40 protein-coding genes are annotated in these 56,286 nt (G+C 69.7%); 21 read left to right on the top strand and 19 right to left on the bottom strand.

Annotated elements, in window-relative coordinates; all coding sequences use genetic code 11:
- Positions 1 to 150 precede the first annotated feature (150 nt).
- Positions 151 to 1,170, bottom strand: coding sequence for a hypothetical protein (locus F4X11_16505; GenBank protein MYN66607.1), 1,020 nt, complete (start codon positions 1,168 to 1,170; stop codon positions 151 to 153).
- 198 nt (positions 1,171 to 1,368) lie between these two features.
- Between F4X11_16505 and F4X11_16500 the strand changes: the two genes are divergently transcribed.
- From F4X11_16500 to F4X11_16490, 3 genes are all read left to right on the top strand, one after another.
- Entirely contained in the window at positions 1,369 to 2,865 is a 1,497-nt protein-coding gene (locus tag F4X11_16500) for an MBL fold metallo-hydrolase (GenBank protein MYN66606.1), read from the top strand.
- Positions 2,866 to 3,044: 179 nt separating this feature from the next.
- Positions 3,045 to 4,484 (top strand): hypothetical protein, encoded by a 1,440-nt coding sequence (locus tag F4X11_16495; protein MYN66605.1) that lies wholly within the window; start codon positions 3,045 to 3,047, stop codon positions 4,482 to 4,484.
- A complete protein-coding gene (locus F4X11_16490) occupies positions 4,481 to 5,494 on the top strand; it encodes a hypothetical protein (GenBank protein MYN66604.1) in 1,014 nt (337 codons plus the stop codon). The genes F4X11_16495 and F4X11_16490 overlap by 4 nt, the downstream gene beginning before the upstream one ends.
- On the opposite strand, the gene F4X11_16485 is transcribed toward F4X11_16490, so the two are convergent.
- The 4 genes from F4X11_16485 to F4X11_16470 all read right to left on the bottom strand — a co-directional run bounded on the left by F4X11_16485 (position 5,484) and on the right by F4X11_16470 (position 12,704).
- A complete protein-coding gene (locus F4X11_16485; protein ID MYN66603.1) occupies positions 5,484 to 8,174 on the bottom strand; it encodes a TonB-dependent receptor in 2,691 nt (896 codons plus the stop codon). The two genes, F4X11_16490 and F4X11_16485, sit on opposite strands and share 11 nt — an antisense overlap.
- Positions 8,175 to 8,232: 58 nt before the next feature.
- The gene (locus F4X11_16480) at positions 8,233 to 9,330 is read right to left on the bottom strand and encodes a lipocalin-like domain-containing protein (GenBank protein ID MYN66602.1); all 1,098 of its coding nucleotides are present in this window, start codon (positions 9,328 to 9,330) and stop codon (positions 8,233 to 8,235) included.
- Positions 9,299 to 11,476: a PQQ-binding-like beta-propeller repeat protein gene (locus F4X11_16475; protein ID MYN66601.1), complete on the bottom strand. Its 2,178-nt coding sequence runs from the start codon at positions 11,474 to 11,476 to the stop codon at positions 9,299 to 9,301. The genes F4X11_16480 and F4X11_16475 overlap by 32 nt, the downstream gene beginning before the upstream one ends.
- 166 nt (positions 11,477 to 11,642) lie before the next feature.
- A complete protein-coding gene (locus F4X11_16470) occupies positions 11,643 to 12,704 on the bottom strand; it encodes a glycosyltransferase family 4 protein (GenBank protein MYN66600.1) in 1,062 nt (353 codons plus the stop codon).
- A 182-nt stretch (positions 12,705 to 12,886) separates the two neighbouring features.
- Here F4X11_16470 and F4X11_16465 point away from each other — a divergent pair, with 182 nt between their 5' ends.
- Positions 12,887 to 13,339: a cupin domain-containing protein gene (locus F4X11_16465; protein MYN66599.1), complete on the top strand. Its 453-nt coding sequence runs from the start codon at positions 12,887 to 12,889 to the stop codon at positions 13,337 to 13,339.
- A gap of 134 nt (positions 13,340 to 13,473) precedes the next feature.
- Here the strand turns inward: F4X11_16465 and F4X11_16460 are convergent, their stop codons facing one another.
- Both F4X11_16460 and F4X11_16455 read right to left on the bottom strand, forming a co-directional pair.
- Entirely contained in the window at positions 13,474 to 15,207 is a 1,734-nt protein-coding gene (locus tag F4X11_16460; protein MYN66598.1) for an AAA family ATPase, read from the bottom strand.
- Between the two features lie 47 nt (positions 15,208 to 15,254).
- Complete coding sequence (locus F4X11_16455; protein ID MYN66597.1) at positions 15,255 to 19,808, bottom strand: hypothetical protein; 4,554 nt, start codon at positions 19,806 to 19,808, stop codon at positions 15,255 to 15,257.
- Here F4X11_16455 and F4X11_16450 point away from each other — a divergent pair.
- The 6 genes from F4X11_16450 to F4X11_16425 all read left to right on the top strand — a co-directional run bounded on the left by F4X11_16450 (position 19,800) and on the right by F4X11_16425 (position 30,152).
- Positions 19,800 to 23,006: a TonB-dependent receptor gene (locus F4X11_16450; GenBank protein ID MYN66596.1), complete on the top strand. Its 3,207-nt coding sequence runs from the start codon at positions 19,800 to 19,802 to the stop codon at positions 23,004 to 23,006. The two genes, F4X11_16455 and F4X11_16450, sit on opposite strands and share 9 nt — an antisense overlap.
- A 137-nt stretch (positions 23,007 to 23,143) precedes the next feature.
- Entirely contained in the window at positions 23,144 to 25,642 is a 2,499-nt protein-coding gene (cofH, locus tag F4X11_16445) for a 7,8-didemethyl-8-hydroxy-5-deazariboflavin synthase subunit CofH (GenBank protein MYN66595.1), read from the top strand.
- Positions 25,639 to 26,181: a hypothetical protein gene (locus F4X11_16440; protein ID MYN66594.1), complete on the top strand. Its 543-nt coding sequence runs from the start codon at positions 25,639 to 25,641 to the stop codon at positions 26,179 to 26,181. Before cofH ends, F4X11_16440 begins: the two co-directional genes overlap by 4 nt.
- Before the next feature lie 164 nt (positions 26,182 to 26,345).
- Positions 26,346 to 26,834, top strand: coding sequence for a hypothetical protein (locus F4X11_16435; GenBank protein ID MYN66593.1), 489 nt, complete (start codon positions 26,346 to 26,348; stop codon positions 26,832 to 26,834).
- A gap of 184 nt (positions 26,835 to 27,018) precedes the next feature.
- A complete protein-coding gene (locus tag F4X11_16430; protein ID MYN66592.1) occupies positions 27,019 to 28,863 on the top strand; it encodes a DUF1800 domain-containing protein in 1,845 nt (614 codons plus the stop codon).
- Positions 28,864 to 28,895: 32 nt separating this feature from the next.
- A complete protein-coding gene (locus F4X11_16425; GenBank protein MYN66591.1) occupies positions 28,896 to 30,152 on the top strand; it encodes a DUF1501 domain-containing protein in 1,257 nt (418 codons plus the stop codon).
- 96 nt (positions 30,153 to 30,248) lie between these two features.
- Here the strand turns inward: F4X11_16425 and F4X11_16420 are convergent, their stop codons facing one another.
- Complete coding sequence (locus F4X11_16420) at positions 30,249 to 30,749, bottom strand: hypothetical protein (GenBank protein MYN66590.1); 501 nt, start codon at positions 30,747 to 30,749, stop codon at positions 30,249 to 30,251.
- 270 nt (positions 30,750 to 31,019) lie between these two features.
- On the opposite strand from F4X11_16420, the gene F4X11_16415 reads away from it, so the two are divergent.
- A complete protein-coding gene (locus F4X11_16415; GenBank protein MYN66589.1) occupies positions 31,020 to 31,952 on the top strand; it encodes a 2-dehydropantoate 2-reductase in 933 nt (310 codons plus the stop codon).
- 92 nt (positions 31,953 to 32,044) lie between these two features.
- Positions 32,045 to 33,604 carry an ATP-dependent DNA ligase gene (locus F4X11_16410; GenBank protein MYN66588.1) on the top strand — a complete coding sequence of 520 codons (1,560 nt, stop codon included), beginning with the start codon at positions 32,045 to 32,047 and terminating at the stop codon, positions 33,602 to 33,604.
- Positions 33,605 to 33,632: 28 nt separating this feature from the next.
- On the opposite strand, the gene F4X11_16405 is transcribed toward F4X11_16410, so the two are convergent.
- The 3 genes from F4X11_16405 to F4X11_16395 all read right to left on the bottom strand — a co-directional run bounded on the left by F4X11_16405 (position 33,633) and on the right by F4X11_16395 (position 35,834).
- Entirely contained in the window at positions 33,633 to 34,832 is a 1,200-nt protein-coding gene (locus F4X11_16405) for a hypothetical protein (protein ID MYN66587.1), read from the bottom strand.
- Positions 34,833 to 34,844: 12 nt separating this feature from the next.
- Entirely contained in the window at positions 34,845 to 35,093 is a 249-nt protein-coding gene (locus F4X11_16400; GenBank protein ID MYN66586.1) for a type II toxin-antitoxin system RelE/ParE family toxin, read from the bottom strand.
- A gap of 198 nt (positions 35,094 to 35,291) precedes the next feature.
- The gene (locus F4X11_16395) at positions 35,292 to 35,834 is read right to left on the bottom strand and encodes a CDP-alcohol phosphatidyltransferase family protein (protein ID MYN66585.1); all 543 of its coding nucleotides are present in this window, start codon (positions 35,832 to 35,834) and stop codon (positions 35,292 to 35,294) included.
- A 71-nt stretch (positions 35,835 to 35,905) separates the two neighbouring features.
- Between F4X11_16395 and F4X11_16390 the strand changes: the two genes are divergently transcribed.
- Positions 35,906 to 37,582, top strand: coding sequence for a DUF4143 domain-containing protein (locus F4X11_16390; GenBank protein MYN66584.1), 1,677 nt, complete (start codon positions 35,906 to 35,908; stop codon positions 37,580 to 37,582).
- A gap of 16 nt (positions 37,583 to 37,598) precedes the next feature.
- On the opposite strand, the gene F4X11_16385 is transcribed toward F4X11_16390, so the two are convergent.
- Both F4X11_16385 and F4X11_16380 read right to left on the bottom strand, forming a co-directional pair.
- Complete coding sequence (locus F4X11_16385; protein MYN66583.1) at positions 37,599 to 38,627, bottom strand: hypothetical protein; 1,029 nt, start codon at positions 38,625 to 38,627, stop codon at positions 37,599 to 37,601.
- On the bottom strand, positions 38,624 to 39,889 hold the full coding sequence (locus F4X11_16380) for an NAD(P)H-binding protein (GenBank protein MYN66582.1): 1,266 nt from the start codon (positions 39,887 to 39,889) through the stop codon (positions 38,624 to 38,626). Before F4X11_16380 ends, F4X11_16385 begins: the two co-directional genes overlap by 4 nt.
- Before the next feature lie 260 nt (positions 39,890 to 40,149).
- Between F4X11_16380 and F4X11_16375 the strand changes: the two genes are divergently transcribed.
- Together F4X11_16375 and F4X11_16370 are read left to right on the top strand one after the other, a co-directional pair.
- Complete coding sequence (locus tag F4X11_16375) at positions 40,150 to 41,130, top strand: hypothetical protein (protein MYN66581.1); 981 nt, start codon at positions 40,150 to 40,152, stop codon at positions 41,128 to 41,130.
- Between the two features lie 129 nt (positions 41,131 to 41,259).
- Positions 41,260 to 41,658: a cytidine deaminase gene (locus F4X11_16370; GenBank protein MYN66580.1), complete on the top strand. Its 399-nt coding sequence runs from the start codon at positions 41,260 to 41,262 to the stop codon at positions 41,656 to 41,658.
- A gap of 48 nt (positions 41,659 to 41,706) precedes the next feature.
- On the opposite strand, the gene F4X11_16365 is transcribed toward F4X11_16370, so the two are convergent.
- Both F4X11_16365 and F4X11_16360 read right to left on the bottom strand, forming a co-directional pair.
- On the bottom strand, positions 41,707 to 43,101 hold the full coding sequence (locus F4X11_16365; protein ID MYN66579.1) for a serine/threonine-protein phosphatase: 1,395 nt from the start codon (positions 43,099 to 43,101) through the stop codon (positions 41,707 to 41,709).
- A 105-nt stretch (positions 43,102 to 43,206) separates the two neighbouring features.
- Positions 43,207 to 43,647: an STAS domain-containing protein gene (locus F4X11_16360; GenBank protein ID MYN66578.1), complete on the bottom strand. Its 441-nt coding sequence runs from the start codon at positions 43,645 to 43,647 to the stop codon at positions 43,207 to 43,209.
- Here F4X11_16360 and F4X11_16355 point away from each other — a divergent pair.
- Positions 43,646 to 44,509: a dienelactone hydrolase family protein gene (locus F4X11_16355; protein ID MYN66577.1), complete on the top strand. Its 864-nt coding sequence runs from the start codon at positions 43,646 to 43,648 to the stop codon at positions 44,507 to 44,509. The genes F4X11_16360 and F4X11_16355 overlap by 2 nt on opposite strands.
- Before the next feature lie 103 nt (positions 44,510 to 44,612).
- Complete coding sequence (locus F4X11_16350) at positions 44,613 to 46,739, top strand: molybdopterin-dependent oxidoreductase (GenBank protein ID MYN66576.1); 2,127 nt, start codon at positions 44,613 to 44,615, stop codon at positions 46,737 to 46,739.
- A 36-nt stretch (positions 46,740 to 46,775) separates the two neighbouring features.
- Here F4X11_16350 and F4X11_16345 read toward each other — a convergent pair whose 3' ends face one another.
- The gene (locus F4X11_16345; GenBank protein ID MYN66575.1) at positions 46,776 to 47,819 is read right to left on the bottom strand and encodes an amidohydrolase family protein; all 1,044 of its coding nucleotides are present in this window, start codon (positions 47,817 to 47,819) and stop codon (positions 46,776 to 46,778) included.
- Between the two features lie 541 nt (positions 47,820 to 48,360).
- On the opposite strand from F4X11_16345, the gene F4X11_16340 reads away from it, so the two are divergent.
- The gene (locus F4X11_16340) at positions 48,361 to 49,788 is read left to right on the top strand and encodes a DUF3526 domain-containing protein (protein MYN66574.1); all 1,428 of its coding nucleotides are present in this window, start codon (positions 48,361 to 48,363) and stop codon (positions 49,786 to 49,788) included.
- On the top strand, positions 49,781 to 51,397 hold the full coding sequence (locus F4X11_16335; protein ID MYN66573.1) for a DUF3526 domain-containing protein: 1,617 nt from the start codon (positions 49,781 to 49,783) through the stop codon (positions 51,395 to 51,397). The genes F4X11_16340 and F4X11_16335 overlap by 8 nt, the downstream gene beginning before the upstream one ends.
- Before the next feature lie 8 nt (positions 51,398 to 51,405).
- Here F4X11_16335 and F4X11_16330 read toward each other — a convergent pair whose 3' ends face one another.
- The 3 genes from F4X11_16330 to F4X11_16320 form a co-directional block, all read right to left on the bottom strand.
- Positions 51,406 to 53,889: an ABC transporter permease gene (locus tag F4X11_16330; protein MYN66572.1), complete on the bottom strand. Its 2,484-nt coding sequence runs from the start codon at positions 53,887 to 53,889 to the stop codon at positions 51,406 to 51,408.
- 87 nt (positions 53,890 to 53,976) lie between these two features.
- Entirely contained in the window at positions 53,977 to 54,255 is a 279-nt protein-coding gene (locus F4X11_16325; protein ID MYN66571.1) for a hypothetical protein, read from the bottom strand.
- 419 nt (positions 54,256 to 54,674) lie between these two features.
- A complete protein-coding gene (locus F4X11_16320) occupies positions 54,675 to 55,211 on the bottom strand; it encodes a hypothetical protein (GenBank protein MYN66570.1) in 537 nt (178 codons plus the stop codon).
- A gap of 155 nt (positions 55,212 to 55,366) precedes the next feature.
- On the opposite strand from F4X11_16320, the gene F4X11_16315 reads away from it, so the two are divergent.
- Both F4X11_16315 and F4X11_16310 read left to right on the top strand, forming a co-directional pair.
- The gene (locus F4X11_16315) at positions 55,367 to 55,609 is read left to right on the top strand and encodes a hypothetical protein (GenBank protein MYN66569.1); all 243 of its coding nucleotides are present in this window, start codon (positions 55,367 to 55,369) and stop codon (positions 55,607 to 55,609) included.
- Positions 55,606 to 55,953 carry a hypothetical protein gene (locus tag F4X11_16310; GenBank protein MYN66568.1) on the top strand — a complete coding sequence of 116 codons (348 nt, stop codon included), beginning with the start codon at positions 55,606 to 55,608 and terminating at the stop codon, positions 55,951 to 55,953. The genes F4X11_16315 and F4X11_16310 overlap by 4 nt, the downstream gene beginning before the upstream one ends.
- Positions 55,954 to 56,286 lie beyond the last annotated feature (333 nt).

The raw sequence follows: 56,286 nt of genomic DNA, 5'->3' as shown, positions 1-56,286 counted from the left end.
CATACACTCTCCCCTATTTCTTGCGTGTGCGTGCTTTGTGTCCTCGCCCGGCGGCGGCGCCCCCCCGCCCTCCCCCGCGGCCGCGGGGGGGGGGTGCCCCCCCCCCCGCCGGTGAGCGTGGGATGCTGCTCTCGCCGAGAGCCGGGATGCCTACGGCTGGTCGGTCGCCCGCTCCTGGGCGCGCTCGCCGCCGAGGATGTTCGTCATGCTGTAGTTCCCCTCGTGGCACGCGTACTCGAAGAGGAACGGCAGCTCGTCGGCCGGGAACGCCGTGAAGGGGAACTCCCCGGAGAAGGCCTGCGAGAAGTGGGTCGGATCGTCGACGGTGAACTCGTAGTGCAGGCTGTCGGGGCCGCTCCGGGTGAACCGCTCGGTCACGGTGAGCGTGTCTTCCGTCCCGCCGCTCGCCATGCGGAGCAGGACCGGGTCGCCGCCGACCGCGCCGGCGTTGGCCGTCGTCTTCCGCACGTTGGTGGTCTCGACGACCAGCGTCTCGCCCTCCCAGTGGCCGCGCGCGTCCCCGTGCCACTGGCGGATGCTCGCCGGCACATGGCCGCGCCCGTCGATCGGGATGATGCGGGTGTCGTGGATCATCTCGGCGTAGATCACCACGTGGTCGGGCGTCTGCAGGACGATGAAGTTGTTGTTGTAGGCACTGGGCAGCATCGGCGGGCCGGCCGACCAGACCAGGCAGCGGTCGTTCAGCTCCAGGTCCTCCCAGGAGTCGAACGGGCCCTCGACCGGATACGCCTCGTCGTGTGCGGCCTTGCGCGCCGCGGCGTCGGCGGTCCGCGCCGGCAGCCGGCCGTTCGGCGGATCGACGATCAGCGAGGTGCGGTTGGTCGGGCGCGTGCCGCCGTCCAGCCAGAAGTTGTTGTAGCCGCCGACGTTCCCGCCTGCGACGGTGCGCCGCGGCGGCGCCTCCAGCAGATCCTGGTTGCGCTGGACGCGCGCCTGCTCCTGCTCCGCGACCTCCTCGTCGGTGAGGAAGGCCTTGTCGCCGAGCGCCTCGGGGCGCTCCAGCGGCGTGATGGTCTTGTTCGTATAGGTCCCCTGGAGATCCGGATCGCCCCAGGGAGTCCGCTGGCCGTCCTGCCCGGCGGCGCCTGCCGGGGCCAGCGCGAGCAGCACGAGCACGCCGAGCGCGGCGGCGAAACAGGGCCGAGTCATCTGACACCTCCCAACTGGGCCTTGCGGCCGTTTTCCTGGCTTCGTTCGTGACGGTCGGTTCTCCAAATTATACGCCCGCGCAGGGGCGTGCGGGGGCGGTTTCGCAGCCCTGCCCTCGACGAGCGCGCCCTTGTCGGTGTCTCGGACCGCGGACTATCATCCGGCTCCACAGACACTTGCAGATTGCGGGGGGAACCAATGCGCAGAACGCTTGCTCTGCTGACCGCAGGGTGCGTCCTGGCGGCGCCGGCCGCGGCACAGGACGTCGACGAGGTGCTGCAGGCCGCTGCCGAGACGATGGGCGACGTGAGCACGATCCGGTACTCCGGGAGCGGGTGGGTGGCCAACATGGGGCAGAGCCACACGCCGGCCGACGACTGGCCGCGTTTCGAGGTGACCGCCTACGACCGCACCATCAGCTACGACCATCGCGCGTCGTACGAGATCTACACGCGCCGTCAGGGCGACTATCCCGCGCTCGGCGGCGGCACGCCGCTGCAGGGGGAGCAGCAGCGCGTCTTCTTCACCCTCGGCGAGCATACCTGGACGCTCGCCGGGGACGACCCGGTGCCGCAGCCGGCCAACGCCGAGATCCGCCAGCTCGACATCTGGATGTCGCCGCACGGCTTCCTGAAGGCGGCGGCGGAAGCCGACGACGCTTCCGCGACCGGTCTGGTGCTCGAGGGGCGCCCGCTGACCATCGTGTCGTTCACCGCGCTGGGCAGGTTCCGCGTCAACGGCACCATCAACGAGGACAACCTCGTCGAGCGGGTCCTGACCTGGGTGCCGAACCCGTACTTCGGCGACATGATCTACGACCACCGCTACACGGCGTACCAGGAGTTCGACGGCGTGATGTTCCCGACCGTGCTGCATTCGCACCAGGGCGATCCACGGCTCAATCCCGGCCACAACTGGATGGAGATCACGGTGACCGGCGTGCACCCCAACCTCGACATCGACCGGGAGCCGGTGGTGCCGGACGCCGTGCTGGAGGCAACGGTGCCCCCCGTCGTCGCCCGGTCGACGCAGATGGCGCCGGGCGTGTGGCGGGTGTCGGGCGGCAGCCACCACAGCATCGGCGTGGAGTTCGACGACTTCCTGGCCGTGGTGGAGGCGCCGCAGAGCGAGGCGCGCTCGCTCGCGGTGATCGCCGAGCTGCGGCGGCGCGTGCCGGACAAGCCGATCCGCTACGTCGTCAACACGCACCACCACGTGGACCACGCCGGCGGCCTGCGGACCTACGTCGCGCAGAGCGCCGCGGTCGTCACGCACGAGGCGAACCGCGACTTCTACCTGGACGTGTTCCTCCATCCGGGCACGCGCTCGCTGGAGCCGGACATCCTGTCGAGCCTGATGCCGTGGTTTGCGCCCAACCGCATCCCGGCGCTGGAGCTGGTGAGCGACGGCTACACGCTGACCGACGGCGAGCGGGTGATGAACGTCCACGCCGTGCCGGACGTCGGCCACGTGGGGACGATGCTGGTCGTACACCTGCCGGCGGAGCGGATCCTGGTCAACGCGGACCTCTACTCGCCGCGGTTGCCGAGCGCCGAGCCGCCTCCCGTGAACGACAACATGCGGGCGCTGGCCGCGACCATCGAGCGGCTCGGGCTGGACGTGGCCCGGCACGTCGGCGTGCACGGCCTGGTGGGGTCGCACGTCGACTTCCTGCGGATCCTGAACGGCCAGTAGTGTTCCGAAGTGCTCAGCGGGGACCGGCGGAACTCGTCCCGCACGAGCCGCCGGTCCTGCCGGGTGCGGCCTGGGTCCGAGACGCGTGCGGGCGCGGCGAGATTTCGTTGATAAAGGACCTGCCGCCCGACTACGATGGTGACTTGTCATCGTCCGGCGATTCGTTGAGGAGGGATTCCATGCTGCGTCTGCCGATCGCCCGCAAAACGTCCGTACTGCTCCGGACCCTGACGGCCGTCGTGGCCGCAGGCTTGCTCGCTGCCCCCGCCTTCGCCTCGGAGGGGGCCGAGAACGGCGTGACCTACGCGAAGGACATCGCGCCGATCCTCGAGCGGAGCTGCCAGCAGTGCCACCGCCCGGAGTCCGTGGCCCCGATGTCGCTGCTCACCTACGAGCAGGCGCGCCCGTGGGCGCGGGCCATGAAGTACCGCACCGGCCGCGTCGGCAAGCCGGACGTGATGCCGCCCTGGTACATCGAGAAGGACATCGGCATCCAGCACTACAAGGGCGACGTCTCCCTGAGCGCCGCGGAGATTGCGGCCATCGCCGAGTGGGCCGACAACGGGGCGCCGCGCGGCGAGCCCGTCGAGCAGACCGCGGAAGCCGTGGCGGCCGATGCGTCCGGGTGGGAGATCGGCGAGCCGGATCTCGTGCTCACGTCCCCCGAGATCGAGGTGGCGCCGACCGCCCCCGATTGGTGGGGCCCGATGGGCGAGACGGAGACGGGTCTGACGGAGGACCGCTACGTCTCGGCCATCGAGATGCGCGAGGTCAACACCTTCGAGGGACCCCCGGAGCGCGACACCATCGGCGGGCTCTACGTCATCCACCACCTGGTCATCTCGCCGGTCGGTCCCGACGGCAGGCCGGTCGCGGAGGCCGGGTTCTGGCCGGTGCACGAGGTAGGCCGCAACGCCGATGTCTTCCACCCCGATTCCGGCAAGCTGCTCAAGGCGGGTTCGAAGATCACGTTCCCCTCCGCCCACCTGCACTCGAACGGCCGCCACACGCGCGCGCACCTGGAGATCGGCCTGAAGTTCCATCCGGAAGGCTACGAGCCGGCGCGGACGGTGCAGATCATCGGGCCGGCGACGCTCGACCTCGACATCAGGCCGCTGCAGGCCGATCAGAAGTTCGAGGCGTTCAGCACGCTGATGGAGCACACCAAGATGACGGTGTACGAGCCGCACATGCACGCCGCCGGCGTGCGGATGTGCCTCGACGCCATCTGGAACAACACCATCGAGACGCTGAGCTGCGCCGGCTACAACCACAACTGGGTGCGCGTCTACACCTTCGAGGACGACCACGCGCCGCTGCTGCCGCGGGGCACCATCCTGCGCATCACCGGCTACTTCGACAACACCCCGACCAACCCCAACGTCTCCGACCCGCGCAACTGGTCCGGCCTCGGCCATCGCTCGATCGACAACATGATGATCAACATCGGGCAGGCGGTGTTCCTCGACGACGAGGAGTTCGCCGCGGAGATGGCGACGCGCCGCGAGCGGCTCGGCCTGCAGCCGGGCGAGACGACGATCGGGTGCCCGTTGTGCGGCTACGCCGAGTTGCCGGGACTCTCGTCGGCGACGGACGACGACAACGACGGGGGGCAGTGACGATGTGCGTGGGGCTGACTCCGGGGCGCATGCGGCCGGCGGCGCCGGCCCGGACGTCGCCGGTTCTGGCGGCTGCCCGCGGGGTGCCGGCGGCGCCGTCCCGTTGGTTGCCGGCCGCGGCGGTGTACGTGATGACGGCCATGGTCCTGGGACTGGCCCTCGCCGTCGCGCCCGCCGCAGGGCAGGTGTACCCGCAGACCGACCAGAGTATCGCGCCGGCCTACGAGGGTTGGGAGCAGAACGAGGACGGGACGTTCAACCTCGTCTTCGGCTACATGAACCGGAACTGGGACCAGGAGCTCGACGTCCCGATCGGGCCGGGCAACCGGCTCGATCCGGGCGGCCCGGATCGCGGCCAGCCGACGCACTTCCAGCCGCGGCGCAACCGGCACGTCTTCCGGGTGCGGGTGCCGGCGGATTTCGGGGACGGCGAGGTCGTCTGGACGCTGACCAGCAACGGGCAGACCGAGCGCGCCTACGCGACGCTGCACCCCGACTACTTCCTCAACGACATCGCGATCATGAACAACAACGGCGCCGGCGGTCCGGCCGGCGGCGCCTACAACATCTTCGGCAACGAGCGGCCCGTGCTCGACGTCGAGGGCGATTCAGTCCGTGAGGTCAGGGTGGGCGAGCCGGTCGTCCTGACCGCCGTGGCCAGCGACGACGGCGTGCCCAAGCGGCGGGCGATGCCGCCCCCGAGCTGGCGGCTCGGCCGCGGCGGGGCGGGAACGCCGAACAGCGCCAGCGGCCTCCGCGTCGCCTGGATCGTCTATCGCGGCGAGGACCGCGTCACGTTCGATCCCCCGCAGTTCGAGGTCTGGGAGGATTACCGCGAGGGCGCGGACTCGCCGTGGGCACCCGGGTGGGCGCCGCCCGAGGTCCCGGAGGACGGCAACTGGGTGGTCCACGCGACGTTCAGCGAGCCGGGGACCTACGTGCTCCGCTGCCTCGCCCACGATGGCGGCCTGGCGGTGCACGAGGACGTGACCGTCACCGTCAGTCCGTAATCAGTTGCCCCAGTCGTAGGCCGATGCGTGCGTAGTAGTACGCGCCGCTGTATCCCCACGGCATGTACTCGCTGTACTGCTCGCCGACGGCGTTTGCGATGACCGACACCTGCGAGTAGGTGTCGAAGACGTTCTGTCCCCCGACGGCCAGTGTCGTTCCCTGCCCGAGCGGGACGCTCAGCTCCAGGTCGACGATCGGCCGGCCGTCGAAGAAGCCCTGTTCCAGCCCGCCCGCGGGATCGAAGATCGTTCCGTAGCCGCTGTCGTAGTCGTACCAACCGCTGTAGTAGCTGAGGCGGCCCAGCAGGCTCGCCCGTCCGACGCGTTGCGTGACGCCGACGTTCCAGCGCGTGCGCGGCAGGGCGTAGGCGTACTCGGCGAGCCGCCGGCCGTCGAGCAGACCCCTGGCGTTGTTCGTCACCTCGGTGTCGGTGTGGTTGAAGACGCCGCTGATGACCGTGTTCCCGCGCAGCGCCAGCGGCGTCCAGGTCGACACGACGTCGACGCCTTGCGATGTCGTGGAGAAGGCGTTGGTGAAGAACCGGTAGTTCCGCACGCTCTGCGCCGCCTCGAATCCCCCGGCCACGACCTCGGCGATCTCCGCCGGCGTCAGGACGAAGTTGCTGGTGATGCCGAGCCGGTCGGACACGTCGATGCGGAAGTAGTCGGCCGTGAGCGTGAAGGGACCGGTGCCGAACACGACGCCGGCGGTGTAGCTGACGGATCTCTCGGGCCCGAGCGGCGCACCGCCGCGCAGCAGCGCTACCGGCGAGATCGACGGTATGACCGCGTTGTTGACCAGATCGCCAACCGTCGGGTCGAACCAGCTCTGGATGTGGAGGCCGTGCTGCTGGCCGGGGGTCGGCGCCCGGAAGCCGGTGCTGACGCTGCCGCGCACGAAGCCGACGCGGCCGGACACCTTGCCGTTGGTCGTCGTTCCGAAGTCCTCGAAGTCCTCGATGCGGATCGCCGCGCCCAGCGTCCACGCGTCGCCGGGGTCGGTCACCTCCAGGTCGCCGTAGGCCGCGACGTTGTGGCGGCTCCACGTGCCCGCCTGCGCCGGGCTGTAGGCGAAGACGGCGTTGGAGCCGCCCATGAAGCCCTGCGCTGCGTACGGGCCGATCGTCCACCCCGCACGGTCGCCCGCACGCAGGCCGTACTGCTCTTCCCGCCATTCCGCGCCGGCTGCGATGTTCACCCTGTCGGTGACCGCGTACAACCCGTCGAAATTCACGTTGACGTCCCGTTGTCGGTTCCTGCCGATGTCGAACGCGGTGGGCGACATCAGACCGAGCGAGGCGTTGATCGTGTTGTGGACGAAGTGGTCGGTTCGATGCATCCCGAGCGAGGCGCTCAGGTCCCAGTCGAATCCGCCGGCCGCGAAGCCGCGCACCCCGCCGACGAGCGACGCGTCGGCCGCCGTGCCTCCCGTCTGCGGGGTGAAGCCGCCGGGGAACAGCTCCTGGAACGTGAAGCAGTTCGGGTCGTCCGACACCTGCTGGAGGGCGACCGGGTCCGGTACGTGGCCGGTGACGGCGACCGTCGGGCAGTTCGCCGAGCCCATGCCGTTCGCCGCCAGCACGTCGCCGACCAGCAGCGTGCGCCCGCGGTCGATGCTGTACACGCCGAGGCGCGTGTTCGGGTTGCGGAAGAAGACGCCGTAGGAGACCTTCTTGCGGGCGTAGCTCGTGTGGGCGTACACCTGCAGGCCGGCGGGCAGCGTGTAACCGAAGTTTCCGAACGTCTTCAGGTCGTCGTCGATGTCCGGGTCGCCCCACGCCTGCGGATGGTCGGAACCGATGTGCGGATTGCCCGCCGCGATCAACGTCATCGCATCGCGGCGCGGCGCGGACCGGTCGGTCAGGTTCGCGTTGCCGTACTCCAGGCTGAGGTTGGCGAAACCGGTCGCGCCGAGCGGCAGGCCGACGTTGCCGGCGAACCGGGTCGACTCCCCGTCGCCGGCGCGGTACATCCCCGTGTTCAGCTCGATCGAACCGCCGGAGCGGGCGTCCCTGAGCTGGAAGTTCATCACGCCGGCGATGGCGTCCGAGCCGTACTGGGCCGCCGCGCCGTCCCGCAGCACTTCGACCTGCCGCAACGCAATCGGGGGGATGGCGGAGATGTCGGGGCCCTGCGAGCCGAACGCCACGCCGTTGCCGCCGTGCCAGTCGACTATCGACGAGCGGTGACGGCGCTTGCCGTTGACGAGGACCAGCGTATGGTCCGGGGCCAGGTTGCGAAGCATGGCGGGACGGACCACCGTCGATACGCCGCTGATCGGTTGGGAGTTGGTGCTGAACGACGGGATGACGGTACGGAGCTGGTCCTTCAGATCGCCCGCACCCGGGCTGACGAGGTCGGTGGCCGACAACACGTCCACGGGGACCGCCGACTGGGTGGCGCTGCGCGGCTGCGCGCGGGAGCCGACGACCACCGTCTCCTCGGTGAATCCTGCGAGCAGCCGCTGCATCTCGGCGGGCGACAACCCCAGGGCCTCGATCTCGGACGGCGTCATTCCGAGCGCGCGGCCCAGCTCCTCGACCGGCGCGTCCGTCCGCTCCTCGACCGGTTTCCGCGGGTCGCCGCCCTGGTGCGCGCCGCGCCCTTCCGACGCCCACCCGATCCCTGACGGCAGGAGTGCCGCCAGCAGGAGGACGGCAGTCCATTGCGCGTTCCGCATCTTCGGCGACGATCGGATCAGGGCGGGTGCGTGGCGTTTCAGTTCCGCGCCGGCCCGTCTACTCCTCCCGGTGCGGCATCAGCTCCCAGTAGAGGTGTCCGCCCGCGAGGTCGCCGTCCTCGTTCTCGCTCGGCCGGCCGCCCAGTCGCAGGACGTCGCCGTCCAACTGGTAGAGCCGCTCGGCGTCGGTCACCCCGGTGGTCGGCCGTGACCTGCCCTCCTGGTGGTGGACGACGTATATCGGGTCGGCGTCCTCATGGACGGTGAAGCGTCCGAAGTACCCGCCATAGGTCCGGTAGGCGGCCATGGACTCTTCCGGGGTCGGGGTGTCGCCCGCGTACGGGGTGCGACCCTCGCGCGCCATCAGGTGCACCATCATATGGCCGGTCGGCGTGTAGAGAATGACCGACCCGGCGCGGCTCTCGTTCCGCTCGCCGTCCTCGACCGGCTCCCCGTCCTGCACCGTGTATCGGGTGGTGTACAGGAGCTCGCGGTGTCCGAGGAAACGCTGCGCCTCCTCCGACAGCTCCACGTCCGGCAGCCGCTGCCACACGACCTGGCGGTTGGCGTCGTGCTTCATCCCGGTGTCGGACGCGGGGGTGAGGATGAGCTTGTCGTCCACGAGGTCGTAGTAGCGCTTGGCGTCCACCTCGCCGCCGGGGTTGATCTGCCCGGTGCGGTGGTGGATCAGGTACCCGCCGTCCTCGTCCTCGTGGACGGAGAAGGGGCCGTAGTACCCGGTGTAGCCCTGCAGCGCCACCTGCACCTCCTCCGGCGTCGGGTTGCTGCCGTCGGCGAAGGGCTCGCGGTCCAGAGGCATGACGTTGACGGCCATGTACCCCCGGTCGCTGTAGGTGATGTAGCCGAGCGAGTTGAAGTCCTCCACCGGGACGTACTCGCCGTTCTCGTCCTTCACGTTGCGTCCGATGAGCTCGTACGTTCCCACGAAGGGATCGCGCGGACCGGCGGCGTCGACGGCCGCTTCCTCCGCGGCCGGGGCGGGAGTCTCGGCGGCGCACCCCCCTAGCGCGAAGGGCAGACCGACGACGATGGCGATGAGGGCGATTCTCAGGTTCCGCATGCTGCTTCTCCTTCGTTCGCGTGTGATTGGTACAGTGTATCGGCTACGGTGCGTTCGAGACCGTGGCGTCATCATCCGGGAGTGCGAACACGAACAGCGCCGCGGCGCGGTCCGGCGGGTTCCGGATCTCCGGGGCCAGCATCGAGTAGGCGCGCGTGAGGTAACCGCCGCTGCCGACGATGACGGCGACGTACTGCCGCCCGTCCACTGCGTAGGTGATCGGGGGGGCGTTCGGCACTTCGGTTAGCCGCGTCGCCCAGAGCCGGTCGCCGGTGGCGGCGTCGTAGGCGCTGATGCGCCGGTCGAGCGAGCCGGCGAAGACCAGGCCGCCAGCGGTGGCAAGCGCGGCGGTGGTCTGCGGCGCGCGCTGGCGCGAAATCCACGCGGTCTCCCCGGTCGCCAGGTCGATGGCTTCCAGCCGTCCGTACCGCCCGTCGCTCTCCGGCCGCGGCCGGACCGTCCAGCGGACGCCGGTGGTCAGGCTGCCGCGTTCGCCTTCGCCGACGGGCACCAGGTCCATGCACGCCTCGATGATCGGAATGTACGCGATGTGCGTGCCCGGGTCGTAGGCGGTCGGCTGCCAGCTCCGGCCGCCCCCGACGTGCGGGCAGAGCCGCTTGGTCTCGCCGTCGCCCGGAATCAGGGTCGGATCCTGCGTCTTGCGGCCGGTGACCGGGTCGATGTAGGTGATGCCGGTCTGCAGGCCCAGGTCGATGGACGAGACGTACTCGCCGGTCGCCGTCTCCACGAAGTCGAAGATCGCCTGCTTGCCGATGGTGACGACGACACTCTTCGATTCGCCGCCGAAAGGCAGCTCCGCGATCTGCCGCTCGAACGCCCAGTCGAGATCCCACTGCCCGTTGGCCTGGTGCTGGAAGTGCCAGGCGAGTTCTCCCGTGTCGGGATTCAGGGCCAGTGTCGCGTCGAGGTACAGCCCGTCGTTGTTGGTGCCGGGCGGTCCTGTCGGATCGCGCAGCGGCGCGGTGTCGTAGGTGTTGCCGGTGCCGAAGAACGCCAGGTTGCTGACCGGGTCGTAGCTGCCGGGGATCCACACCGAGGCGCCGTTGCGCTCGACATGGGGGATGCCGTTCCAGGTGTGTCCGCCGGGATCGTCCGGCGCCGGTATGGTTCCGAAGCGCCACGCCTCCTCGCCGGTCTCGACGTCGAGGGCCACGACGTAGTTGCCGCCCGCGTGCCGCCCCATGGTGCCGACCATCACCTTCCCGCGCGCCACCAGCGTCCCGCCGGTCATCCGCAGACCGGCGTCGAGGTCGCCGACCTGCGTATCCCAGACGACGTTGCCCGTCTTCGCGTCGAGCGCCACGACGTGAGCGTCGGAGGTCGGGACGAAGAGGCGGTCGCCGTGGATCGACATCCCGCGCTTCAGGCTCGGGGAGACGTCGCGGGGCAGGCGCCGGGTGTACTGCCAGAGGAAGTCGCCGTTGGCGGCGTTGAGCGCCTGGACCCGATCGCCGTAGCCGTGCACGAACAGCACGCCGTCGTGCACGATGGGCGTCGACTCGTTCGGGCCCTGCGGCAGCGCCCACGACCAGGCGACGCGCAGGTCAGCCACGTTCTTCTTGTCGATCCGATCCAGCGGGCTGAAGCCGTAGGCGCCATAGGTGCGCCGCCACAGCAGCCAGTCCTCGGCCGGCGGATCGTGCAGCATCTCGTCGGTGACCGGCTGCATGGTGTCCAGGGGGTTCCACGGGGCCGGCCACGGTGGCAGGGACGCGCCCGGCGAGAGGCCACCGCCCAACGAGCTCCATCCCGGCGACAGGCCGGCCATCAGGGTGGGATCGGACGGCAGGGCCGCGGCGCCCGGCTCCACGCCGTTCTCCTGCAGCATCAGGGCGACGAGTTCGGTCACCGTATAGTCGTCGAGGGTGCCCGGCAGGTCCTGCGGCATGGTCTCGGCGGTCAGCCGGAACAGCGCCTCCACCGAGCGGGGCAGCCATGTCTCGCGGAAGACGGCGCCCCGCAGCGGCGGTGCGAACGGGCCGTCGTCCAGGTTCGCGCCGTGACACACGGCGCAGCGCTGCTGGTACGCCTCGAAGCCCGCATCCGCCTGTTCGGCGGTGTAGCCGGCCGGGGTACGCCGTTGCTGCTGTTGTTGGCCCGCGACCGTCGCGGGAACGAACGCGAGGGCGACAACTGCGCCGAAGGAGACTCCCAGGCTCCAACCGCGAACGGTGGGGCGACGTCGATCCGGTGCGCGCATGGTCGTGACCTCCCGCTCGCCTCGTCCGCGCACGAGCCGCGTACGCGCCGTGCAGCGTCTCGACGCCTTTATACACCCGTTCCGTCGACGCGCAGTCCGTTTTTGCGGCGCCGAGTGGGACAAGGGTGTTCGGGGCGGGCAGCGGAGCGATCCGGGCGCGCGGTCCTCAGTTCGCCGCGTACACGGCTTCCATCCTGCGGATGAGGAGGTCGCGCTCGAACCCGCGCGGGGAATCGACGCGGCAGCCGGGTCCGACACGGATGGCCCGGGCCAGCGCGTCGACGTCGCCCCAGGGCGCCAGCAACTCGCCTCCCGGGTGCCACTCGCGCACCCCGCCGCTGTCCCACGCGGCGACCGCCGTACCGAGAGTCAGGGCCTCCAGCCCGACGATGCCGAACGGCTCCTGCCAGCGAGAGGGCAGCACCACCACCGCGGCGCGCCGGTACGCCGCGCAGAGGCGCCGGCGGTCGAGCCAGCCGAGCACCTCGATGCCCGCGGTCTCGATCTCCTGACGCAACGGCCCGGTGCCGGCGACGACGAAGGGCAGGACAGACCGTGAGCGCCGCCAGGCCTCGATCGCGTCGCCGATGCCCTTGGCCTCGACTGCCCGCCCCACGAAGAGGACGCACGGCGGACCGTCGGCCCGCGCGGCAAGGTCCAGGCCGTACGCGACGGGTGGGACCACCGTGATCCGGTCCGCCGGAACGCCCACCCGGATCAATTCGCACCGCATATAGGCCGACAGCACGGTCAGCCGCATCCGCTTCAAGGGCTCCAGGCGGTCCGCCGTGAGCCGGAGGGTCTCTTCGAAATACGTCGAGTCGTCGAAGCAGCCGACGCAGACCTCGCGCCGCATCGGGTCGCCGCAGACGCGGCCGTCCAGGGTCCACTTCCCGCGTCCGGGGCAGAAGAAGCGGTGGTCCTGGACCGTCATGAGCGCATCCACGCGCGAAGCCCATTCCAGCACCGCGGGGTTGACCACGTTGTGCACGTGCACCAGGTCGGGGCGCACCCGCGCCAGAACGGAGTCGAGTGCGGCCTCGGCGCGAGTTCTGGAGTCGAGTCCCGGCACGATGCTCAGCGGGCAGGGCGGGGACACGTTCCCGTCGTCGCGGCCTGCGGCGAGATGCAGGTCGTGGTCGTCCGACAGCGCGTCGAGCAGCCCGAGCAGGGCCAGGTCGGCGCCCCCGCGGCCGCTCAGCCGATCCGCGACGTGAAGGATCCGCATGGTCGTACGCGCTCAGTCTTAGCACGACCGCGGGGCGTAGGGCAGCAGCCGTGGGAGTCCGAGGGGCTCCGGTTTCCGGCGTTGACTCCGAACGCCGGTTCGCGGTCAGATAGCGGAACGCTGCGCTCGGGCTCGCGGGACGGACGGTGATCGACCCGCGCCGGGCGCGAGAGGAGACTGGCATGAGCTGGAAGCTGCGGGAACGGTTGCGCGTCGGGCTGTTGGTGGGAGTCGTCGCGACGGTCGCGGTCGTCTGGATCGGCCAGCCGACGGCGTCCGGCCAGGAGAATCCCTTCACCGGGACCTCCTTCCGGCTCGATGCGGGGGACGTCCGCGTGTCGTCGCGCGGCTTCGAGGCCGGCGCCCGGACGCATTGGCACACGCACAGCGAGCAGTTGCTGTTCGTCAAGGAGGGCGGCCTGCGCTACCAGGTCGAGGGCCAGCCGGTCCGGGACATCGGCCTGCACGAGACCGCGCACCTGCCCCGCGGCGTCCGCCACTGGCACGGTGCGATCCCCGGCGAGGCGCTGACGCACGTCTCGATCACGTTCCCGAACGAGGCCGGCGAGCACCTGACCATCGAGTGGCTCGAGCCGGTGACGGACGAGGTGTACGGCAGCGGCGCGGGGCAGTGACGGCGAACGCGTCGCGCTGAGTCGACAGGCATGTCGCGGCCGGTCTCTCGGGCCGGCCGCGACATCCAGGCTCATGTCCCGGCGCACGGGCGGGACCGGCTACGCCCTTCGTTGTTCGAGAGGAGGTCGCGCGGCTATCCGGCGGGCGTCGCGCTCTCGGCGACGCGCGCGATGGCGTCCAGCTTGTCGCCGATCTCGGAGTCGATCTCGTCGTCCGGCACGTACTCGGCCAACACGTGGAAGTTCTTCTTCGCCATCAGATTCGGCAAGCCGAGCCTGGAGAAGTAGGTTTCGAAGAGGGGGGTCAGGAACTCGTCGCTGGTCTTGGTGTCCGGGTGCCAGGGTGAGCCCTTGCCCAGCGTGTCCAGCGCCGACCGGATCTCGTCGATGGCCGTGCGCATCACGCCCAGGCGCCGCTCCGCTTCCGCCGCCGTGAAGAGCGGGCCCTCGGCCTCTTCCGGAGTTGACGTGCTCGCGTACGATTCCAGCGTGGCGCGCGAGCAGACGTAGTTCTCGATTTCGCGGCGTTTCCACATCAGGCAGTCGACCGGCGCGATGTCCCGAGGGACCCCTTCGAGACGATCGAAGATGGCAACGCCGCGGAGCGCGGGGAGCGCCTCGCGCAGGCCGTGGTAGTGGCTCTGCACGGCCGTGGGCAGGTTCCCGACGTAGTGCACGAACGGCCGCTCCAGCACCCGGAGGGCGCGTTCGTGTCCCAGTCGCCGGGCGAAGGCGCGCAGGATCGACAGGTCGGTGGAGCCTTCGAGGTACAACACCCAGCCGGTCTGTTCCGCCTGGTAGTACTGGTCGAACCCGATGTCGCGAAGCGCCTTCAGGACCTGGCTGCCGCGATCGTCGATGCGATGCGGCGGGCCGACGAACGCCACGACCACGTCCCGCCCGGCGGCCTCGTTCAGCAGCACCTCGGAATGACTGGCGGCGATGATCTGACTGCCGCTCTCGGCCGCGACGTCCGTGAGCAGCCGGTAGATCTGGCGCTGGCGCAGGATCTCCAGGTGCGCGTCCGGCTCGTCCAGAAGCAGGACGGCGCCCGGATTCGCGTACATGTACGCCAGCAGGAGCAGCGTCTGCTGCAGGCCCCGCCCGGATGACGACAGGTCGAGCCGCGCTCCCTGCTCGCGGTAGCCCATCACTATCTCGCCGCGCTCGGGGACGTAGCGCGGCGGATCGAGCTCCGCCCCGAAGAGGCTCCCAACGTGCTCGACGAGTCCGTTCCACCGTGCCGGTTGCTCTTCGTGAATGCGGAAGCAGAGGTTGCGCAACACCTCGGCGGTGCGTCCCTCGCCGATACGGACGTTCACGGCGCCGTGAGCGAGCCTCGTCTCCGTGGCCGCCAGCCCCGACATCGGAGGCAGGAAGGCGATGCGGACGCCTCCCGCCGCGTCGGGTATCGGCATGCGCTCGGGCGTCCTGCCGTCGGTTTCCCGGAGCGGCCGACAGTAGAAGGACTCCTCGTTCGCGTAGTCGAATTCGAGTCCGCAGAGCCAGCGTTCGTCGGCGGTCACACCCTCGACGACGAGGTCGATGCGGATGTTCCTCGTCGTCTGCCGGCCGTCTTCCCGCCGCACGTCCCGCACGTGCATCCCGCGCCACAACAGATTCGCGTCCGGTATCGGGATCGCCACGAGGTCGCGGCGGTTGACCGTCACGCCGGGGCGCTTTTCGGGCGTGCTCTTGCCGGATCGCTTCTCGTTCCAGCGCTTGAGGCCTATGTCCCACAGAGCCAGCGCCTGCATCGCGGAGGTCTTTCCCGAGTTGTTCGGGCCGATGAAGACCACCGGATCGCCGAGCTCGATCTCGACCTCGCCGAAGCGCTTGAAGTTCCGGACGGTGAGCTTCGTCAGCATGGCACGGGTCTGTTCGTTGCCATCGTACGCAACCGTCTGCCGGGCGGCTAGCGCTCGAACTGCTCGAGGGCGCCTCGCGCGTCGCCGATCTGGAGCAGGCAGAGGCGGTCGACGAGATCCAGCGCGCGCTTCGCCCACTCGTCGTCCTCGTGCTGGCGGCAGGTGCGGAAGACGAGCGCAGCGACGGTGAGCGCGTCGGCGTGGCGGTCGCTGCGTGCGTCCCGGGCCTCGTCGGCGAAGCGGTCGAGAAACTTCTCGCAGACCGTGCAGGCGGCGCCCGGCAGTGGTTCGCGCGACGCTTCCAGCGTGTCGAGAATCGAAGCGGGGTCGTCGCCGAACGCCTTGCTGGCGCTGAACGCCTCGATGAGATCGCCGTAGGTGTCGAGCGGCTCGTCCTGCACGTGCCGGAAGCAGGTCGCCGCCCGGCGTCGGACCGCGTCGTCGTCGTCGTCGAACAGTGCGGTGAGCGTCGTGGTCGACCAGCGCCGGTACTCCGGAATCGCCAGATTGGCGGCGGCTACGTGCGCCACGCCGAGGCGGTGCGCAGGGCCGCCGCGGGCGGCGTCGGCGGCCAGACCCGCGGCGCTGCGGTGCTCCGGCTCGGCGCTCATCGCGGCTACCGCGGGCTGCGGGGCATCGGTGGAAGCATCGACCGCGCCGGCGTGCTCCAGCGCGCCCAGGCTGGCCAGGCGCGCGCCGGCCTCGCAGACCTCCGCCGCCGATGATTGCAGCATGCGCTCGACGACAGGCCGAACGTCCGTGAAGCGGTCGCGCAGGCTGTCGCGGAGAAAGCCGTAGACCTGCGAGCTGGCGAGCAGACGATCCTCGGACAGGTCGAGGCGATTGAAGAGCGTCATGCCGAGGGCCGGATCGCGGTCGGAGACGGCCCGGATCGCCGCCGCGGCGCACGCCCGCACCGAGGCGCTCGGGTCCCGGATCAGGCGGTCGAGCGTGACCCGGAATCGGGAGATGTAGGCGGCGTCCTCGACGATCAGCCCGCGGATGGCCTCGGCCGCGCTCCCGCGCGCGGTGTCGATCCCGACCTCCTCCTCCTGCCAGGTCGTCGTGGCGGGGTCCGCGTGCTCGGTGGCGAGCCAGTGGAGCATGCGCACGGCGTCGTTCGGCAGTGGCTCGCGGATGCTCCCGAGCACGTCGGCGACCGAACGCCCGCAGGCGCCGCGCGACTCCGCGAAGGCCTTCTGACAGACCTGAAGCTTGACGGCGGGCGGGGCGGCGGCGGTCTTCAGAGCCGCCAGCGTCCGGTCCAGATACACGGGATGCGCGTTGGGAGGCAGCTTCAGCGCGAGCCGCGCGAAGCGATCGGGGTCCTCGGCGGCGCGCGCTTCGAGGTGCCCCGCCAGCTCCCACTCGCCCCCCTTGAGCTCGTCGCGCGATGCCGGCGCCGGGGCCCTGGGCCGATGCCGCGCGATGGCCCCGAGCCACTGCTCGTCGCTCATGGCCTCGGCGGCACGCCGGTCGATCGGGGGCGCGACCGAATCGACGGCAATCGGCTGCCGGCTGTCGCCGTCCGTCCCGAACTTGCGCTCGAGCGCCTGCACGGCCGCGTTCGCATCGGCGCTGCGCAACTCGGCGGGCAGCGCCGAGAGCAGGGCCAGACGAGCCCGCCCGGCCTGCCGGTAGCCGCGGATGCCGCGCTCGTCGGGGGCCACGTAGTCGAGCAGCGCGCGCTCGAGACGCTCGCGTGATTCGCTGGCGCAGTGCGGAATCACTGCCCGAATCGTCTCCGTCGCGTACCACTGCGGGTTGTCGGAGAACCCGCACCGAAAACGCCACGATTCGTCGCACAGCAATGTCACCGCCTCGTCCGCGTGCCGCGCGCCCGATCCCGCGTAGAGCGCCAGCAACAGACGGTTCGCCACGTGGGTTTCGCGCCGGCGCAGGTCGCCGACGATGTCCGTCAGGGCCTTCTCGCCGGCGCGCGCGACGGCGGCCAGCGCCGCCGCCAGCGCGTCGAGGCAGGCATGGTCGGCCTCCGGATACTCCGTCCTGGTGACGATCGGCCACACGGCGTCGTGCCGCGGCGGATTGCCGCCGGTCAGCGTGGCGTCCGAGAAATCGAGCACGGGATGCAGAACGTGCTCCACGAAGGCGCCGGGCGCGTGCTCGGCGGACCGTGCGAACAGCGCCGCCGCGTGGTCGTCGTAGCCCGGCAGCTCGTGGCTTCCCAGGTCCTGGCCCGTGGACTGCAGCACGGCCAGGCGCCGGCGGAAGCGGTACGCCACGATTTCCGGCACCCACTCGGGGCGGTGCTCTCCCAGGCCCCGGAGCGCGCTCCAGAACGTGGCGTTCGCCGCGGTCCGGCCACGGGCCTCGTCCAGCGTGCCGTTGTCGACGAGACGCAGGAACAGCTCGAAAAGACGGCGGCTCGCGTGGTGGTCGGCCCACTCCATGAAGGCGCGCAAGCGCGGGGTCCAAACGCCGCCGAGATCGGCATAGGGCTCCAGCAGGGCGGCGACCCGATCGGGAGCGTGGCGATGGTGCCGCCGCAGGTAGCCCACGGCGGCGCCGGCCAGACGGTCGTTGCCCGAGGCCAGCCAGCCGCTGGTCGGGCCGTACCTGTCGGTGAACGCGAACCACGACGCCGAGTCGAAGAAGCGCCGCCACGCGAGCGCCGACAACGGGTCCGGGTTCGCGGCGTCGTCCTCGATGGCCTGCAACGCCGGGGCGATCCAGTTCTCCCAGACCGTCCACTCTCGCCCGGTCGGATCCGGGACGTCGGCGAGGGTCGCGAACGCGAGATCCTTGACGTGCGGCCGGATGCGCTCGCCGGCGAGCAGTCCGCGCAGCTCCCGCACGTACTGCGACGGGTCCGCGTCCCGCAGGTACGCCAGCGTCTGGCGGATCCGGGTGCGGTGGGACAGATGCTGGGACGAGCCCTCCAGAGACGACACCAGCGATTCCCGCCGGTGGAAGAACACCCGCGCGGCGCAGTAGTCGAGGAGGCTCTCGTGACCGAATCCGCAGCGACGCCCGTGGACGGCCACCACGCCCGCCGCCGCCAGTTGCTCCAGATACGCGGGGGAGACCTCGTCCAGCCGCTCCATCGGGATGGTGCGTTTCCGCGAGGAGATCATCTCTTCGCAGAGGGTTCCGACGACGGCCATCCACTGGTCCGGCTGCGGCGCGGCCCGGGTGGCGACGGCGCGGCGCTTTGCAGTCCAGTACCTGTCGAACAGGGCCGTCGCGGTGGCGAACGCCGGCGGGCTCGACGCGTCGGCCCCGCTCTCGAGCAGGAGATGCAGGTGCTGGGGAAGCCGCAGGATCTCCAGCTCGCGATCGCCGTACGTTTCGTGATCGAGTCCGGCTCCCGCCAGCGTCTCCTCGACCTCGCGGCGGTCGAGCTCGGCTACCTCGATCCGCGCTTCGGCAGCGGGCAGGAGCCGCCGCAGGGCGGGATCGTTCCGCCAGTCGAAGGCCCGGCAGACGACGACGGTGTGGATTGGCGCCCGCGGGCGGATTCCGCGCGCTTCCTGCATCACCCGCTCGATGAGGCCGCCGGCGCCGGAGCCGTCGCCGGACAGCTCTGCGCCGACGTCCACCTGGTCGACGATCAGGACGCCGGCCCGTCCGGCCGCCCGGGCGGCCTCGGCGAGCACGAGGACCGGCGATTCTTCGAGATCGAGGTGGCGTCCCAGGTCCGTGGCGGTCGCCGCCGTGATCATGTGGTCGAGCCGGAACGCCAGAACGGGCAGACCCCGCGCACGCGCGGCATCCACCACGTCGACGACGCAGGCGGTCTTGCCGGCTCCCGCCCTCCCGGTCAGGACGCTCTCGCTCGCCGTTCCTTCCAGACGCGCCTTCAGCTTCGCCGCCGCCTCCCGCGGCAGCACCGTTCCTCGAATCAGCCCCCGGCGCGCGCCGTCCAGGTAGCGGTCCGTCGCGCGCGCCACTGCGGCGCCCGCTCGGCCGGCGTCGTGCAAGCGGCGTGGCCGGAATCCGCGCCGGGCGAGCCGCTCGACCAGCTCCCGGCTGGTCATCGTGCGCGGCCCGGCGCCTTCCACGATCGCTCGCAGCCGTGCGACCATCGTGCCGGGGTCCGCAACGAAGAGCGTCTGCAGCCCCCGGCGCACCTGCTCCTCCACCTCCCGCCCGGCGACCGTCCGGACCTCGATCCGCCGCAGCCGGTCGAGTGCCGCCGGCGCTTCGCAGACCCAGCAGCGGAGTAGCCTCGCGAACCACTCCCGGCGGGCGCGGGTGGTCAGCCACTCGCGTTCGAACGCCTCCGACGAGTCCGAGGTCGCCGCCGCCGCGCAGGGTCCGGAGAGCTCCGGGGCCGCGCTGCCGGACACCAGGACGAACCGGTCGTCGTTGCCGGCCAGACGGTCGCCGGCGGTCTGCAGCGGCCCGGCCGCGTTGTCGAGAGCCGTGAGGTTCAACGCGCCGGCCGGGTGCCGGAGTCGCGCGTAGTGCACCTCCCGCTCCGCGTCCGTGGTTACGATCAGCTCCGCGCGACCGGCCGCGAGGGCCTCGATCCGCAGGGTCTCGGCGCCGCCGTGCAGCAGGCGCACGCACTCCGCCAGCGTCCACCAGTGCTCGTAGCGGTTGCCGGCCGTGTCGGCGGGGCCGTCCGGATGCTTCATCGATGCAGGAGGGCTACGTGTAGTCCCGAATGGCTACACTTGTGCGTGGCCGGCCGCGCGCGCGCCGCCGCGTCCACCGTCGACCTTGCACTACTGATGCGAACCATGACACCAACTGTACTTCACGAGTTCCGGTATGCCGCGCCGCGCCACGGCGTGCGGGGCGTGACCGCCGCCATGCTCCTGGCCGCACTGGTCGGCCCGGGCGTGCCGGAGGTCGCGGCGCAGGCCGGGACCACTACCGGCGTCATCCGCGGCGCCGTCCACGACCCGGCCGGCGACCCGGTGCCGGGAACGGTGATCGTCATCCAGAACCGCGACACCGACCTGTTGACGACGGTCGAGACGGGTTCGTCCGGCACATTCGTCCGTGCCCTGCTGTCGCCCGGCACCTACGACCTGACGGTGGTGCCGGCGACCGCCGGGTTCGGCACCGAGCGCATCGAGGGCGCGGTCCTGCGGGTCGGGGGGATGCTCGACCTGTCCGTGGAGCTGCGGGTCGTGGCGACCGAGACGGTGACCGTCGTCAGCGAGGCGCCGCGCGTGATCGACACCACGGACGTCACGCGCTCGCAACGCATCCAGGAGGACGTAGTGGACGCGCTGCCGAGTGACGGCCGCAACTTCGTGAACCTGGCCCTGCTCACCCCGGGTGCGTCGATATCGCAGGGGCCCGACGGCGACGAGCTGAACATCAGCGGCCAGCGCGGCATCTTCAACAACTTCATCGTCGATGGGGCGGATTTCAACAATCCCTTCTTCGGCGAGCAGCGGGGCGGACAGCGGCCCGCCTTCACCTTCAACCAGGACGCCATCGAGGACCTGGTCGTGGTGAACCAGGGCGCCACCGCCGAGTTCGGTCGCTCGGCCGGCGGTTTCGTCAACGTGATCACCAAGTCGGGAACGAACGACCTGAGCGGCTCGGCGCACTACTTCGGACAGTGGGACGAGATGGCGGCGCCGTTTCCGGCGGCGCGGGGCGGTGGGAAGCCCGACTTCGGCCGGAACCAGGCCGGCGCCACGCTGGGAGGCCCCCTCGTGCGCGACCGGGCCTTCTTTTTCCTCGCCTACGACCAGCAGGTATCGAACGAGACCAAGCAGGCCGTCCGGCACGTCGTGAACCCGGCGAACCTGGAGCGGCTCGCCAGCTTCCTGCAGGCGCGCTGGCCCGGGCTGTTCGACAAGGAGTTCGGGCCGATCCGGCGCACCGACGACGCGCGGTCGCTGCTCGCCAAGCTGGATTTCAACCTCGACGGCCGGCACCAGGCCTCGTTCAAGTACAACTACACGTGGGCGGAGCAGGTGAACGGCACCTTCGACGTCGACGCCTGGGGGGCGTCGATGAACGGGATCGAGGGGGACGAGTCGCACGCCTTCAACGGCAGCCTGCGCTCCCTGCTCACCAACGCGCTCTCCAACGAGTTGCGCATCCAGTGGGCGCGCGAGGACCGGCCCCGCTGGTACGAGGGGCCGCTGTTGCCCGGCGCGCGCACCGCCGGCCCGCCGCAGTTCGAGCGGCTGGGCGGCCGTCCGTTCCCCGACATCGCCATGGATTTCGCCGACGGGTTCCGGATCGGGCTGCCGTTCTTCCTCCCGATCGATCCGGCGTTCGACACCCGGCTGCAGGTGGTCGACAACGTGTCTTTCGCCACCGGCGACCACCTGTTCAAGGCGGGGCTGGAGTACAACCGGACCGGTGTCGAGCAGCAGTTCATCGGTTTCGCGAACGGACGCTACGTCTTCGACTCGGTCGACGGTTTCATGGGCTTCATCACGCAGGGCAACCGCTTCGTCACCTGCTCCGATGGATCGTCCAGCGCGCTGGGCGTCTGCCCGCCGGGCGCCGGCGTCGCCGGGCCGGTGCTTCTCTACCTGCAGTCGGCGACCGTCCCCGGCGTGCCGGCCGAGCAGCTCGGCCTGCAGGCGTTCCAGGTCCACGAGCTGGGCGCGTTCCTGCAGGACACCTGGCATCCGCACGACCGGGTGACGCTGGACCTCGGGCTCCGCTGGGAGGGGACCTGGCATCCCACGATGTTCGTCGAGCCGGAGGACACCTTCTTCGCGCCGTACCTCGACGATCCCCGATTTCCGTCAGACGGCCGGATCCCGGACGACCTCGACAACTTCCAGCCGCGGGTCGGGCTGGCCTGGGACGTCGCCGGCGACGGCCGGACGGTGGTGCGCGCCAACGGCGGCTCGTACGTGGCCCGCATCCCGATGCTGGTCTTCGCCCAGCACCGGTCGACCAACGGGGCCTTCCAGCAGACCCTGTTCCGCAGCAGCGCCGCCGCCGCGGCCCTCGGTCCGGTGCCCGCCATCGACGAGCTGATCGACGCGTCGGCAGCGCCGCCGTTCCTGCCCGACATCCAGGTCGCCGACCGCGACCTGGAGTTGCCGCGCACCTGGTCGTTCAGCACCGGCCTCGACCGCGACCTCGGGCGGGGCGTGGCGGCCAGCGCCGCCTTCGTCCACGCGCGGACCGACGACCTCTTCCGCTTCGTCAACCGCAACGATCCCGTGTTCGGCGCGCCGTTCGGCATCGGCACCCACCCGTCCGGGGGCGGCATCAACGCGCTGACGGTGGCCGAGAGCAGCGCGCGGTCGCGGTACCACGGGTTGACGCTCGGGCTGCGCGGGCGGGGCGCGGTCCGCAACCGGCCGCTCACTTTCGAAACCCACTACACGCTCGCCTTCGACCGCTCGGACGACGACAACGAGCGCGATCCGTTCGTTCTCCGCTACGCCAATGCCGGCAACCTCGTTCCGGAGTACGGCTGGTCGGACCGCGACCGCCGCCACCAGGTGAGCGGCTACCTGCTGGCCACGCTGCCGGGCGAGCTGCAATTGAACAACGTCGTGCGCTACCTGTCGGCATCTCCGGTCTCCGAGCAGTGCGCCAACCGGGGCCTGCGGGCCGCGCAGCCGTCGGACCGCATCTGCGCGGACGGCACCATCCTGACCCGCAACACCCTGCGGCGCGACAACAGCTTCTTCACCTGGGACATCCGTTTCTCGCGACGCTTCACGCTCCGCAACGGAACCGTCATCGAGCCGATCCTGGAGGTGTTCAACCTGACCAACGCCGACAACACCGTCGACACCGCGGTCGGGTCGCTGCTGTTCAACTTCGACGGGACCCTGCGTAGCGGACTGGGCGACACGCGGCGCGGGCAGGTGGGGCTGAGCGTGCGTTTCTGAAGGCCAAGAACCATGCAGATGAAGACCTGCGAGTTACATTTGCATTTCCTCGGCGCGCCGTGCTCCTTGTGCCAGCACCGCTCCCGACGTGGTATAAGCGTCTGCGGATACCCGTCGGACACTGCAGCCGGACTTCGATGGACACCAGCACCTACGTCAGGCCGTCTCGGGAGACGGCGTGGGACCTCGCGCGGGAAACCGACCTGCCAGCCCTGATGCGGCGCGCCGCCGAGTTGCGCGACGCGGGCTTCGGGCGGCCTGTCAGCTATTCGCGCAAGGTGTTCATCCCCCTCACGAAGCTGTGCCGCGACGTGTGCCACTACTGCACGTTCGCCCAGCCGCCGCGACCGGGCGAGCGGGCGTACATGACGCTCGACGAGGTCGTCGAGGTAGCCCGCCGCGGCGCGGAGGCGGGCTGCAACGAGGCGCTCTTCACCCTCGGCGACAAGCCCGAGCTGAGATATCCGCAGGCGCGCGCCGAGCTGGACGCGCTGGGGTATCCGACGACGATCGCGTACCTGGTGGCCGCCGCCCGCGCGGTGTTCGAGGCGACGGGCCTGCTGCCGCACGCCAACCCCGGTGTCGTCACGCGGGACGAGCTGCTCGCGCTCCGCGCGGTGTGCCCGTCGCAGGGAATGATGCTGGAGAGCGTCTCCCGGCGCCTGCTGGAGCCGGGCCTGGCGCACCACGGCTCACCCGACAAGGACCCGGACGCGCGTCTGGAGACGATGCGGTTGGCGGGGGAGCTGGCGATTCCCTACACGTCCGGCATCCTGATCGGCATCGGCGAGACCAGGGAGGAGCGCATCGAATCGCTCCTTGCGTTGCGCGACCTGCACGACAAGCACGGTCACGTCCAGGAGATCATCGTCCAGAACTTCCGGGCCAAGACGGACACCCGGATGGCCCAGGCTCCCGAGCCGCCGCTCGCCGACCTGCAGTGGACGATCGCCTGCGCGCGGTTGATCTTCGGTCCCGACATGGCGATCCAGGCGCCGCCCAACCTCACCCCGGACCGCTTCGGCGCCCTGATCCGGGCGGGTATCAACGACTGGGGCGGGGTGTCTCCGGTGACGCCGGACCACGTCAATCCGGAGGCGCCGTGGCCGCATCTGGAGGCGCTGGCGCGCGAGACCGCGCGCGAGGGCAAGGTGCTGACCGAGCGGCTGACGGTCTATCCGTCCTACGCGCGGGATCTGGACCGCTGGGTGGCGGAGCCGTTGCGGCCGGCTGTCCGGCAGGCATCCGACGCGGAAGGCTTCGCCCGCGAGAGCGCCTGGTCGCCCGGCGACCCCGACGCCGTGCTGCCGGCGCCGCTTCTGGAACGCCTCGATGATGCAGCCCCGCCGGCGCCGAGCGCCACGGTGCGGGCGTTGTGCGAGAGGGCCGCGCGCGGCGACGGGCTGGACGAGGTGGAGATCGCGACGCTCTTTTCCGCCCGTGGCGACGATCTGGTCGCCGTGGTGCGGGCGGCCGACGCACTGCGCCGCGAGGTCAACGGCGACGAGGTCACCTACGTCGTCAACCGCAACATCAACTACACCAACGTCTGCTACTTCAAGTGCCAGTTCTGCGCCTTTTCCAAGGGCAAGCTGAGCGAGAACCTGCGGGGGGCGCCCTACGACCTCGACCTCGACGAGATCGCCCGGCGCAGCGTGGAGGCCTGGAAGCGCGGCGCCACCGAGGTGTGCATGCAGGGCGGCATCCATCCCGAGTACACGGGGGCCACCTACCTGGACATCTGCCGCACCGTCAAGGCGGCGGTGCCCGACATGCACGTGCATGCCTTCTCGCCGCTGGAGGTCTGGCAGGGCGCGGCCACCCTCGGCGTGTCGCTGGAGGCGTTCCTGCGGCAACTGAAGGCGGCCGGCCTGGGAACGCTGCCGGGCACCGCGGCCGAGGTGCTCGACGACGAGGTCCGGCGCGACCTGTGCCCCGACAAGCTGACGGCGGGGCAGTGGCTCGAGGTGATGGAGACGGCGCACCGGGTCGGGTTCCGGACGACGGCGACCATCATGTACGGCCACATCGACCGGCCCCGGCACTGGGGGCACCACTTGGCGAGCATCCGGGGGCTGCAGGCGCGCAGCGGGGGGTTCACCGAGTTCGTGCCCCTGCCCTTCGTGCACATGGAGGCGCCCATCTACCTCAAGGGGAAGGCGCGCCGCGGTCCGACGTTCCGCGAGTCGCTGCTGATGCACGCGGTCGCGCGGCTGGCGCTGCACCCGTTGGTGCCGAACATCCAGGCGTCGTGGGTGAAGATGGGGCCCCGCGGCGTGCGCGCGTGCCTGAACGCCGGGGTGAACGACCTGGGCGGCACCCTGATGAACGAGAGCATCACGCGGGCCGCCGGCGCGGGGTTCGGCCAGGAGCTGTCGCCGGAGCGGATGGAGGCCCTGATCTGCGGGGCCGGCCGGACGCCGAGGCAGCGCTCCACCACTTACGGGGAGCCCGTGGCCGCGCAGGTGGCCCGGTCGTTTCAGGCCGCCGACCTGCAACCGGTCGTCCAGGCCCCGAGTCCCGCCTGGGCGCGGGACGGGGCGCGGCCGGCGCTGGTCCGGCCCGGGCTCGGTGCCGACGTCGGGGACAACGGTTCACCGGAACGTTCAATGAGACAGAGGGAGGCAAACCGATGAGCACAGACATCCGCGCCCTGCTCGAGAAGGTGTTGGAGCGACCGGCCATCAGCGCACCGGTGGCCCTCGTGGTCCTGCTTGCGATCGGCTTCTACGGGTGGTCGGCCACCTGCCCGTGCGATCGCATGCCCGGAGCCGTCCTGTTCGGCGCCGAGCACGAGGAGCCGGTGAGCGACTGGACGTTCGCGAACCAGGTGACGCTGTGCCAGATCCAGATCCGGGCCGGCTTGCTGCCGCACGCCATCAACCTGAACTGCTTCGCCACCGAGAGCGGCGACCTGTACCTGAGCTGCTCGAACTGCGACGGCAAGCGCTGGTCCGGGTTCGCGGTCGAGGACGGCACGGCGTGGCTGCGCCTCGACGGCACCGTCTACCCGGTTCAACTGACGCGGGCGATGGACGCGGACGAGCTCGACACGGCCTGGGTCGCCAGGCTCGACAAGCTGCACTCGCTGGAGGAGCCGGCCAACCCGCCGGTGCCGATCGGCACGCCGCGGCCGGACGGCTGGTGGTCGTTCCGGGTGGTGTCGCGCGGCTAGTATCCCGCCGGCGAAGTTCGTGGGAACATTGCTCAAGGTGACGATTCCGGTCCTCTGGGTAAGGTGGATACGCTTTGGAATGTAGGACCTGCAACGCTGACATGGACAGCCCGGCCGCTAGCGCGAAGGAGTCTCCGATGAAGAGGACTGTAGCCGCAGTTGCCGTGGGGGTGTTCGTGACGTTGCCCGCGGCGCCGGTCACCGGGCAGGCGGTGTGGGAGGAGAGCGCGTTGCCGGGCGGCGTGGAATTCCGTCTTCGCAACGCCGAGGGGGCCGTGATTGTCCTCCAGTGCGTGAATCAAGGAGTTCGCGCACGATTCACGTTTGCCGAGCCGCTCCAGGCGCCCGAACGAGTCTGGTTGCGAGCTGTTCCCGGCGACCAACTCCCCGTTCGGGTCACGGCGGTCGGCGAGCATACGGTGCAAGTCGAAGACCCCCGCGGGGTCCACTTCGTATTGAGGACCCTCCGCGGGACGGTGCGTATCGTCGTGCGCGCCCCCGATCGACAAGCCTCCTTCGCCATCTTCGGTAGCGAGGCCACCGTACACGACTGCATGCGGCAGATGGACGTGTACGGGCTGCCCCGTCCAGGAATCAACCTGTCGGGTGGCACAGTGCCAGGAGCAAATGGACGGGATGATGATCCGGAATGAGTGTCGGTCCCGCCCGGTCATGTCTCCGCGGGGCCCGATTGCCGCGGCCGATCCGACGGGGCGCGGGCGTGCGTCCGCGGCACTTGACATTGCCGGTAAGACGCTCAGAATGTACCGATCCGGGATGGATAATGGCCGGGGTTCTGCCCGGAGGATCGGACTGGAGCATCAGAGGGACCGACCCATGAAGATTCGACACCGTTGCGCAGTGGTGGCCAGCGCGGCGCTTGCGCTCTGCGTTGCCGGCAGCACAGTTGCCGCCCAATCGAACGACTGGGAGCCGGGGCCCGCCTCGTGGACGGGGGACCTGGCCCCGATCGCCGTCGCGGACTGGAGCTACGACCGCGCCGAGCACCTGCTGGGCCGGGCCGGCTTCAGCGGCACGCCGGAGGACGTCCGGCGGCTGGCGGACATGACGCCGGAAGAGGCGGTCAGCGCCCTGGTCGACTACGACGACATTCCGAACGATCATCTCGAGCCGTTCGAGCACTCGGGCTTCTGGGACGAGACGTTGATGCAGTTCCCGCCGAGCCGGCCCGCCGCTACCGACCGGGCGATGGCGCTCGGCGCGAGCATGGGCATCCGCGTGAAGCCGGAGTTCGTCAACCGCCACATGCAGCCGGTCTCCGACCGCTTCTTCTACTGGCTGCGCGCGACCGCGCTGGAGACCCGCCGCGTCGGCTACTGGTGGGCCGAGCGGATGCTCGACACCAACCGGCCGCTGCAGGAGAAGATGGCGCTGTTCTGGCACGGGCATTTCGCCACCGCCCAGAACAAGGTCCGCGACTACCGCAAGATGCTGCTGCAGATCGATACCTTCGAGCGGCACGCGGCCGGGAACTTCGGCGAGCTGCTCGTCGCCGTGGCGCAGGATCCGGGGATGCTCTACTACCTGGATGCCGGCGTGAACGTGAAGGGCGCCGCCAACGAGAACTTCGCCCGCGAGGTGATGGAGCTGTTCACGATGGGCGTGGGCAACTACTCCGAGATGGACGTTCGCGAGGCGGCGCGGGCGTTCACGGGCTGGAACTTCGTGAACCTCGATTTCGTGGTCAACGAGGACCAGCACGACGACGAGGAGAAGGCCTTCCTGGGCCGCACCGGGAACTTCGACGGCGTCGACGTGCTGCACATCATCCTGGAGCAGCCGATCACCGCCGAGTACATCGCCTCGAAGATCTACCGCTTCTTCGTCCGCGAGGATCCCTCGCCGGAACTGCAGGCCGAGCTCGGCGCCGTCTTTCGGGACAACCACTACGAGCTGAAGCCGCTGCTGCGGACGATCTTCCTGTCGCGCGACTTCTACAGCGAGGCGAGCTACGGCGCCCACATCAAGGGACCGGTCGAGCACGTGATCGCGATGCTGAAGCAGCTCGGCGCCCCCGACGTGCCGGGCGTTCCGGACTTCAACAGCACGACCATCGCCCTGGGCCAGCACCTGCTGAACCCGCCGTCGGTCGCCGGCTGGGCGCAGGGCCGGTCCTGGATCACACCGGCGCTCCTGCAGGAGCGGGGCAACGTCGCCTTCAACTACCTGTTCCCGGACGTCATCGACTTTCGGGATCCGAGCTTCCTCGCCCGGACCGGGGACGGGGTGGTGGGCGAGCGCCTGCGGAGCGGCTACGACTTCGGCGCCGCCATTTCGATAGACGGCGACCCGAACCAGATGACCGCGTTCGACCTGTCGGCTCTCGAGCGCGACGAGCTGTTCAATACCCGTGTCTCGGGCTACCGGGCCTGGGCCGAGGCGGTGCGCAAGCTGATTCCGACCCCGCGCGGCGCAGCGCAGTTCGACATGGCGCGCATGGTCCTGGACTCCGGGGCGGAGACCACCGACGAGGCGGTCGATCACCTGCTGGGACGATTCCTGCGGATGCCGGTGGCGACCGAGCTGCGCGTTGCGCTGGTGGAGCTGCTGGAGGGCGAGCTGGGAACCCGGGACCTGGCGCGAGCCCGAACCTACCTGGAAGACCCGTTGCGCATGGTGACGCACATCATCATGAGCACGCCGGAGTATCAGATCGACTAGGGGACCGTCCACGAATTTAGAGGTGCATGACCATGACCCTGACCAACCGCGGCAAGAAGCTGTGCGATTCCAGTGGCGTGTCCCGCCGCCAGGCGCTGAAGATCGGCGCCCGCGGCATCGGCCTCGGCCTGCTCGGCAGCGGGCTCGGCCCCCTGCCGCCGCTGTTCGGCGCGACCTCGGAGGCGCTGGCCGCCACCGAGGGCAAGATCCTGGTGGTGTTCGAGTGGTTCGGCGGCTACGACGGCCTGAGCACGTTCGTGCCCTACGGCGACGACGAGCTGTACCGGCGGCGGCCGACCATCGGCGTCCGCGAGCAGGACGTCCTGAAGGCGGACGAGCACTTCGGTTTCCAGAAGTCGATGGTGGGCATGCAGCGGCTGTGGGAAGAGGGCAACTGCGCCGTCATCCACGGCTGCGGCTACGAGCAGCCGTCGTTCTCCCACTTCGCGTCCAGCTCGTTCTGGCACACCGGCGCCCCCAACAGCGGGGAGGCCTACGGCTGGTACGGCCGCACCGCCGACGCCCTGGATCCGACCGGGTCGCCCAACTTCCTGGTGAACATCGCTTCGGCGCAGTCGCTCGCGGTGCGGGCGCACGAGCACGTCCCGGTCGTCTTCAATGATCCGGGCGCATTCCGCCGCGACTTCTTCCACCCGCAGAGCCCGTACATCGGCAGGCTGGGCAACGGGCAGGCGGCGCGCAGCGAGATCCACAAGTTCCTGCTCGACGTCAACCAGAGCGCGCGCGAGGCGTCGGCCCTGGTCAGCCAGGCGTGGGAGAACTACACCAGCACCCGCGGCGACGTGCGCCTGCTCGACCTCGACAAGGTCGTGGCGCTGATCGAGAACGACTTCCCGGCGCGGCTCTACTACGTGCGGCTGCGCAACAGCCTGTTCGACACCCACGTCAACCAGGAGAGCCCGCACAACCGCCAGGTGCAGTATTGCTGCGACGCCGTCTGGGGCTTCTTCGAGGAGATGAAGCGGCTCGGCAAGCAGGACGAGGTGGCCGTCTTCATCCACAGCGAGTTCGGCCGGCGCGTGCCCGAGAACACGAGCCTGGGCACCGACCACGGGACCGCCAACGTCTCGTTCGTGCTCGGCGGCGGGGTCGAGGGCGGCCAGTACGGCAAGCCGGTCAGCCTGACGGATCTCGTGCTGGGCGACAACCTGCAGTACACCACCGACTTCCGGCGGGTGTACGCCACGCTGATCGAGGAGTACCTCGGCTACCGCAAGTCGGAGAACGTGCTCGGCGGCAAGTTCGATACGCTCGGCATGTTCGCGTAGCGCGAACGGCGCCGTAGAGGCGCTTCGTCCGGCTGGGGGTAGAGCGGATCGACGGGGCTGGCCGAGGCCAGCCCCGTTTTTTTTGGGGGGCGGGGACTACGCTCTGCCCAGCCGTTCCTGGATCTTCCGCAGCTCCGCGATGTCCAGCAGGTCCTGTGGTCTGCCGGCGCGCTGCTTCATGGAGATGAGATCGTCGATCGATGCCACGAAGAACGTGCGCCGATCGACGGTCACCTCGACCGCCCGCTGTCTGAGATCGTCGAACGCATCGCTCTCCGCGACCAGCAGGTCGACTTCCGCCCGGCCGTCCGGCGTGTGGAAGTTGAGCGCAAGCATGCCCTTCTCCCGCCGCCAGCGACGAACGTGCTCGACGTCGCGAATGCGTTCAATCGGCTCGGGAATGCGGGGGCGCGCTCCGAGATTCCAGAGCAGATCGACCGCGGACTGCCAGGACTCCGGCGCCAGGCTGGGCACGACATCGAGATCGAACGTCACGCGCGAACCGCCGTGGAGGACGGCGGCGACGCCACCGACAATCACGAACTCAACGCGATGGTCGTGAAGCGCGTTCAGGATCTCGAGAAAATCGCTCGTCATGCGATTGCTGCTCCGTCCGGGCCCTGCGAAGCAGGGTCAGGTCGCGGGCGCGTTCGCTGAGCATCCGCAGGCGTGCGAGGAACGATCGACTGTCGAGCGGCCCGATAGGGGAGTCGTCGGGGTGGACACCGGTCCAGTCGACGCTACGGTCTTCCGGCGGCTGCATCACTGGCATTGTCCCGACATCGTCGTCCGAACGCAATCGCTACGCTGGGAGCCGTACTCTTGGCGCGGCAGTATAGTCTAGCCGGCGGGCAGGAGGGTGTTGTTGTGCGCATCGCGGTGATGGGAGCCGGCGGCATGGGAGGCTACCTGGGCGCGAAGCTGGCGCGCGGCGGCCATGACGTCGCGCTGATCGCGCGCGGGGCGCACCTGGAGGCGTTGCGGCGTCGCGGGTTGCGTATCAGCGGCGCAGAATCCCTGGAGGTGTCCGGCCTCCAGGCGACCGATCGTCCCGCGGAGATCGGCGCCGTCGACACGGTGCTGTTCTGCGTCAAGCTCTACGATACCGACGCGGCCGCAGAGTTGATCCGCCCGTTGCTCGGGCAGGCTACCTTCGTGGTCACTGTACAGAACGGCGTCGAGAGTGCGGCCCGGATCGCCGCGGTCATCGGTCCGGAACGGACGCTGGCGGGCGCCGCCTACTTTCCCGCCAATATCGCGGCGCCGGGGGAGATCGCCTGGCTCGGCCGCATGGCGGGCAAGCCGCTGATTGCTTTCGGCGAGCCGGGAGGCGGTTCGAGCCCGCGCGCCCGCGAATTCGCGCGCGCCTGCAACCGAGCGGGGGTCGAGGCCGCGGTCTTCGAGGACACCGAGCGGATGATCTGGGAGAAGTTCTGTCTCATCGCCGGCTCGAGCGCGGCCACCGCGCTCACGCGCCTCCCGATGGGGCCGGTGCGGAGTGATCCGGATGCCCGCTGGGTGCTTGTCCGGGCGATCGACGAAGCGGCGGCGGTGGGGCGCGCGCTCGGCGTTCATCTTCCCGACGACGTGGAGGAAAGGGTGCTCGGGTTCCTCGATGCCAGCCCCGCGAACGGGAAGACCTCGCAGCTCGTCGACCTCGAGCGGGGACGGCGTCTGGAACTCGAGTGGCTGTCCGGCACCGTCGTCCGCCTCGGGAGCGAGCAGGGCGTCCCGACCCCGGTTCACCGCACAGTCTACGCCGCGCTCAAGCCGTATGCAGGCGGGAAGGATCGCGTGTGACGGGCGGGGCGGCGGAGCTCTTTCTTCGGCATGATGGCCGTGATGGTGTTGCGGTGGACCGGGGCGAATACTCGACCGTGACCGATACCCCGCTGCGTGATCTGGTAGCGACCTCTTGCGATGTGCGTGAGGCTAGTCGGCGCCTCGACAAGGTCGGCCGATTGGCCGCCTTCCTTGGACGGCTCGGCGCGGAGGAGATCGAGATCGCCGTCTCCTTCCTGTGCGGCTCCCTGCCGCAGGGGCGCATCGGCGTCGGCTTCTCCGCTCTGAGCGAAGTCCGTTCCGTCCCGGCCGCATCCGCACCCGTGCTGACGCTTGCGGCCGTTGACAGTGCGTTCGAGCGGGTGGCCGCTACCAGGGGCCGCGGCTCGACGGCCGTTCGCGTCCAGCAGCTACGCGACCTGCTGGCGCGGGCGACCCGCGACGAGCAGGACTTCCTGGTGCGGTTGCTCCAGGGGGAGATCCGCCAGGGTGCGCTCGAGAGTGTGATCACCGACGCCGTAGCGCGTGCGGCTGGGCTGCCCGCGGCACGGGTGCGCCGTGCGGTGATGATGGCCGGCGGGCTTGGATCGGTGGCCAGGGTAGCGCTGGCCGGGACCGACCCGGATCTGTCGCGGTTCTCGTTCCGCATGTTCCATCCGGTGCAGCCGATGCTGGCGCAGTCCGCGGACAGCGTGGACGATGCCCTGGCGCGCCTTGGCGCAATGGCGCTCGACTACAAGCTGGACGGCGCCCGCGTTCAAGTACACAAGGACGAGGCAGAGGTAAGGGTGTTCACGCGCCACCTGCGCGAGGTGACCGCGGCGGTTCCCGAGGTGGTTGAGACGGTGGCCGCCATGCCGCCGCGGCGGTTGATCCTCGACGGGGAAGTGCTGGCGCTTCGATCCGATGGGACTCCTCTTCCCTTCCAGGTGACGATGCGCCGCTTCGGCCGCAAGCTCGACGTCGACGCGTTGCGCCGTACGCTGCCGCTGACGCCGTTCTTCTTCGATTGCCTGCTGGTCGACGGGCAGGATTTGATCGACGAGCCCCTCAGCCGGCGCGCGGATGCGCTCGCGGATCTCGCGGGCGGCCGGTTGCTTGTGCCGCGCGTGCTCTCGCCCGGAGTCGACGAGACGGCGGCCTTCGTCGACGAGGCTCGTCGCGCCGGCCATGAGGGAGTCATGGCCAAGTCTCTCGACGCGGGCTACGCCGCCGGCAGCCGGGGTGCGGCGTGGCTGAAGATCAAGCAGGTCACGACGCTCGACCTGGTTGTGCTCGCCGCCGAGTGGGGGAGCGGGCGCCGGCGCGGGTGGCTCAGCAATCTGCACCTGGGCGCGCGCGACGCCGAGCGAAACGGCTTCGTCATGCTCGGCAAGACCTTCAAGGGGCTGACCGACGAGCTCCTGGCCTGGCAGACGCGCCGGTTCCTCGAGCTGGAGATCGGGCGTGACCGCCACACGGTGTTCGTGCGGCCGGAACTGGTGGTCGAGATCGCCTTCAACGACGTGCAGGCCAGCCCGCAATACCCCGGCGGCGTGGCGCTGCGGTTCGCCCGCGTCAAGCGGTACCGCGACGACAAGACGGCCGTCGAGGCCGACACGATAGAGATGGTGCAGGGGATCCACCGGCGGGCGATGGGGCACGGGGCCGGCCGCGCCCGTCGTGCCTGATCGCGCGACGGTGAGCTCCGCTGGGAGGTCAACGCGCATCCAGGCCGAGAATCCACCCCTCGCCCGCCATCACTCTCGCCTCCTCGTCGCAATCGATCGATGCAGGCCGTGCGAGGCCGTCCGGGATGTGTTCGTCCATCCAGCGCACCGATGCAAGAACCTGGCACGCATCCTTGATGGGGTGCACGTCGTACGCGACATGGAATAGCGTCGGCCACATCTCCGCGAGTACCGTACCGTCGAGCTTCCGGTCCCAACCGGTCTCGAACGGCCAGAGCCTGACGTCCGGGCGCTGGAGGAGGCGATGCAGAACCGGGAGCCCGAGCAGCATCTGGGAGCCGACCGCACCCCTGGTGTAGAGCTTCCAGCAGGTCTGGATTCCGCGACCGGCGAGGCGCTCGTCCGCCAGCCGCCGTTCCGCGAATGGGCCGCCCCGGCGGTTGTCGGCCTTCGCGGTCAGCGTCGGACTCTCCTCGCTCGGCGGGCAGCCCCAGAACGGACCCGGCCGGTCGGCGTTGAGCTCGGCATTGAGTCTGGCGGCGACGTCGAAGCGGTTGTTCGAGTTGTCGGCTTCGTCGTTGATCCGTCGCGCGATCTCTGCGTACAGGTTCCGTTTCGCGGCCATGCCGCTCCCGAATGGGTAGCCGAACGGAAAATCAAAGGCCAGCAGGCTGGGCCCCTGGGTTTCATCAAGCAGACTCTCCAGGTGCGCAACCGCGTCGCTTCGAGTGCGGAAGTACTTTGGTCGAGGGTCGTCACCCGTCCGCTTCCAGGCGATCCAGATACTGTCCGCCGTCTCGCGAGCCGGACTCGGATGTGACCGCGCCGACCAGTCGACGGCGGCAATGAGCGCGAACCGGGTCGCACGTGCGACTCTCCGCTGCTTCTTCGCGTTCTCCAATCCGACGTTTGCGTTGGCGGCGTCGAGGACCGAGCGGGGAGGTGCACTCCTCTCCACTGTAATCCTGGTTGTGAGCCCCACTCGGGAGGCCATGTTCACCAGCTTGTCGATGGTGAACTTGCTGATTCGGCCGTTGACGAGTTCGCTCACGCGCGACCGCGGCACCCCGAACCGCAAGGCTGCCTCCGTCTGCGTGATCGCCTCGTGACCGATGTACGATTCAAGCGCATCCATGAGTTGAGAACGCAGCTTGAGGTTCGCCGCTTCTGCCGGATCGTCCGCGACGGCATCCCAAACGCTCTCGCTCGGGTGTATCTCCATAATCATGTCTCCCGCCGTTTACCGCGACCGAAGCGCCCTCAGTCGGGACCTCGCGAGCCGGATGTCCCGTGTCGGCGTCCTCCGTGTCCTCTTCGTGAACACGTGCAGCACGTAGACGGCATCGTCGAGATTCGTCACGTAGATGCTCCGGTAGATTTTGGTGTCGTCGCGAACCCTGATCTCCCTGACGCCGGGGCCGACACTGGGCGTGGGCTTCCAGTCATTCGGATCGAGTCCACGCTGAACCCGATCGAGTTGCCGGCCCATGTCCTGCCGCGCAGGTTTCGGCAAGGCGCGAAGATCGTTGAGCGACGACCCGATGAACCTTACCTCCCGTACTGGAGATTGTCGCAAGATTGAGACACTTCCTCAAGAGCCCGCGCCCCGCCGTGCCGCGCCGACGAGCACGTCACAATCGAGAAGCAAGGGTCGTGCCGCTGGATTCGCGGCCTTCGGTGCGGGGTGCTATCGTCGAGGTCGCACGGCGGTCGCACGATCGACGATGGAAACGAGGGTCGACGCAACCAGCGCGTAGGCGACGATGCGGGCAATCGCGGTCAGCAACGGCGTCAGGGCCGCAACCATTTCCAGCCGCGCCGCCGCGAGTACGACCAGCGGCACGAAGTAGCCGATCCCGTTCCAGCGTCCGATCGTGCTCATGCGAAGCTGTTTCCGGCGGTGGAGCCAGTACGAATCGAGCACGTACTGACCGAACGCCAGCGCGACCAGAACAGGCAGCACCGGCGGGACCGAGCCCGCCAGCGCCGCTCCGGCCAGGCAGGCGGTCACGAACAGGCAGTCGGTGGCGTGATCGAAGAGCTGACCGCCGGCCGACGCCGTGCCCTGCCGGCGAGCCACGACGCCGTCGAAGTAGTCGCTGCCGATGGCCGCAGCCAGCAGCAGTGCGACCACGAAGGGGCTCAGGGAATCCGGGCGCGCGAACGCGACGGCGAGCGGCAGCGCCAGGGCGAGCCGCAAGCCGGTGAGCAGGTGAGCCTGAATTCTCATGAGATCTTCGGCGGTTGGGCTAATTCAAAATGAGTTTTTGAATTAGCCGGCTGCCGTAGTACATTCTGTTCGTGATCCATCGCAACCTCGCCGCGGAGTTGGACCGAGCCGCTACCTGGGCCCCGTCCATCACGCTCACCGGTCCCCGGCAGAGCGGAAAGACGACGCTGTGTCAGGCGGCGTTTCCGGATCATCCCTATCGCTCCCTCGAGTCGCCGGACGACAGGGCCTTCGCGCAGCGGGATCCAAGGGCGTTCCTGGCGCAGTTTCCGCGTGGTGCAGTTCTCGACGAGGTGCAGCGCGTACCGGATCTGCTGTCGTACCTGCAGGGCATCATCGACGCAGACCCGACTCCCGGACGCTGGATACTGAGCGGGTCCCAGAACTTCGCGCTGCTCGAATCGGTCACTCAGTCGCTGGCGGGGAGAACCGCCATGCATCAGCTCCTGCCCTTGTCCTGGGACGAGATCAGGCGCTTTGCCCAGTACCCCGCGAGTCTCGAAGACGCCCTGTTCGGTGGTGGCTACCCGCACATCCACAATCGGAACCTCAGCCCTTCCGACTGGCTGCGCTCCTACGTCGCGACCTACATCGAGCGGGACGTGCGCACGATCGGCAGCGTCGGCGATCTCGCCACATTTCAGCGCTTTGTCGAGCTCTGCGCCGGCCGAACCGCGCAACTTCTGAACTACTCGTCCCTGGCCGACGACTGCGGCATCTCGCAGCCGACCGCCAAGGCCTGGTTCAGCATTCTGGAGGCGAGCTTCATCGCCTTCCACCTGCCACCGTTCAGCATGAGGTTGCGCAAGCGTCTGATAAAGATGCCGAAGCTGTACTTTCACGACACCGGTCTGGCGTGCTGGCTGCTCGGGATTCGCGAGTCCGAGCAACTTCGGTCGCACCCGCTTCGCGGTGCACTGTTCGAGACCTGGGTAGTGTCGGAAGTCCTCAAGCATCGCACGCACGGCGGACGCAGCGGCGGTCTTTCGTTCTACCGGGACCGCCACGGGGCGGAGCTCGATCTCGTCGTCGAGGAACCGGACGACCTGACGCTCATCGAGGCGAAGTCTGCCGCCACGCCCGCGTCGAGCCTGTTGGCGGGTCTGGAGCGCGTGCGCCCCCATCTGCAGGATCTGCGGTCGCGATGCGATGCAGCCGTGGTCTACGGCGGGGACGATGTTCAGCAGCGCACGCCCGGCCGGTTGGTGCCGTGGCGCCTTGTACGCTCGGCTGCCCCTCCGAAGGTAGAGCCGCTCGTTCAGGTCTTCGTGGATGGGCGCCCTGTTCCCGATGCCGGCGTGCTCGCGGTGTTTCCCGACAGGACGTGGAAGTCGGCGAAAACAGACAAGCAGGGCCGGGCAACGATGAAATTGCTCCCACGTCATCTGCCGCTGACCGTGTTCGTTGCCAAGGATGGATTCGCCGCACACGAAGAACCGGCATGGATACCGGACGAACGCGCACTCCATGTTCGCTTGCAGGCGCGTCCGGGCGGCGGTGCCGGTGTCTTCGAAGGCGTGTTGCCCGGGAGTGAAGTCCCGGTGGTGGTCAAGAGGAAGGCGGTGACGATCGACCTTGTCGAAGGGGCGCATCGCGTCCTGGAACTCGACGCGGCGGAGGGACCGGATCCGACGGAGCCGGGCTGGGCGCGCCGTCGGCGGTTTCTGGTTCGGGTCGCCAAGGTCCTCGACGGAGCGGCGCTGGTGGAGTACAGCCCGGCCGACGATCAGCCCGCGACCAACCCGTAGGTGCCCGGTTGCCGAGCTACCCGAACAGCTCTCGTTGCGCCCGCGGCCAGAACGCGACCCCGATCAGGGCGTTGAACAGGATGAAGAAGTTGTGCTGCACGAAGCCGAACGCGGCCATCTGGCCCTCGTTCTCCGGAAACAGGATCACCCAGAACGTGATGGCGGCGGCGCGCATCGGCGTCGGCACCGCGGCGGCGAAGAAGACCACTGGCAGGTAGCCGAGCAGCGAGAGGAATGACGCCTCGACGCCGAACAGGCGTAGCGCGACGGTGTAGACGACGACCGCGGCCAGCAGCGCCGGCGAGCGCAACGCCAGGAACAGGGCGTAGTGCCGGAGTTGCGCCGTCCGGAAGGCGTGCAGGATCCGCTTGTCACGCAGGCCGCTGCCTGGCCACAATTTGCCGCTGAAGTACAGCACCCAGGCGACGAAGACGATCATCGCGCCGGCCGCGAGCCAGGGAACGAGCGCGAACGCCGGGGGCAGCGAACCGCCGCTGAAGGCGAAGCCGACCGTCGCCCAGAACAGCAGGTAGAACACCTCGCAGAACATCACGAACAGCATCACCGAGCCGACCTCCCAGCCCGGAACCCGGTGGCGCCGGTTCAGGTAGAAGGCCATCGCGCCCTTGCCGATCTGCTCGTTGAAGATCGAGATGATGTAGGCGCTCGCGCGGACCGGCAGGAGATCGCGGTAGCGGATGGGCGAGATGAACCAGTTCAGGGCGCGGCTCACCACCAGCGTGTCGATGGCGAAGTAGAGGCCCGAGTAGGCCATCATGAGCGCGATCCAGGACAGCCACTCGACGTTGGCGAAGACGCCCGTCATGTAGTCGACCAGGGAGAGTTCCTCGCGTGCCGCGGCGCCGTTCAGCCGGAAGTAGAGATAGGCGAAGCAGGCGATGCTCAGGGCCAGGAACCCCAGGCGTCCCGCCAGGCCGCGGCCCGGGGGCGCGGGAGGGGCGTCGCCGGCCGGGGCGTCGCCGGCCGGCGCGTCGCCGGAAGGGGCGTCGCCGGGGGCTCGGGTCTCGACAGGTGTTTCGCTCATGGTGCTCGGGTCTCGCACAGTCGGGCCAGGGTGTCGGACAACGGGGTGAGGGCGGCGGCCGGGGCGCGGTCGACGCACAGATTCGCCTCGTCGGAGGTGATGACCTCGATTACCGCCGGCGTGAGGCCGCCGGTGCGGACCAGACCGGCGATTCCGGCCGCCAGCCTGGCCAGCCACACCGGCGTCGAGCGGACCGTCAGGTCGTGACCGAGCAGGCGTGCGGTCTGCTGCAGCAATTCACGCTGCGTGAGGATGGTCGGGCCGACCATGGCGCGGATCCGTACGCCGGCGCCTGACTCCCGGCAGTAGCCCAGGATGGCGCGGCACAGATCGTCGACGTCGAGCGGGCGCAGCCGGTGCGATCCGCCCCCCAGGACGCGGGCGGACCTGCCCGCCGCGGTGCGCAGCAGCGAGCGCCCGCCGGCCGTTGCGGGGCCCAGCAGCAGCGGGGTGCGGATGATCGTGGCCTTGAGCCCGGAGCCGATCACCAGGCGCTCGGCCTCGCCCTTGGAGCGGAAGTAGCCGTTCGGGGAACGCGGATCCGCTCCCAGGGAGCTGACGAGCACGATGTGCCGCACCCCCGCCGACTGCGCCGCGGCGACCAGCGCCCGCGTGCTCTCGACGTTGCCGGTCCGGTAGCTCGTCGTCCGGCTCTCGAAGAGAATGCCCGCCAGGTGCACGACGCAGCCGGCGCCGGTCAGCGCCTCGACGAGGCGTTCGGGTTGGTCGTAGGTGACGACGCGGAACGCGATGCGCGGCGAGCGGGGCAGGACTTCCAGCGCCGCCTCCCGGCGCACCAGGGCCACCGCACGCGCCGTGTCCCGACCGGCGATCTGCGCGAGCAGCGCCTTGCCGACCGCACTGTTGGCTCCAGTGATCGCCACGGCGCCGCGGCCGGCGTCCTGGTTCACCGCGGCGTCCAAAAGAAGACCTCCCAGGTGCTGAGCGGCTCGGCCTGGCCCTGAATCATGCCGCCCGAGGGGCCCGCGTCCATGCGCATGCCGTTCTTCCCGCCGTAGGCCTCGAGCAGCGGCAGGCGGTCGTCGCCCAGGATCTCGGTCGCCCGCATGGCATAGGTGGCGTCGCCGATCCGCAGCCAGCCGTCCGGATTCGCCCGCGCCTGGCGCGCCCAGTAGCCGCCGTCGGGCCGGGTCGCGGTGATCACGCCGTCCTCGGCGCCGGCGTAGACGACGTTGACGACGAACGGGGGAAAGCCGCCCGTCTTGAGCTGGATCACGCGCTGGTCGTCCACCGTGCGCCAGTCAACCGGCGGCGGCGTCGGGGCCCCGCCGATTCGCACCCCCGCGATCCGGTTCCAGGGCGTCACGAAGACGTAGACGAGCACCATGATCGCGGCGACCGCGGCCAGCGTGATGCTCTCGATCTGCCTGTCCGTCATTGCAGTCTCCCGTCTGCCGGTACGCGTACGCCGCGTCGGCCGAATCCGGCGCGCTCCGGCGCGCCGGCTCATGCTATGGTAGGCGATCAACCGGGAATCCGTATCGACTGTGGAGGTCTTGCGATGACACGTGGACGATCGACGACGAGGCTGGCGCTGATCGCGCTGGCCGGACTGCTGGCCCTGCCGGCCCTGGCCCTGGCGCAGGACGATGCGCCGCGGACCGACTGGGACGCGCCGGATCTGCAGGGAATCTGGGACTTTCGGACCATCACCCCGATGGAGCGGCCCGAGGACCTGGGCGACAAGGCGTTTCTGACCGAAGAGGAAGCGGCCGAGCGCGAGCGGAACGCGGTCGAGCGCGACATCGAGCTCTGGGAGGCCGACGCCCGGCGCACCGAGGCCGGCGGAAGCGTTGGCGGCTACAACAACTTCTGGATGGACCGGGGCACGCGCGTCATCGGCACGCGGCGCACCTCGCTGATCATCGATCCGCCCAACGGACGGCTGCCCGAGATGACCGAGGCGGGCGAGGCGCGCCGCGCCGACGGCCGCGGCTCGTTCAGCGATCGGATCCAGAATTCCTACACCGACTTCAGCAACGCCGACCGCTGCCTGACGGGCTTCAACGCCGGACCGCCGATCACGCCGGGCGGCTACAACCAGAACGTGCAGATCTTCCAGACCCCCGACGAGGTGGTGCTGCTCACCGAGATGGTGCACACGGTGCGCGTGGTGCCGATCGACGGACGTTCGGATCTCGATGAAGAGCTCGCGCAGTGGTCCGGCGTCTCCCGCGGGCGCTGGGAAGGCGACACCCTCGTGGTCGAGACCGCCAACTTCGACGTCGACCGCAACTGGCGGGGCGCGAGCGCCGAGATGCGTCTCGAGGAGCGCTTCACCCGCGTCGACGGAGACACCCTGGAGTACGAGTACACCGTGACCGACCCCGAGACCTGGGTCGCGCCGTGGACGGTGAACCTGCCGATGGTGCGCAGCGACCTGCCGCTGTTCGAGTACGCCTGCCACGAGGGCAACTACTCGATGGAGACGATGCTCACGGGCGCGCGGGCCGACGAAGCGGCCGCCGCGGCTGCCAAATAGGGCCGCGACTTCACGCTCCGGGCGCCCGGACCACTCTCCGGGCGCCCACGCCCACCCGGACCACGTTCGGGCGCCGACGCCCGGACCACGTTTCCGGGCGCCCAACGCTTTCACTGCGTTCCTGCCAGCATGAGCGACGTCCGGCCGGACTGGGACCATCTGTTTCGGCGCGCCCGGACGGTGGCCCGCAATGCCTACGCCCCCTACTCGGGCTACTACGTGGGGGCCGCCGGGCTCGTCGACGACGGCCGCGTCGTCGAGGGCTGCAACGTCGAGAACGCCTCCTACGGGCTTGCGCTCTGCGCCGAGTGCTCGCTCGTCTGTGCACTGCACTCCAGTGGCGGGGGCAAGCTTCTCGCCGTGGCTGTCGTGGCCGGAAGAAACCTCGACGATCTGCAGCCGGGCAAGCCGTGCGGGCGGTGTCGACAACTGTTGTTCGAAGCGGGTGGAGGAACCCTGCTCGTCAACGAACATCACACGCTGCGCGACATGCTTCCCGACGCGTTCGGACCGGACGAGATTCGTTGACCGGCCGTGCGGCGCCGACCCCGATTCACGCATCGCAGCCGCGCGGGGCTACGGGATGTCGATGGCCACCAGCGTCAGGTCGTCGTCGAGCGTGAGCGTCGGCCGGCCGGTCCACCGCCGGACCTTTTCGAGCAGGTAGTCGGCCCAGCTTTCGAGGTCGACGTCGGGTCGCTCGCGGAGCGTGCTCTTGACCTGCTCGACGGAGAAGTGGCGGCCGCTGGGGGAGGCGGCCTCGGTGACGCCGTCGGTGTAGAACAGGAGCCGGTCGCCCGGCTCGAGCGCCATCCGCGTTGCGCCGTAACGCTCGTCGGCCAGAAGGCCGATGGCGGCGTCGGCGATTCCGATCTCGCGCACGGTAAAGGCGCCGCGACGCCGGAGCAGGGGCGGCGGGTGGCCGGCGTTCGCGATCGCGATTCGTCCCGCCTGCGTATCGACGACGGCGTACACGACGGTGACCAGGTGCGCGTCGAGCTGATCGTGCAGCCGTTGGTTGATCTCGTGTACGACCTCGGCCGGGTCGTCGGCGATGCGCGACTGCGCGGCAGCGGCGGTTTTCAGCATCGAAGCGATCAGGGCGGCCGGAATGCCGTGACCGGTGACGTCGGCCACCAGGACTGCAAAGCGATGCTCGTCGATCGGGACGAAGTCGTAGAAGTCCCCGCCCACGGCTTCCATGGGGATATAGCGGACCGCGTGCCGGCACGTGCTCGGATGGACGCTCTCGGGAGGCAGCAGCGACTGCTGAATCTGGCGGGCGGTCCGGAGCTGCGTGGAGAGCGTGCCGAGCTGGCGCTGGTTGGCCCGGGCGCGCAGCAGGATGGAGTAGCCGAGACCGGCCATGAACGCCAGGACCCCCAAGGGTCTGGCGCGCGCCGTCCACTCGAGGACCCCGGCGGTGACCAGCACGTCGTGGATCGTGCAGAGCACCACGATTCCGAAACCGTAGAGGACGTACACGTCCTCGGGGCGGGTCTTGAGCGACCCGGTGACGAGGTTGACGACCAGGACGACGCGATAGACCACGACGAGGACGCCGTAGGGCTCCATCGAGTGGCCGGGAGCCGCGGTGTACAAGTCGACGGCCGTCGCGACGACGGCGAAGACGAGGTGGAACTGCCATATGCGGCGGAACGAGTTCCACAGCCCGGAACCCCAGTACTGCTCCAGGAAGATGTAGGCGGCGGCCGAGACGAAGTACAGACAGATGGGACCGCTGTAGTCGAAGACCGCGTCGGGCAGGCCGGAGGCGAGGCGGACCGCTTCGATGTCGCCGAGGGCACGGATGCCGTGCAGCAGAATGGCCGCGCCGAAGGCGGGCACCTCGTAGGAGCGGGCGGAACGGAATGCCACCCCCAGCACGACGAGGGCGAGTCCGGTCGAGAAGAGGATCGTCCCGTAGGCGATCTCCACGATTTCCGCCGTCAGGGTCTGCGTCTCTGCCACGTGCTCGCGCCAATGGTAGTCGAGGCTGAACGGAGCCGGCTTGCAGGGTGGCCGACCGGGATGCCGGCGCGGGTGCCGACGCGCGGTTCGGGCGGACCCGCAGGTTCAAGCGTCGATGGCCGCGAGAGCGTCGTTCCGGGTGCCGTAGATGTCGATGACGCGGTGGATGCCGGAGATGCGAAAGACCTCGGAGACGTGCGGCTTGAGGTTGCACAGGGCGAAGCGCCCCTGGCGTGCCCGCAGCGCCTTGGCGGCGATCAGGACGATGCGGAGGGCGGAGCTGCCGACGAAATCGAGGTGGTCGAAGTCCAGGGCCAGCCGCGTGGCGCCCTTGCCGAGATGGACCATCACCTGCCGCTCGAAATCGGCGGTCGAGGTGGTGTCCAGCCGCCCGCGCGGCGTGAGGATGAGCGTCTCTCTCTCGTGGTCCACGTCGATGCGGATCGTGTCGGTCACGCAGAGAAGACTACCGCAGACCGGGCTGCTAGAATCGAGGCGGAGGGATTGACATTGTCCCGGGAGAGATCCCAGCGAGGAGACCGCCATGTGTGATGAGAGAACCGTTGCCGACCACGTCAGGTACCTGCGCGCGAAGGGGCTGACCCGGCGCGAGTTCGGGGCCGTATCGGCCGGCGCCGGACTGGCGATGTTGTTGCCCCGGGCGGCCAACGCCCAGGACGTCACCGAATCCGAAATCGACGTCACGACCCCCGACGGCGTGTGCGACAGCTACTTCGTGCACCCCTCGAGCGGCGCCCATCCCGGCGTTCTCATCTGGCCCGACGCCTTCGGCCTGCGACCGGCGAAGCGGCAGATGGCGAAGCGGCTGGCGGAGTCCGGCTATTCCGTGCTGGTGGTGAACCAGTACTACCGGTCGCAGCGCGCGCCCATCGTGGACTCGACGAACTTCGCCGAGGTGGCCCCCATCGTCAGGCCGCTGATGGGCACGCTGAACGCGGAGACCCACGTGCGGGACGCGCAGGCGTTCGTGGGCTTCCTCGACAGCCAGTCGTCGGTGGACAGCAACCGGAAGATGGGGACCATGGGCTACTGCATGGGCGGCCCGATCACCATGCGGACGGCCGCGGCCCTGCCCGACCGCATCGGCGCGGGCGCCTCGTTCCACGGCGGCGGCCTCGTCACCGACCAGCCGGACAGCCCGCACCTGCTCGTGCCGCAGATGACGGCGCACTACCTGTTCGCTATTTCCGAGGACGACGACGAGGCCGAGCCCGAGGCGAAGAACGTCCTGCGCGACGTGTTCGCGGAGGCCGGGCTGCCGGCGGAGATCGAGGTGTACGAGGGCGCGCTGCACGGCTGGTGCCCGCCGGACACGCAGGTCTACCACGAGGCGCAGGCGGAGCGGGCGTGGAGCCGTCTGCTCGCCCTGTTCGAGACCGCGCTCTGACGAACGCGCGTTCCCGGAACGCATCGCCGCGCTTCCTGCGTCCCGCGGCGAGGCGGCGCCCGGCCGTCGCGGCGATGCGTTCCACACCTTCCGCGTCTCGGGCATGAGCCGGCAACCGGCGCCGCGCATCACGACCTGTCCGCTCTGCGAGGCGATGTGCGGCCTGCTGGTCGAGGTCGACGGCCGGCGCATCCGGTCGGTCCGCGGCGATCCCGACGATCCCTTCAGCCGCGGCTATGTCTGCCCGAAGGCGGCGGCGCTCGCCGATCTGCACCACGATCCCGAGCGTATTCGGACGCCCCTCATCCGCACGGGCTCGGACTGGCGCGAGGCTTCCTGGGACGAGGCCCTCGATCGCGCCGCCGGCGGGCTGGCCGGCGTCCGCCGCCGGCACGGCCGCGATGCGGTCGGGCTCTACTACGGCAATCCCGTCGCGCACAACCTCGGCCTGCTGACCCACGGGCTCGCCTTTCGGCGGGCGTTCGGGACGCGCAACGTCTACTCGGCGAGCTCCGCCGATCAGCTTCCGCAGATGCTGGCCGCGTTGCGCATGTTCGGACACTTCGGGCTGATCCCGGTGCCGGACGTGGACCGGACCGACTTCTTTCTCGTCATCGGCGCCAATCCCCTCGTCTCCAACGGCAGCCTCATGAGCGCGCCCGACATGCGCCGCCGCCTCGCCGGCATCCGGGCGCGCGGCGGGCGCGTGGTGGTCGTCGATCCGCGCCGCACCGAGACCGCCGACGCGGCGGACACGCATCTCGCCATCCGGCCGGGCGCCGACGCCCTCTTGCTGGCCGCCCTGCTGCAGGTGATCTTCGCGCAGGGACGGGTGCGCCTCGGCCGGCTGGCGGGCCGCGTCAACGGTATCGATGCGCTGGCCGCTCTCGTCGGCGATCTGACTCCCGAGCGCGTGGCCCCGCGCACCGGGATCGCCCCCGCGGCGATACGCCGCCTCGCGGTCGACTTCGCGCACGCCGAACGGGCCGCGTGCTACGGCCGCGTGGGGCTCTGCACGCAGCGCCACGGGACGCTCGCGGCGTGGCTGCAACAGGCGCTGAACCTGGCGACCGGCCGGCTGGACGAGGTCGGCGGCATGCTGCTGCCGACGCCTGCCGTCGACGTGCTGGGCATTCTCGCCCGACTGGGCTGGCGCGGGACCTTCGACCGCTGGCGGAGCGGCGCGCGGAATCTGCCGGAGTTCGGCGGCGAACTGCCGGTCGCGGGGCTGGCGGACGAGATCGAGCACGCCGGCCCGCGGTCGGTCCGCGCGTTGCTGACCGTGGCCGGCAACCCGGTCCTGTCAGCCCCGAACGGACGGCGCCTCGAGCGGGCGCTGGGGACGCTGGAGCACATGGTCGCGGTCGATCTCTACCTCAACGAGACCACGCGCCACGCCCACGTCCTGCTGCCGCCGGCGCCGCCGCTCGCCCGCCCGCATTACGACCTGGCGCTCAACGCCTTCGCCGTGCGCAACGTGGCGAAGTACGCCGAGCCCGCGGTTCCCGGGTCTCCGGCGCAGCGTCACGACTGGGAGATCCTGGCGGAGCTGGGTGGCCGCGCGCTCGCGCCGCGGCCGCTGCGCCGGCTGGTCACCCGGGCGGCCCGGGCGCTGCGGCCGGAGCGGGTCCTCGACCTGCTGCTGCGACTGGGGCCGCACGACCTGACGCTAGCCCGGCTGCGCGCCACGCCGCACGGTGTCGACCTCGGCCCGCTCCAGCCGGGGCGTCTCGCCGGCCGCGTCGCCACGCCGGACGGACGGATCGACATCGCTCCCGAGGCGTTCGTGCGCGAGGCGCGCAACCGCCTCCTCCCCGAGGCCGACGGCGACGGGGCGAGCGGACTGGTGCTGATCGGGAGACGCCAGTCCAGGAGCAACAACTCCTGGATGCACAACAGCCGGCGCCTGGTGAAGGGACCGGCGCGCTGCACGCTCCTCGTCCATCCCGAGGACGCGGAAGCGCGCCGGCTCCTCACCGGCGATCTGGCGGAGATCGGATCGGCGGCCGGCAGCGTGACCGTCCCGGTCGAGGTCACCGACTCGATGCGGCCCGGCGTCGTCAGCCTGCCGCACGGGTGGGGCCACGACCGCGAAGGCAGCCGCCTCGGCGTCGCACGCGCGCACGCCGGCGCGAGCGCCAACGACGTGACGAGCGAGCTTCACCTCGATACGCTGAGCGGCAACGCCGCCTTCAACGGCCTGCCGGTGACCGTGCGGCGCCGGCCCTGACACCCGCCTTTCGGCACGCGTCGCCCGCTTGCCTCGTCAGACCCGCGGGAGCCGGTAGACCCGCAACGCGGTGTCGTGGAACATCGCCGCCCGCTCGTCGGCCGAGAACCCCTGCGTCAGCTTCTTGAACTGGTTCCAGAGCACGGTGTACGAGCACGACAGCTTGTCGACCGGGAAGTTGCTCTCGAACATGCAGCGCCGCGGCCCGAACGCCTCGATGATGTGGCGATACCAGTCGCCGTTGGCCTCGAGCAACTCGTCCGAGGTCGGCGGCCGGTCGCGCTCGTGCCAGCCGTAGCCGTTAACGACCATCTGGATCCCACCCACCTTCGCCACCACGTTCGGACGTCGGGCCAGCTCGGTCACGGCCGGCCTCCAGACCTCGAAGACCTCGTCATGGCGTCCGGCGTAGGGCCCGATCCCGATGGGCCCGCCGAGGTGGTTGAAGATGATGGTCGTGTCGGGGAACGCATCCGCGAGGTCGGCCAGGTCTGCAATGTGGGTGTGATAAAGCCAGCCCTCGAACGTGAGTCCGTAGGGGCGCAGGTGCGCGTAGCCACGACGGAACTCGGGATCGAGAAGCAGATGCTCGGGTCCGGTCGGACGCCGCGCCACGACGGGCGGCTCCGCCCAGGCGGCCCGATGGCGGACGCCCCGGAAGCGCTGCGGGCTGGCCGCGATCTGCGCCTCGAGCACCGGCGCCACGCGGTCGCCGAGGAGCAGGTTGGCCGATCCCACGATGCCGGTCGCCACCCGGGTCTCACCGTACTGGCCGCTCGCGCTCATGGCGGCGACGCCCTCCACGAACTCCGTCTCGCCCACGATACGGAGCTCCTCCGGACCGTCCGCCCGATACATCGAGGTGCACTCGACGAAGACGGTCTGACGGACGTTGTGTGTGTTCGTGTCCTCGAGCAGCTCATCCAACAGGTAGCGGTTGCCCGGGCGATCCCACAGGTGGTGGTGCGGGTCGATGATGGGCAGCTCCGGCTCCAGCACGGCCTCGTCAGTCAATGCCAGCCAGTCGGCGCGAGGACCGCTCGGCGCCGCCGGGCGCTGGGTCCGGGCACGAGCGCGCATCGAGCCGGGCAGACCTGCCGTTACCGCCGCGGCCCCGAGGGCTCCCGCCGCCGCTCGACCGAAGAACGTCCGTCGTGTGATGTCATCCATGGTCGTCACTCCCTACTCCAGCCGCCTACGCGATGGCCCACGGGACCGGCGGCGCCTACCCCGCGGGGCGATTGGTGGTGTCCGAGCGATCGGGACTAGAGCGAGGAGGGCAGGGGGGACCGCGGCAGAAGTGGACGCCGAGGCAGACGTCACGCTCGGCCTTGGCCTGCAGCGGTGTGAGCGTGTGGGCGACAGCCTCGAGTCCGACGTGCGCGTGCTGTGTCTCGATGGCGGAGGCATGGTGCGCGTGGCAGACCGCACAATGGTCGTCGGGCGCGCCGGTCCCGTGGCCATGAAAGAACCCACTGGCCGGTCCGATCGCTAACGCAACCAACATGACCGTGATGGCCGGGACCAACCACCGTCCCCGCGGTATCGACACCATTGCCAGTTACCTAACCGCAGACCTTGAACGCTTGTCAAGCCGTCCTCGTTGTTGAAGGATGAGAGCATGATCGCGCTCCAGGTCGCGCGACGGGACCTGCTGGAGATGTCGCGCGACGGTCGTCTGCGCTGGGCCGTGGGTGTGCTTCTGCTGCTGCTCGCCGTCTCCGTGTGGGTCGGCTGGACGCGCTCCACCCAGGCCGCCGCCCTGCGGCGGGCGGCTACGGACGTACAGCACGAGGCCTGGCTCGAGAAGGGGGCGATGCATCCGCACATGGCGGCCCACTACGGCATGTTCCTGTTCAAGCCCGTGCCGCCCCTGGCCGCCGTCGACCGGGGGATCGACGACTATGTCGGATCGTTCGTCTTTCTCGAAGCCCACAAGCAGAACCTCTTCGCGGGACGGCCCGCCGCCGATGCCTCCCCGGGCGCACGCTTCGGCGAGCTGACGGCCGCCACGGCGCTACAGATCCTCGTGCCGCTGGTGATCGTGCTCCTCACGTTCTCCACGTTCGCCGGCGAGCGGGAGCAGGGCACGCTGCGCCAGGCGCTCGCCACCGGTGTGCGCGGCTGGGAGCTCGTCCTTGGAAAGACCGTGGCCGTCGCCTTGCTCCTCGCCTGCGTGCTGCTTCCCGCCGCGCTACTGGGGGCAGGACTCGCGCTGGCCGACGCTTCGGAAGTGCGGGAGGAAGTGGGCCGCGCCGCCGCGCTCGCGCTCGTCTACCTCGCGTATTTCACGATCTGGGGCGCAGTGGGGCTCTGGGTGTCGGCCCGCGCGGGTACGAGCCGGCAGGCGTTGGCGGGGCTGCTCGCGTTCTGGTTCGCCACCTGTCTGCTCGCGCCGCGGCTCGGTGCCGATCTTGCGGGCTTCGTCCATCCCGCCCCGCTCGCGACGGCCTTCGACGCCGACATCGAAGAGGATTTCGCGCGGATGATCCCCTTCCCGCAGCGCGTGGAGGCGGTGACGAAGCGCCTCGTCTCCGAGTACGGCGTGGCCGGCCCCGAGGCGCTGCCGGTCAGTCCCATCGGCTTTGCGCTCTCCGAGGGCGAAGCCGAGAGCAGTCACATCTACCGCCGCCACCTCGACGCACTATTCGACATCTACGAACGGCAGGAGCAGGTCGGACGCATCGTCGGACTGCTGGCGCCGGCGCTGGCCTTGCAGCACGTCTCGAATGCGCTGTCCGGCACCGACCTCGCGCACCACCGCCGCTTCGCCGCCGCCGCGGAAGCCTATCGCCTGGACCTGGTGCAGCCGCTCAACCGCGCCATCGCCGTGAACGACGAGATCGCGCAGCGTCCCGGCGACGAGACGTTCTACGCGGGTTATCTTCGCGGTCGCGACCTCTGGGCCGAGCTGCCGCGATTCGAGTACGTGCGGCCTCCGCTGGCCTGGGCGGCGAGCTACACGTGGACATCCACCGCCACGCTCCTCCTCTGGCTGACGGCTGCCACCGCCGGCCTGCTGGCCTCGGTCCGGAGGTTGCATGTCTGAGCGTTCGGGCACGTTGGGCACGGTGCTTCGCCACGAATGGCGCCTGCTGCGCGCCGATCGCGCCGTGGTCACGGTGCTCGTCCTCTTCGTCGCCCTCGCGGCTTATGCGCTGGGCACCGGGGAACGGCGCGCCTCCGCGCACCGTTCCGCCCTCGAGCGGGTGGCCGAGGCAGGCCGCCGGACCGTGGCCGAGCTCCGGCAACAGGCCATGGACGCCGAACGTCGTCTGGGGGCGCCGTCGGACCGGCCACCCGAATACGGCCCTCGCGATCCGGAGTTCGTGCTCGCCGCGACGCGGCAGCGGAACGTCGTCCTGCCACCCTCCCCGCACGAGGCCCTCGCCGTCGGCCGCACGGACCTCTACCCGGACGTCTACTCGGTCATGACGCTGGAGATCGGGATCAATCCCTACCCGCAGGCACTGCCGTCGAAGGGCGCCGGGCCGATCTTCGGCCGTGCGATCGAGAACGTGACCAGCCCGCGCAGGCTGCTCGTCGGTCACTTCGATCTGCTGTTCGTGATGGTCTACGGCTATCCGTTGATCATCGCGCTCACCTGCAACCTGCTCGCCACCGAGCGCGAGGAGGGCACGCTGGCGCTCGTACTTGCCCAGCCCATCCGGCTGCGGACGCTGGTGGCCGCGAAGATCGCGTTGCGCGGCGTGCTGATCGTCGGCCTCGCCCTCCTGTGCCCGGTGATCGGGATCGCCGCATCGACCGGCTTCGCCGCGCCCGGTGACGGCACGCGCCTGCTGCTGTGGGCCGCCACTGTCGTGCTCTACGGCGCCTTCTGGCTCGCGCTCGCGGCCTGGATCAACGCATCCGGCCGCGGCTCCGCGCACAACGTGATGGTGCTGGCCGTCTTGTGGATTGTCCTGGTGGTCGTGCTCCCGTCCGCGCTCACGCTCGCGGCCACCGAGCTGCACCCGGTGCCGCCTCGCATCGAGCTCGTGGAGGCCGCGCGCCGCGCGCGCAACGAGGCGCGCGTGACCGCCAACGAGGAGGCGTTGCGCCGCCAGTTCCTCGAACGGCACCGCGATCGCATCCACGACCAGGCGTCGATGCACGCGGCGATGACCACCATCGTCGAGCCGGCGCCGGTGGGCAACCCGCTGCTCGACGGTTTCTTCGCGCGGCATCCGAAGCTCGCCGGCGATCGCCGCTTCACGCAGATGAGCCTCTTCTACGTGCTGCTGGCGGCACAGGAGGAGGCGGTCGCGCGCCGCACGGCGGCGGTTCGGGATCGCATCGCCGACAGCCTGGTCTCGCGCCGCGCGTTTCTCGATCGGTGGGCATGGCTGGCGCCGGCCTCCCTCGTGCAACGCGTGCTCAGCGACGCGGCCGGTACGGGTGAGGCCCGCTATCGACGCTTCTTCGAACTGGCGGCCGTCTATCAGGCGGAGCAGCGCGCCTTTTTCTGGCCGCGTGTGTTCCATGCGGCGGCGCTCTCGCCCGCGGACTACGACCGCTTGCCGACCTTCGAGTATGTGGAAGAACCCGCCGGATCGATCGTGCGGCGGTCTCTGGCCGCGCTCGCCGCGCTCGCCGCGTTCGCCGCGTTCGGGACCTCCGGCGCGGTCGTCGCCTTCCGTCGCTTTTGCGCGGTGTGATCGGTCGTCTATTCGCTCCTCAGTGACTGCGCGGGGTCGAGCCGCGAAGCCCGGACGGCCGGCCACAGCGACGCCAAGAGTCCGGCTGCTGTCAGACAGCCCGCCACCGGCGCGTAGATGGCCCAGTCGAGCACGGCAACATCGACCAACAAGTGCGCGATCGTACGGAGAGCTCCCACCGAGAGCACCAGCCCGATCGCGAGTCCGAGCAGGACCAATGCCATTCCGCGTCGAACGACCATGGCCCGTACGCCCGCCGGCGTTGCCCCGAGCGCCAACCGGATCCCGATGTCCCGCGCGCGCACCGCAACGGAGTAGCTCAGCAATCCGTACAACCCGACGCTGGCGAGCAACAGCGCCAACGCCGCAAACACCGAGAACAATACGCCCCAGAGCCTTCGCTGCCACAGCGCGCCGTCGATTCGTTCCGTCATGCTCTGGATCGAGACGATGGCCGCGTTCCGGTCCTCCTGCGAGATCGCTTCCCGAATCGCGCTTGACACCGCGGTCTGGTCCAGACGCGTGCGCAAGACGTAGTAGCCGCCGCCCACCGGCCATTGCGTGAACGGGTAGTACAGTTCGATCGCGTCACGCTCCGCGCCCTCATGCTTGACGTCACCGACCACCCCGACGACGCGGCAGTACGGGTTCGACGGTCCCACGGTGTCTCCCCACTGCACCATCTGCCCGATCGGGTTCCGCTCGCCGAAGAGCGCTCTTGCGCCGACCTCGTTGACGATGACCACCGGCGCGTTGTCGCTCGCGTCGGTGCGCTCGAAGAACCGACCTGCCGTCAAGGGAATCCGCATCGCTTCGAAGTAGTCCCACGAGACATCGGCTCCGGTCGTCGGCAACAGAAACTGCGTTTCCTCCTCCGCCAGGCCCTGAACCCGAAGCCGTCCGTGCCGCAACGCGCCGCCCGTATAGGGGAGCGAGTTGGTGACCGCCGCGCTCTCGACCCCGGGGATGGCATGCAGTCGCGCCAGCACCCGCTCGTGATACGCCGCGAGCAGCGCCGATCGTTCCGCGCGCGGCGCTTGCGAGAACTGGCTGTTGCGCACGTTCGCCACGATCAGATTCTCGGCCTCGAAACCGTGATCCGCGTTCTGCATCTGCACGAACGTCTTCATCAGGAGTCCCGCACCCAGCAAGAGCAGCAGCGAGGCGGCCACTTCCGTCACGACGAGCGCGGAGCGCCCCCAGGAATCGCCCGAGCTCCCCCGCGTGCCGTCCTTCAGCGCCTCGGTAAGATTCACTCGCGAACCCATTACGGCAGGCGCGACCCCGAGCGCCAGCCCGCTGAGCACCGTCGCCGCGAAGCAGAATGCCAGCACATGCGGGTCGACCGTGATGTGCATCCACATCGGCAGCGAGTCGGGCAGCAGTGTCTGGAACGCGCGGACGGCCACCCACGCGACGGCGGCGCCGCTGGCACCCCCGACGGCGGCGAGCAGCAGGCTCTCGGCCAGGAATCCCTTCGTCAGCTCGAACCGTCCCGCCCCCAGCGCCGCCTGCACCACGTACTGCTTGTGCTGCGTGAGAGCTCGTGCGAGCAGCAGATTCGCGACGTTGAAGATGCAGATCAGCAGCACCAACGACACACCGCCGGCCAGCAACGCCAGGTAGGGACGCACCTCGCCCACCTCGGCGTCGCGCAGAGGCACGAGACGAACACCGACGTCCTGGTTGGTCGTGGGAAACTCTGCCGCGAGTTGCCGGGCCACGGCGCCCATCTCGTCCTGCGCCTGCTCGAGAGATACGCCGGGCGCGAGGCGCGCGACGGTCGGGTACCACCGTTGATCACGCTGCTTCTCGCGATAGGTGTCCAGCCCCAGCGCGTACCAGCTCTCCATCGTGAGCCACAGCGTCGCCCGGTCCGGGTACCCGTATCCCGCGGGCATCACCCCGACCACTTCGAACTCTCCCATGGGCAGCCGGATCATGCTCCCCAGCGCGTCGGGCGCACCGCCGTAACGACGTTGCCACAGCCCATGGCCGAGTATCGCCTTGTTCACCGGTCCGCCCGTGCGATCTTCCTCTTCGGTGAAGAGCCGACCCAGGGCCGGTTGCACTCCCACCGCGTGCATGGCTTCCTGGTTCAACTGCGCGATGACGACGGCTTCCGCCAAACCGTCGCCCTCGATCTGCGAATCGAAGACGGTGTACCCGCCGATGTTCTCCAGCAGGGTCGAACGCCGGTTGTACTCTTCGATATCGAGCAGCGAGCAGTTTCTCTCCGCCCCCTGCTCGCCCTCCGCCACGGTGAACACGCGCACCAGGCGGTCCGCGTCCGGATAGGGGAACGGACGGAGAAGTATCGCGTAGACCAGGCTGAACACAGCCGTCGCAGCCCCGATTCCCAGGGCTATGGTCACCACCGCGGGAACGGCGAACGAAGGCGCGCGCCGCAATGCTCGCCACGACAGCTCGAAATGCTTGAGCCAACCTCGCGAGGCGCCCGGCTCGAAGCGATACGTCGTTTGCGTTGACATCAGGTCTCCCTCGCATCAGCTTCCGTGGCGTAGGAAAGGCGCGGCCGCGTCCGCGGCGAAGATGGAAGCCGCGCCGTCGGTCCCGGACTACACCGGTGGGGCGCGCGTGGGACGGATGCCGAAAGCGACGTGCAAGTTGCCGGCCGCAGGGGTGGAAACGACGGCGTGTGCGACGAGATTCGGTGCGGTCGGCGCGGGCGCGCCGTCCGCGGTGATCACGGACAGGTGGCGGAAGAGACACGCATCACAGTCCGTGTGACCGTCGGTCTGCGGGTCGGCGCCGTGCTCGTGGAGAGCGACGCCAAACGGCGCGAGCGCCATGAGCAGCACCGCCGCGATCGCCGCGATCCACCTCGACGGAGCCATGGGCCAATTCAAGGAGGAATGGCTGGCCAGAGTCAAGTTGCGTCGATCGCGCCCGTCCCCCGGCGTACTTGCTGTCGGCCTTGACAAGACCGACGCGCCACGTCCTCGCCACGTCCATCGAGGTCATGCGAGGCATGGATGGCAGAATCACCCGTGGCGGCCACTGCAGGGGCGCCGCGGCGGCGAGAACGGAGGAATCGTACGGGCGTCCGCTCCGTAGGGTGTCAGTTGGGGTGTCAAATCTCGGAAGGCGTGCCAAGCAGCATGTACATTTTATGCACACGGGACGCCGCGCGCCGGTCGACAGCCGGCTGAGCATGGCTGGGGCGCGTTCCTCGGTGAGGAGCCGGATGGCGCGTAGGCGTCCAGCCGTGCCGTGATCGCAAGCGTCCCTGGCGTCGAGGGCCTGCCGCCAGGGTTCATCGGCGTCGGCGGGATGGATCGCGCGGCGCCGCCTCGAACAGCCAGATCTCGCCCGCTTGCACGAGTTCCCGGCTGATGTTGTACGTGTACTTGTCGGCAATCGAGGCGGTGATGCCTTCGAGGATCGGACCCGACTCGATGCGCCGGAGCTGGCGCTCGTAGCGCTTGCCGTCGATGCGCAGCACCGCCCGGCCGTCGCGCTCGGCCTGGAGCGGCCAGCTCTTCCACAGCCGGCCGACCGCGCTGCGCATGTAGGCGGAGAAGACGTACAGCTTGCCGTCGTGCTCGCCGACCCAGATGGTGCGGGACCGCGGCGGGTCCTCCAACTGCAGCTCGATGGTCACGATGTCGTTGGTGAAGCTCCAGTCCGGCTCGGGGCCGGTGTGCAACTCGCCCGACACGAGGGGGCCGCCCGAGAATACGAAGTCCGAGCCGTCCGAAAGACGTTGCTTCGCGGCAGCAGTGAGGACCGCGGTGACCGGGATCAGCAGGAGGCAACCGACGACTATCAGCACCCTGGTGGCTAGATGCATGGTTCGCCGAGTCTACCACCGCCGGCACGTTGTCCGGGATCGACCCGCGTGCCGGCTGTAATGGGTGTCGCGGTGAACCAGAACTGGCTTTCGAGATCGCCGCGCACGAATTGACGTCGACCATGTCGTGAGCCGCCGGAAGCCGTGCAGACGGGTTGAACGAGTTGCTTGGAGAGGTCCGCGCCAATGCGGGCCAAGCGCCCTCTGTCGGACGGGCGACGGCATCGGACCCGGACGGCGACGCGCTGACGTATGCCTGGAGCGCCCCCGAGGGCAGCTTCAGCGGTGCGACGGACGGGGCGACGGCGCGCTGGACGGCGCCGGAGGCGACGGGCCGGGTGACGATCCGCGTGCGGGTCTCCGACGGGCGGGGCGGCTCGGCGTCGGAGCGACGGTGACCGTCGAGGTCACGAACCAACCGCCGGAGTTCGAGTCGACCCGGTACGCGTTCAAGCTGCGGGAGAACGTCGATGGCAGCCGGAAGCCGGTCGACCTCGGCGCGGTGGCGGCGTCGGACGCCGATGGCGACGAGGTGAGCTATGGGCTGGCGGTGGGCGACCGGTTGCGCTTCACCGTCGGGAGGCGGGACGGCATGGTGCGCGATGCCGGCCCGACGATCGTCAACGTGAACGAGCCGCCGGAGGCAGAGGACGACGAGGCGGCCACGGACGAGGACCACGAGTCGGCGGGCGCGCCGAATAGCTGGCGGCAAAGCCGACAGCGGAGCCTGCGATGGAGATAGCGTCGCGGGTCCGGGCGACCTGATCATCGACCCCAGCGTCGACGCCCACGTCGTCGTCGCCCCTCAACGCGACGACGGGGCAAGCTGGTGTGAAAGACGCAGAACCTCAGATGGACATCGGTCCAGCCGACTGCGAGTTGGATGATTTCGTGCAAGGACAGCAACTCGCCGACCATGGCGCGTGCTCCGATGTCCGATCGTTCGCACAGCGACCGTCGTCCTCGTGTCGGCCGCGGAGCGCAAGCTGCGGACTGCGTTGGTGGGAGTCTTGACCTAACTAGTGTTCGGTCGAAAACCCCGCAAGTGATTGATTCTACAGGGTGTAGCGCGGAT

Source organism: Acidobacteriota bacterium, from assembly GCA_009861545.1.
Lineage (GTDB): Bacteria > Acidobacteriota > Vicinamibacteria > Vicinamibacterales > UBA8438 > WTFV01.
The sequence above is the reverse complement of the archived record's forward strand: the minus strand, read 5'-3'. Positions and strand labels throughout refer to the sequence as shown.

Bases quoted from the DNA above. Each gene is read 5' to 3' on its own strand.
- F4X11_16325 (MYN66571.1), bottom strand. From the start codon at position 54,255: ATGGCTCCGTCGAGGTGGATCGCGGCGATCGCGGCGGTGCTGCTCATG.
- F4X11_16430 (MYN66592.1), top strand. From the start codon at position 27,019: ATGAAGATTCGACACCGTTGCGCAGTGGTGGCCAGCGCGGCGCTTGCG.
- F4X11_16370 (MYN66580.1), top strand. From the start codon at position 41,260: ATGAGCGACGTCCGGCCGGACTGGGACCATCTGTTTCGGCGCGCCCGG.
- F4X11_16320 (MYN66570.1), bottom strand. From the start codon at position 55,211: ATGCATCTAGCCACCAGGGTGCTGATAGTCGTCGGTTGCCTCCTGCTG.
- F4X11_16345 (MYN66575.1), bottom strand. From the start codon at position 47,819: ATGCGCGCTCGTGCCCGGACCCAGCGCCCGGCGGCGCCGAGCGGTCCT.
- F4X11_16440 (MYN66594.1), top strand. From the start codon at position 25,639: ATGAGCACAGACATCCGCGCCCTGCTCGAGAAGGTGTTGGAGCGACCG.
- F4X11_16400 (MYN66586.1), bottom strand. From the start codon at position 35,093: ATGGGCCGGCAACTCGATCGGGTTCAGCGTGGACTCGATCCGAATGAC.
- F4X11_16495 (MYN66605.1), top strand. From the start codon at position 3,045: ATGCTGCGTCTGCCGATCGCCCGCAAAACGTCCGTACTGCTCCGGACC.
- F4X11_16405 (MYN66587.1), bottom strand. From the start codon at position 34,832: ATGATTATGGAGATACACCCGAGCGAGAGCGTTTGGGATGCCGTCGCG.
- F4X11_16355 (MYN66577.1), top strand. From the start codon at position 43,646: ATGTGTGATGAGAGAACCGTTGCCGACCACGTCAGGTACCTGCGCGCG.
- F4X11_16500 (MYN66606.1), top strand. From the start codon at position 1,369: ATGCGCAGAACGCTTGCTCTGCTGACCGCAGGGTGCGTCCTGGCGGCG.
- F4X11_16505 (MYN66607.1), bottom strand. From the start codon at position 1,170: ATGACTCGGCCCTGTTTCGCCGCCGCGCTCGGCGTGCTCGTGCTGCTC.
- F4X11_16330 (MYN66572.1), bottom strand. From the start codon at position 53,889: ATGTCAACGCAAACGACGTATCGCTTCGAGCCGGGCGCCTCGCGAGGT.
- F4X11_16470 (MYN66600.1), bottom strand. From the start codon at position 12,704: ATGCGGATCCTTCACGTCGCGGATCGGCTGAGCGGCCGCGGGGGCGCC.
- F4X11_16375 (MYN66581.1), top strand. From the start codon at position 40,150: ATGACACGTGGACGATCGACGACGAGGCTGGCGCTGATCGCGCTGGCC.
- F4X11_16340 (MYN66574.1), top strand. From the start codon at position 48,361: ATGATCGCGCTCCAGGTCGCGCGACGGGACCTGCTGGAGATGTCGCGC.
- cofH (MYN66595.1), top strand. From the start codon at position 23,144: ATGGACACCAGCACCTACGTCAGGCCGTCTCGGGAGACGGCGTGGGAC.
- F4X11_16450 (MYN66596.1), top strand. From the start codon at position 19,800: ATGCTTCATCGATGCAGGAGGGCTACGTGTAGTCCCGAATGGCTACAC.
- F4X11_16485 (MYN66603.1), bottom strand. From the start codon at position 8,174: ATGCGGAACGCGCAATGGACTGCCGTCCTCCTGCTGGCGGCACTCCTG.
- F4X11_16360 (MYN66578.1), bottom strand. From the start codon at position 43,647: ATGGCGGTCTCCTCGCTGGGATCTCTCCCGGGACAATGTCAATCCCTC.
- F4X11_16335 (MYN66573.1), top strand. From the start codon at position 49,781: ATGTCTGAGCGTTCGGGCACGTTGGGCACGGTGCTTCGCCACGAATGG.
- F4X11_16460 (MYN66598.1), bottom strand. From the start codon at position 15,207: ATGCTGACGAAGCTCACCGTCCGGAACTTCAAGCGCTTCGGCGAGGTC.
- F4X11_16425 (MYN66591.1), top strand. From the start codon at position 28,896: ATGACCCTGACCAACCGCGGCAAGAAGCTGTGCGATTCCAGTGGCGTG.
- F4X11_16385 (MYN66583.1), bottom strand. From the start codon at position 38,627: ATGAGCGAAACACCTGTCGAGACCCGAGCCCCCGGCGACGCCCCTTCC.
- F4X11_16455 (MYN66597.1), bottom strand. From the start codon at position 19,808: ATGAAGCATCCGGACGGCCCCGCCGACACGGCCGGCAACCGCTACGAG.
- F4X11_16420 (MYN66590.1), bottom strand. From the start codon at position 30,749: ATGACGAGCGATTTTCTCGAGATCCTGAACGCGCTTCACGACCATCGC.
- F4X11_16350 (MYN66576.1), top strand. From the start codon at position 44,613: ATGAGCCGGCAACCGGCGCCGCGCATCACGACCTGTCCGCTCTGCGAG.
- F4X11_16465 (MYN66599.1), top strand. From the start codon at position 12,887: ATGAGCTGGAAGCTGCGGGAACGGTTGCGCGTCGGGCTGTTGGTGGGA.
- F4X11_16395 (MYN66585.1), bottom strand. From the start codon at position 35,834: ATGAGAATTCAGGCTCACCTGCTCACCGGCTTGCGGCTCGCCCTGGCG.
- F4X11_16480 (MYN66602.1), bottom strand. From the start codon at position 9,330: ATGATGACGCCACGGTCTCGAACGCACCGTAGCCGATACACTGTACCA.
- F4X11_16475 (MYN66601.1), bottom strand. From the start codon at position 11,476: ATGCGCGCACCGGATCGACGTCGCCCCACCGTTCGCGGTTGGAGCCTG.